Below are 57671 nucleotides of genomic sequence, written 5' to 3'. Positions count from 1 at the left end.
ACATTTGGCGTGACGCACCACACTGGACGCTGTCGAGCCGAGAAAATAATCCGCCAGACCCGGCCGGTGCGATGCGATAATGACGAGATTGACGCCGAGTTCCTCGGCGGTTGCGACGATAACGCCAGCCGGCGAGCCGCGCCTGACTTCGCGTTCGATGGTCCGGGTGCTTCCGGCTACGGCCTCTTGCAGCGCAAGCGCAGCGTTTTTCTGCAGCTCTCCAAGCATATCCCCCGGCAATTCCGCCGCGACATAGGCGGGCACATCCTCAACCACATTCAAAGCAATAATCGTGCCGCCCGGATCGAGCAGCTGTTCGGCAATTTTGATGGAATCCTTGCCGCGCTCGGCATGGCTGAGATCAATTGGAACCAGAATCCTGTTGTACATAACCCACTCCTTTTCGCTGTCACATACATAGGCACGTTGCAGGAATGCCGGATTTGACCTGCATCAAACCCGGACAGCTTTGTGCGGACCGTTTCCCGGCTGAATTGAGCCGGAACCAATCCAGGGTTTGAACCCTAAAGTCCGTTGACCGGCACTTTCAGTGTCGGATTACCATCCTTGTCCCTGGGCAGATGCCCGGCGCGCATATTGACCTGCAGCGAGGGAATGATGAGTTTCGGCATCGCCAATGTCGCATCGCGCTCCTCGCGCACCCGAACGAAAGTTTCTTCATCAACGCTGTCATTGACATGAATATTGTGCTGCCGCTCTGCGCCAACCGTGGTTTCCCAGCTTATGTCGCGGCCATTGGGGCCATAATCATGGCAGATGAACAGCCGCATCGCTTCGGGCAGAGACAGGACCCGCCGGATTGAATGAAACAGCTTGCGGGCATCGCCGCCGGGGAAATCCGCCCGCGCCGAGCCGCCATCCGGCATGAACAAGGTATCGCCGACAAAGGCGGCGTTGCCCATGACAATGGTGATGCAGGCCGGAGTGTGGCCAGGAGTGCTCATGATATGCGCCGTCATGCTGCCGATGGTGAGTGTGTCGCCATCTTCAAACAGGCGGTCAAACTGCGAGCCGTCGCGCTGAAACTCGGTACCTTCATTGAAGATCTTGCCGAAGGTATCCTGCACTTCGATGATGCGGGCGCCGATGCCCAGCTTGCCGCCAAGCTGCTGCTGAATATAGGGCGCACCGGAAAGATGATCGGCATGAACATGGGTTTCCAGAATCCATTCCAGCGAGAGATCATTGTCGCGGATATAGGCGATCAGCTCATCAGCGCTTTCCGACGAAATCCGGCCGGCCGAATAATCAATATCCATCACACTGTCGATGATGGCGCAGGCCTTGCCGGCCGGGTCCCTGACGACATAGGAAATCGTGTTGGTGGCCTCGTCAAAAAATCCCTCGACCGCCGGTTTCGTCGACAGATCGGGTGTGAACGGGATCGATTGATTTTCGAAATCACTCATAATGTTCTGCCCTGATTGCGGCTGTTCTGCCTGTCATTCCGGCTGATGGCTTGATAACCGGTCCGCACAGACATCAGCTTCGCATGTCTTGTTGTCACTGCACTTTATGTTGGATTTCAGGCGCTTGAGCCTGAACCGCATCGTGTTGCGAATGGTAGCACGGTTCCGGGGCCAGAAAAACTAATTTGGCAGCTCTGTCGCGTGGCTCAAGATTTGTGAACCCGTGCCTAAACGCCAAGGAAGCGCTGTTGCAGACCGGCAGTCAGGCCGGTGGCGGGTCCGGACCAGACCGACCGGCCTTTTTCCAGGATCGTGCAGTGCCCGGCTATCTGCATCACTTCGTTGAGCGATTTGTCGACCAGCAGGATGGCCTGGCCACGGTCGCGGAGTGTTTTCAAAGCCGTCCAGATATGCGCGCGCACCACCGGCGCCAGACCTTCGGTGGCTTCGTCCAGAACCAGCAGTTTCGGATTTGTCATCAGCGCGCGTCCGATTGCCAGCATCTGCTGCTCGCCGCCCGACAGCGTGTCGGCCATCTGCCGCGCACGCTGGTCCAGGATCGGGAACAGTTCATGGATATCGGCCAGCGTCCATGGGCCAGGCCGGGCGGCGACAAGCAGATTTTCCACAACCGACAGATTGGCAAAACAGCGCCGACCTTCCGGCACCAACCCCAGGCCGAGCCGGGCGCATTTATAGGCAGCCAGCGCGCTGATATTTGTTCCGGCAAAGCCGACCGAGCCGGCCGTCACCGGGTTAAGACCGCAAATGGCGCGGATGGTGGTGGATTTTCCCATACCGTTGCGGCCCATCAGCGCCACCACCTGGCCCTCGTCGACACTCAGATCAACACCGAACAGGACCTGCGTCGCGCCGTAACTGCTGGTCAGATTTCTGACCTCAAGCAACATCGCCAGCGCCCCCCAGATAGGCTTCCTGAACCAGTTTTGAATTGCGGATATCCGCCGGGGTTCCGCTGGCGATGATGCGGCCATAGACCAGTACCGAGATCTCGTCCGCCAGCCGGAAAACCGCATCCATATCATGTTCGACGAGAAGAATCGGCACCGTCTGCTTGAGCTGGTCCAGAAACAGGGTCATCGAATTTGTGCCCTCCGGCCCCAGTCCTGCCATCGGCTCATCCAGCACAAGAAGCTTGGGCTTGAGCGCCAGAGCGCAGGCAAACTCCAATTGCCGCCGTTCGCCATGGGACAGTTCCATGGCGCGGATTTCGGCGCGCTCGGCCAGCCCGACCTTGCGCAGAGCATCTTCTGCCGCCACGCGTAACGCCTGATCCTTCCAGACATTGGCGAAAAAGCGGAAGCTGCCGCCCTGCCTTGCCTGCACCGCCAGCATGACATTGCGCCGCGCCGACCATTCCAGCAACAGGTTCGAGACCTGAAAACTGCGGCCCAGCCCGAGATGAACCCGGCGCTCGGAAGACAGATCGGTGACATCCTTGCCATTGAGGAATATGCGCCCTTCATCGGGTGCGAGAAAACCGGAAATCTGGCCGATCAGGGTTGATTTTCCAGCGCCGTTAGGGCCGATCAGCGCATGGAGTTTTCCCGGCAGCACGCTCAGTGAGACATCATCGCTGGCCTGCACCGCGCCAAAGCGTTTCGACAGATGACGGATCGACAGAACAGGATCAACGATGTCAGTCATGCCGCGTCCTGCCGCCGATCAACCCCATGATGCCGCCACTGGCAAACAACACAGTCGCCAGCAGAATGAGGCCGAGAAAGAACTGCCAGCGGTCGGTCAGAGCGCCCAGATACGTCTCCAGCAGGACAAACACAATGGCACCGATCAGCGGCCCGGTAAGGCGCCCGACACCACCGAGTATGACAAAGATGATCAACTCGCCCGACATCTGCCAGCTCAGAGATGTGGGGCTGACAAAGCCGTTCAACTCGCCAAACAGGGCACCGGCCAGCCCGACAATCATGGCGGATATGACAAAAGCGGTGAGTTTCACCGGAACCGGCGCAATACCGATGCTGGACAGACGCACCGCATTCATGCGCGCACCCTGCAGGGCAGCGCCGAAACGGGCATTGATGAAACGCCAGCACAGCAGCAGCACCAGCAGCAGAACGCTGTAACACAGCAGAAAGAACGAAAACGCGCTGTCGGTGGCAATGCCGGGAAATTCGTTGCGCAGATAGATCGAAAGCCCGTCCTCGCCGCCATAAGCGGGCCAGGAAATGGCGAAATAATACAGCATCTGGGCAAAGGCCAGTGTGATCATGATGAAATAAACGCCGGATGTGCGCAGCGAAATCAGCCCGATCAGCCATGCCAGAAGGCCAGCCAGCACCAACGTAATCAGCCAGACAAGCGGCATCTGATTGGTGCCGCCAATGGCAAATGGCACGCTGGCAAACAGGCTTTCATCGAATGAATGAAAAGCGGCAATGCCGGCGACATAGGCCCCGAGGCCAAAAAACGCTGCGTGGCCGAAACTGACCATCCCGCCATAGCCCAGCGCAAAATTCAGACCGATTCCGGCCAGACCGAGAACACTCATCCGGGTCAGCAGATTGACGATATAACTCTCGCCGGACAGGTGGGCGATGAGGGCGGCCAGCGGCAACAGCGCCAGGACCGCCAGGCTGACCCAGCCTTCGCGCGAGATCTCAGACATGACTTGTGCCAGTGGCTGGAAACAGCCCCCGGGGGCGGATTGCCAGCACAATCGCCATCACCACATAAATCGCCATTGATGCCAGTGCCGAGCCGATTGTCGCGGCCTGGGAACTGTCCATGAACAGTTGAAACAGCGCCGGCAGGAAGGCGCGGCCCAAAGTGTCGACGAGACCAACCAGAACAGCGCCGATCAGCGCGCCCTTGATGGAGCCGATGCCGCCGATGACAATGACGACAAAAGCCAGGATCAACACTGGCTCACCCATGCCGACCTGAACCGATGACAGCGCGCCGACCATCGATCCGGCCAGCCCGGCAAGCGCTGCACCAAGGGCAAATACCGCCGTATAGACGAGGCGGATATTGACGCCGAGCGCTGCAATCATTTCGCGGTCCGACTCGCCGGCCCGGATACGCATGCCGAGCCGGGTTCTGGCGATCAGCCAGTACAGAGCGGCCGCAACCAGCAGGCCAACACCAATAATCAACAGCCGGTATTTCGAGTAGGTCAATCCACCGACCAGTTCGACTGTGCCGGAAAAACCGGCCGGCACATCGAGAAACAGCGGCACATCGCCAAACAGCCAGCGTGTGCCTTCCGAGGCGATCAGGATCAGCGCGAAAGTGGCCAGCACCTGATCTAGATGGTCGCGGCTGTAGAGCCGCTGCATCACGACGACTTCCAGAACCGCGCCTGCAACCGCGGCACCTGCCATGCCAGCGATCAGACCGAGCCAGAACGAGCCGGTTTCAACCGAAACGAAAGCACAGAAAAAAGCTCCGATCATGTAAAGCGAGCCGTGGGCCAGATTGATCAGACCCATGACGCCGAATACCAGCGTCAGGCCGGCCGCCATCAAAAACAATGTGACGCCCAGTTGCAGCCCGTTCAGAACCTGCTCTGCAATCAATAAGGTCGACATTCAGGCCTTTCCAGACTCGTAGAAAACCCGGCTTCAGCACACAGGTCTGAAGCCGGGCCGGATCGTGACTTGCAGATTACATCTTGCAGTCGGCCGCGTAGGCGTCCTGATGATCTTCCAGACCGATTGAAACGATCTTGTTGGTCAGAATATCGCCTTCCTTTACGACTTCGCGAACATAGATATTCTGAATCGGGTGCTGATTGGGTCCAAACCGGAAATCACCCCGAACCGACTGAAAATCAGCCGCACGCAGCGCCTCACGGAAGGCCGCCTTGTTTGACACATCCGCCTTCGCGGCGGCAGACAGGATCAGATTTGCCGTGTCAAAACCCTGACTGGCATAAAGCGATGGCAGACGGCCATATTCTTCCTGAAAGGCGGCGACAAAAGCCTTGTTGGCCGGGTTCGGCAGATCTTTTGACCATTGCGAGGAATTCTTGACCCCCAGCGCTGCATCGCCAACTGCGGCGAGAATGCCCTGATCAAATGAGAATGCCGGGCCAAGCACCGGAATGCCGACTTCGGACTGGGCATATTGCTTCATGAAGGCAATGCCCATGCCGCCGGGCAGAAAGAAGAAAACGCTGTCGGCCCCGGAGTTCTTGATCTGGGCAATTTCCGCAGCATAATCGGTCTGGCCGAGTTTGGTGTAAACCTCGCCGGTCAGTTCACTCTTGTAAAAGCGTTTGTAGCCGGTCAGTGCATCCTTGCCCGCCGGATAGTTCGGAGCGATGATAAAACTCTTCGTATAGCCAGCGTCATTGGCATAATTGCCCATCGCTTCGTGCAGATTGTCATTCTGCCATGCCGCATTGAAATAATTTTCATTGCAGCCCTTGCCTGCCAGTGCCGAAGGACCGGCATTGGGGCTGATATAGAAGGTGCCGCCACGCACTGCCTTGGGAACAACGGCCATTGCAAGGTTTGACCAGATGATACCGGTGAGCACATCGACCTTGTCGCTGGAGATGAATTTGTCGGCAATCTTCACCGCGTTTTCGGGCTTGCGCGCATCATCTTCGATGAGCAGGTCGATCTGCTGATCCCCGGCCATCTTCAGGGCCAGTTGAAAACCGTCGCGCACATCAATCCCCAGGCTGGCACCGCCGCCGGACAGGGTGGTGATCATGCCGACCTTGAGTTCCGCCGCAGCGGGCGAGACCCAGGCTGCGGAAAAAGCTGCCAGGGACAAAGCAGTGGTCGCTGCCAAAAAAGTTTTCTTCATAAAAATCTCCCGGTTGCACAAGGGGCTGTCCCCTTTGATTGTTTTGTCGCTGTGCTTGTTGTAAACGGCTCGCATGCCATTCAGCAAGCATCTCCTGACTGGTGACCGAGAGTAAGGATCAATATGCCCAAATTCGCTGCCAATCTGAACTGGCTTTTCACCGACCTGCCCATGCTTGAGCGGTTTGATGCTGCCAGCAGCGCCGGCTTTAAAGCTGTCGAATATATGTTCCCGTATGATTATGATATCAATCACTTGGCGAAAAAGCTTGAGGATTTGAATCTGAGTCAGGTTCTGCACAATATGCCGCCGGGTGATTGGGCCGCAGGTGACCGGGGGCTTGGCTGCCTGCCGGACCGCGTTGATGAGTTCCGCAAATCCGTCGGCATCGCCATCAACGCCGCCAAGGCGCTGAATTGCCCGACGGTGAACTGCCTGTCGGGGATCGCACCTGCCGGTATTGACCTGGCGTTACTGGAGCAGACCTTTGTGGAAAATCTGCGCTATGCGGCCAGCGAATTTGCTAAAAACGACATTCATCTGGTTATCGAAGCGATCAACACACGCGACATGCCCGGCTTCTATCTGACCACCTCCGCACAGGCATTCGACATTATCGAAAAGGTCGGATCCGATAATCTGACGCTGCAATATGACATCTATCATATGCAGGTCATGGAGGGGGATCTGGCCAACACGCTGAGCGAAAATCTCCACCGTATCGGACATCTGCAACTTGCCGATAATCCGGGCCGCCATGAGCCAGGCAGCGGAGAGATCAATTATCCGTTCCTGTTCCGGCACATTGACAAAATCGGCTACAAGGGCTGGATCGGCTGCGAATACAAGCCTGCGGGTGACACGCTGGCCGGACTGGGCTGGATGAAAATTTGACCTGACTGTTGCCCGAGCCGTAATCAACCGGCTCGTCCTGCATTTCCAGATGCAGCCGGTTTCCGGTGCAGGGATTGTCACGCGCCACCGCTTCGTTCAATTCGGCACCAGGACCGGGTTCTGCAGACGGGATGATATGCCCGTCTTCGACCCGGATCGGGTTTGCCAGAAGCGCGGCATGAAAACCGCCGTAAGTCTGAATTGCCTCAATGATGAGAAAAATCGGCAGGGTGACGGCACTAGCCAATCCGGCTATCTTTCGATTTCGGTCCAGGCCGAATCCGCCTCGCTTGATTGCACGCAGGCGACAATGAAGGCAACGCCTTCCACGCCGTCATTGACGGTTGGAAAATGAACCGCTTTATCCGGCGTCTGGCCATTGCGAAAAGCGACAATCGCGGCGGCGGCCTCGCTGTAGATATTGGCAAACCCTTCCAGATAACCTTCAGGATGTCCCGGCGGCACGCGGCTCATGCGTTCCGCTTCCGGCCCAAGGCCCGGTCCGCCGCGCGTCAGGATGCATGGCGGTTTGCCAAACGGTGTGTGCACCAACCGATTCGGATTTTCCTGTTCCCATGACAGACCGCCCTTGGTGCCGTAAATCCGCAGTTTCAGTCCGTTTTCATTGCCAGGAGCAACCTGGCTTGCCCAGATCATGCCTTTTGCGCCATCTTCATAGCGCAGCATCACATGAACATTATCGTCGAGATCGCGGCCAGAAACAAAGCTGGTGAGATCCGCTGCGACCTTTTCCGCTTTCAGGCCGGACACGTAGCCGGCCAGATGAAACGCATGGGTGCCGATATCACCGACACAGCCGCCAATGCCCGATTGGGCGGGATCGGTCCGCCATGCCGCCTGCTTCTGGCCGGTTCCTTCAATCGCGTCGGTCAGCCAGTCCTGGGGATATTCCGCCTGAATGACCTGGATTTTCCCCAGATCCCCATTGGAGACCATGGCTTTGGCATGCCGGATCAGCGGATAGCCGGAATAATTATGGGTCAGGACAAACAGCCTGCCACTGGTTTCCACCAGTTTGACCAGTTCTCTGGCATCTTCAATGCTAGTGGTCATCGGCTTGTCGCAGATGACATGAATGCCAGCCTCCAGAAACGCTTTGGCCACCGGAAAATGCATGTTGTTCGGCGTCACGATCGCAACCGCTTCGATGCCGTTTTCGCGTGCCGCTTCCGCTTTCGCCATCTCGGTAAAATCACCATAGGCACGATCAGGGCTGACGCCCAGTTCCTCAGCCGAATCCTTGGATTTTTCGGCTGTCGATGAAAATGCGCCAGCGACCAGTTCAAAGTGATTATCCATGCGCGCAGCGATCCGGTGAACGCCGCCGATAAAGGCACCCTGCCCGCCACCGACCATGCCGTATTTGATCTTGTTCATAAGGCTCTCTTACACGTATCGGTTGACGATATTCTCCAGATATTCCTGGCGACCGGACTTTGGCTCCGGGTTGATGCCGGCAGAATGCACCCACTGGGCAATGTCTTCAAGCTTGTAGGTTCCATCCAGCATGTTCTGCGCTTCAGGATGGTTCCAGCCGGCATAGCGGTCCTCCACAAAGCCGTCCAAAACGCCCTCTTCGAGCATCACTGCCGCCGCTTTCAACGACCGCGCCAGAACGTCAATGCCGCCAATATGCGAGACAATCAGATCTGCCGGATCCAGCGACTGGCGGCGCAGCTTGCTGTCAAAGTTGAAGCCGCCATTGGTCAGGCCACCGCCTTTCAGAATGTAATACAGCGCCAGCGCCATTTCCGGCACATTATTGGGGAACTGATCGGTATCCCAGCCGGACTGATAATCATTGCGGTTGGCATCCACCGAGCCGAAAATCCCCAGTGCCATCGCGGTGCAGATTTCATGCTCGAAGGAATGGTTGGCGAGAACCGAGTGGCCAACCTCGATATTGACCTGGACTTCGTTTTCCAGACCATGTGCCTGCAACAGTCCGTAAACCGTGGCCACATCAAAATCATATTGATGTTTGGTCGGCTCCTGCGGCTTCGGTTCAATCAGGATGGCGCCCTTGAAACCGATTTTGTGTTTGTAATCAACGACCATGCTGAGAAAGCGGCCAAGTTGATTCAACTCCCGTTTCATATCGGTGTTGAGCAGCGTCTCATAGCCTTCGCGGCCGCCCCACAACACATAATTCTGTCCGCCGAGCTGATGCGTCACATCCATGGCGTGTTTGACCTGTGCCGCCGCATAGCCGAATACAGCGGGGTCCGGGTTGGTCGCGCCACCGGACATGAAGCGCTTGTTGGAAAACAGATTTGCCGTGCCCCACAACAGGCGGGTCTTCGAGGTTTCCATTTTCGCTGCAAAAATGTCGGCGATGGCGCTGACATTGCTGTTGCTCTGTTCCAGCGTATCGCCTTCCGGCGCGATATCGCGATCGTGGAAGCAGAAAAACGGCGCACCGAGAATATCGAACATTTCAAACGCCACATCGGCTTTCAGCCGTGCGGCATCCATGCTCTCGCCAAACCACGGGCGATCAAAAGTCTGCCCGCCGAACGGATCTCCGCCCGGCCAGCAGAAGCTGTGCCAATAGGCAATTGCCACGCGCAAATGATCTTCCATGGATTTGCCCATGACCATTTCACCGGGGTTGTAATGACGGTAGGCGAATTCGTTTTCGCTGTCCGGCCCCTCATACTGAACCGGCGCAATGTCGCCGAAAAAACCTGTACTCATGTGTTGTTCCTCACGCGTTTAGCAATGGTTTGAGCGCTGGATAAAGCGCGCGGTAACTTTGGTATTTGTCCTGATAGGCATTTGTCAGGCGCGCATCCGGCGAGATCGTTTCGACAATCCGTGGCTGGCTACAAACCTGGGCCGGGTCTGCGCCGGTTGCTGCCATCAGTCCGAGCCGCGCAGCACCGAAGCCGCCACCGAAATCACCGGCTTCCGGAAGATGCAGTTCTATGTTCAAGGCTGTCGCCAAAATTTCCAGAAGAGCTTTGCTGCGCGCGCCGCCACCGGCGACAAGAGCGCTGTCAATACGGGAGCCCGCATCGGACAGGACACGCAGACTGTCGCAGAAGGCAAAAGCGATTCCTTCCAGCACCATCTGTGTCAGAACTTTCTTGTCGGTGCTGTGATCCAGCCCGATAAAGGCACCGCGGGCAGAGGCATCATTATGCGGCGTGCGCTCCCCGGAGAGATAGGGCAGGAACAATCCCCGCGCCGGGCCGCGCAAGGGTCCCTCCAGCGCTGCCGTCAGGTCCGGTGCCGGTGTTCCCGTGGTCAAGGAGAGCCATGTGAGACTGTCCATGGCCGACAGGATGACGCCCATCTGATGCCAGGTATCAGGGATTGCATGGCAGAAGGCATGCACCGCGCCTTCCGTGTTCGGTGAGAACCTGTCATTGCTGACAAAGACCACACCGGACGTGCCCAGAGAGACAAAGGCCGAGCCGGGCACAACGGTGCCAAGACCGCAAGCCGATGCGGCATTGTCGCCACCGCCGCCGGCGACCGCAATTGTTCCGTTCAGTCCCCACTCATCGCGCAGTTCTTGGCGCAGATGGCCGGAATTCTCGCTGCCCTCCACCAGCCGTGGCATGTGGTCCATGGTCAGCCCGGTCGCTTCCACCAGATCAACGGACCAGTCGCGTTTTGCCACGTCCAGCCAGGCGGTGCCGGAGGCATCGGACATTTCAGAGGCAAATTCGCCGGTCAGCCACAACCGCACATAATCCTTGGGCAGCAGCACTTTGTGAATGGCTTCAAATATCTTCGGCTCATGTTTGGCAACCCAGGCCAGTTTGGGGGCGGTAAAGCCAGCCATGACGATGTTTCCGGCAATGCCGCGAAAATCCGCTTTGGCTTCAAGTTCAACACATTCCTGCGCCGAGCGTCCGTCATTCCACAGGATGCAGGGCCGCAAAGGCCTGTGATCGGAGCCAATCAGCGTCGCGCCATGCATATGGCCAGACAGGCCGATTCCGAGCAGCCGTGACAGCGCTTCCGGCCGGGCAGCCTTGACCTTTGCCACGGCCTGCCGCGTTGCCGTAATCCAGCTGTCCGGGTCCTGCTCTGACCAGCCGGGCTGCGGGCGGGAGACTTCCATCGGTGCGGTTTCGCTGGCAAGAATCGACTGGTCGGCAGCGATCAGCACCGCCTTGACAGCCGAAGTGCCGATATCAAGACCAAGGTAGGTCGGTGCAATGCCCGCACCCGGCTCATTCTTTGGGCCTTCCAGCATGTGCGGCACCTCCCCTCAAAGTTTTCGGCCAACAGCGTATGTGCGAGGCACGCCAAGATCAACTCTCGACAGCGCGCCCGACTTGATGGGTTTCCATCAATCCGTGCATCAGTGCCGGTCAGACCGGATCGATCAGAATAACCCGCAGATCATTGACATTTGTCCGGGTTGGCCCGGTCATCACCAGGCGGTCCAGAGCCTCAAAGAAGCTGTAACTGTCAAAGCCGGTCATATCCTCAACCGCACGCCGGCCGGCCGCCTGCCCCAGAGCGATATCGCCGGGAAGATAAACCGCCCCCGCATTGTCCTGTGTCCCGTCAATGCCGTCAGTGTCGCAGGCCAGCGCCGACACACCTGTCATGTCATTGGCGGCCATGGCAAAACTCAGCAGGAAGGCCGTATTGCGCCCGCCCCGTCCCGCAGGCCCGTTGACGGAAACCGTGGTTTCACCACCGGAAATCAGCGCCACCGGCGGCGCAACGGGCTGCTGGTAGGTGCGCACCTGTTTTGCAATTCCCGCCATCACAAGGCCGACGTCCTTCGCTTCACCCTCGATGGCATCGCCAAGAATGACAGGTGTATAGCCAGACTGCCTTGCAACATCAGCAGAAGCTTCGAGCGAAGCCTGGGGTTTGGCAACCAGAATGGCCTCGGCAGCGGCAAAACAGGCGGCAGAAGGGTCTGGCGATTCAGCCCTTTTTGAGCGCAGAAATGCTTTGACGTTTTCTGGCAGATCGATCTTGTAGCGTGCCAGAATAGCCAAGGCGTCGGCTGCGGTTGATGGATCAGCAATGGTCGGGCCTGAAGCAATGGTGCCGAAATCATCGCCCGGCACATCAGAAATGCCCAGTGTGACCAATCGGGCGGGATAGGCAGCCGCTGCCAGCCGGCCGCCTTTGATGGCGGACAGATGCTTGCGGACGACATTCATCTCATGGATGGTCGCGCCGCATTTCAACAGCGCCCTGTTGACGATCTGCTTGTCATCAAGGCTGAGCCCCTCTCCCGGCAGTGGCAGTAGCGCAGAGCCGCCTCCCGAGACCAGAAACAGCACCAGATCGCCTTCATCTGCGGCACTGGCAAGCGCCAGAATCCGCCCGGCGGCAGCCATGCCATTGGCGTCCGGGACCGGGTGACTGGCTTCTACGATTTCGACGTGGCGACAGGCCACCCCGGCGCCATATTGGGTGACGACCAGGCCGTCCGGAATCAGCCCCCAATTGTTGAGGACATGGGTTTCGGCAGCCCGCGCCATTGCGGCGGAGGCTTTGCCGGCCCCCAGGATGATGACCCGGCCGGACGGCTTTTGCGGCATGAAGGGCGGCACCACCAGATCCGGGTTGGCGGCTGCAACCGCTGCATCAAACATTTGTCGCAACAATGTTTCTGCCGGGCTCATGCTGAAGCCTCGCCGTCCACCTGGGGACCCAGCACAATAATGGGTGTGTATTTCCCGACCCGTTCATAGAGGTCGATCACGTCCTGGTTCCACATCCGGATACAGCCACTGGATACGGATTTGCCAATCGAATCCGGCTCAGGCGTGCCGTGAATCCGGTACAGCGTATCGACATCACCTTCAAACAGGTAAAGCGCACGCGCGCCAAGGGGATTGTCGGGCCCGCCTGCCATGCCTTCAGGGCCGTATCGCTGCAACTCCGGCCGGCGTTCGATCATCTCGGCCGGTGGACGCCAGCTTGGCCAGCGGCGCTTTCCGGCAATATAGGCCCGACCGGACCACGCCATCCCGGCTTTACCAACGCCGACGCCATAGCGCATCGCATAATTGTTCTCATGGACGAGATAGAGATAATGATTGGCCGGATCTACCACCACGGTGCCGGGCTTTTCACTCGTCTCGTAGCGCACCACCTGGCGTAAAAGCCGCCTGTCTGCGGTTTTGGCAACGTCCAGAGCCGGTAGCGGAAACTCTTCCTCCGGCCTTGGCCCGTAGGCAGCAGTGTAGAATTCATCATCGAGCAAACCGACATCCAGCCCGTCGGGCGTACACGCTGCCAAAACAACAGCTGCGCTGCCCAGCAGCAGGCTGCGGCGCGACAGGAAAAGGAATGGGGACGGTGGAGCTGAAGTCATCTGATACCTGAAATCTGATCTGCATTCCCGGTTTACGCAAGCCAGAGGGCGGTGACAAGAAAAACAGGTGGCAGTGCCGGTTCAACCGAACATTTTCCGGTGTTTTTCCAGCAGAATTCCGGCGCTGCGCCTGATGCCGGGACCCGGTTTGCGCTAATGGCACTGGACAATCTGAAAAAAATTTGTCCAAATGGTAAAATATTTTGGCAAGGGAGAGCCCAGATGGCAGATCACGCACAGGCACTAGACATCCAGGCACCAGACATCAAAGCCGGGCGGCTTGAGGCTGAGGATTATGTCAAAAACTTCTCGGACGCCTATCCGCTTCTGACGAAGCGGGAGGCTTTCGTTGAGTCAGAGCGCTGCTATTTCTGCTATGACGCGCCGTGCGTCCAGGCCTGTCCGACCTCCATCGATATCCCGCAATTCATTCGTCAGATCGCCACTGATAATCCGGATGGTTCGGCCAAGACTATTTTCGAGCAGAACATTCTCGGCGGCATGTGCGCGCGGGTCTGCCCGACCGAACAATTATGCGAAGAGGTCTGTGTTCGCGAAGTGGCTGAAGGAAAGCCGGTCAAGATCGGCCAACTGCAGCGCTATGCGACCGATCATTACATGGCGCATAAGGAGCAGCCCTTTGAACGGGCGGCCGCCACCGGCAAGAAGGTGGCTGTGGTCGGTGCGGGCCCGGCAGGACTGTCCTGCGCGCACCGCCTCGCCAGCCATGGTCATGATGTCGTACTGTTCGACGCCAGGCAGAAAGCCGGCGGTCTCAATGAATATGGCATCGCCGCTTACAAGACCACGCAGAATTTTGCCCAGAAAGAAGTGGATTTCGTGCTCGGCATTGGCGGCGTCACGCTTGAAACCGGCAAGGCATTGGGTCGCGATTTCTCACTGGCGGATTTGCGCAACGACTATGATGCGGTCTTTCTGGGAGCGGGCCTTGGCGGTGTCAATGCGCTTGGCATTGAGGGTGAAGAGGCTGATGGTGTGATGGATGCGGTCAGCTATATCGCGGATCTGCGCCAGACCGATCAGTTGCAAAATCTGCCCGTCGGCCGCAAGATTGTCGTGATCGGCGGCGGCATGACCGCCACCGACATTGCCAACCAGACCAAACGTCTGGGGGCCGACGAAGTTACAATCGTTTATCGCCGTGGTCATGAGCGCATGAATGCCAGCGCCAAAGAGCAGAAATTTGCCCAGACAACTGGCGTCACCATCCGTACCTATGCGGCTCCGAAAAAATTGGTCGCCAATGGCTCCGTCAGCGCCATTACCTTCGAGACGATGCGCGATGACAATGGCAGGCTGACCGGGACCGGCGAGACTTTCACTCTGGAAGCGGATATGGTGTTCAAGGCAATCGGCCAGACCCTGCAAAATGCGGATTTGAGTTCTGAACTGAACCAGATAGCCCTTGAGAATGGCCGCATCAAGGTCGATGAAAACCGCAAAACCAGCCTGCCCGACGTGTGGGCCGGCGGAGATTGCGTATCCGATGGCAACGATCTGACCGTCATCGCGGTGGAGGACGGCAAGATTGCCGCGGAACACATCAACTCAGTCCTGAAAGCGTAGGGAGACAGACCCATGGCAGATCTTCGCAGCAATTTTGTCGGCATCAAATCCCCGAACCCGTTCTGGCTGGCCTCGGCACCGCCAACCGACAAAGCCTACAATGTGGTGCGGGCCTTCAAGGCCGGCTGGGGTGGCGTCGTCTGGAAAACACTTGGCGAAGACCCTCCCATCGTCAATGTCAATGGTCCGCGCTATGGCGCAATCTGGTCGAATGACCGGCGCCTGATCGGGCTCAACAATATCGAACTGATTACCGACCGGCCGCTGGAGATCAATCTGCGCGAGATCAAGCAGGTGAAACGTGACTGGCCGGACCGGGCCATGGTGGTCTCTCTGATGGTGCCATGTGAAGAGCATTACTGGATCGACATCCTGAAACAGGTCGAAGACACGGAAGCAGACGGTATCGAGCTGAATTTCGGCTGCCCGCACGGCATGTCGGAACGCGGCATGGGAGCCGCCGTCGGCCAGGTTCCCGAATATGTGGAAATGGTGACACGCTGGTGCAAGCAGCACTCGAATATGCCGGTGATTGTGAAGCTGACGCCGAACATCTCGGACATTCGCGGTCCGGCCCGTGCGGCCCACAATGGCGGGGCTGACGCAGTGTCGCTGATCAACACCATAACCTCGATCATGAGCGTCAATCTGGATACCTTTGCGCCGGAGCCGACGATTGACGGCAAAGGAACCCATGGTGGCTATTGCGGCCCTGCGGTCAAACCAATCGCGCTCAACATGGTGTCGAAAATCGCCACCGATCGGGACACACCGGGTTTGCCGATTTCCGGCATTGGCGGCGTCACCACATGGCGTGATGCGGTGGAATTTCTGGCGCTCGGCTGTGGCAATGTTCAGGTCTGCACCGCCGCCATGACCTATGGCTTCAAGATTGTTGAAGACATGATCGACGGCCTGTCCGACTATATGGACGAGAAAGGCTTCTCCGATGTTTCGGAGATTGTCGGCAAGGCCGTGCCAAATGTCACGGATTGGCAGTATCTCAATCTCAACTACATTACCAAGGCGGTCATCAATCAGGATCTGTGTATCAAATGCGGCCGCTGCCATATTGCCTGTGAAGACACGTCACATCAGGCCATTACTTCCATGCTGGACGGCGAGCGGCACTTTGAAGTGATCGACGAAGAATGCGTCGGCTGCAATCTGTGCGTCAATGTCTGTCCCGTTGAGGACTGCATCACCATGGAGGAAATGACGACGGGCGTTGATCCACGCACCAACACGCCAATTTCTTCGGAATATGCCAATTGGACTGAACATGTGAACAATCCCTCGTCACCGAATTTCATCCCGGCAAAGGCGGTTGAACCGGCGGAATAGCGCGATGGCAAAGCAGCGTGTCACCGGCAGTCTGAACTTCCGCAGCGGCTAAACCCTATCAGTTGAACAACCGGCCGGTATCGGTTTCCAGAAACCTGTCCAGCGGAATATCTTCCTGCTTGAGGAAGCCGTTTTGCGGCAGACTGCCATTGCGCACCATTTCAATGACCGCAACAACCGACGCGGATGTTGTCCAGGCAATCGCAGTGCGCGGTTTTCCGCCGATTTCGATGGGCCGGTAGGTGCGGACAAACTCGGAGCGCCGGAGCGCGCCGGAAACCAGGCCCTCAGCGGCGACATGCACATAGACCACATCCTGATCGACCGGCGGTTTCGCGTTGGTCAGAATCTCGCCGGCAATATCGCGGCGCTCGCGCATCAGCAATTCATGAAAGAAGAAATTCATCAATTGCACATGGCCCGGATAGCGCATCGATTTATAGTCAAGATTGGCGATGCGGCCATGATAGGTTTCACACATGGTGCCAAGTCCGCCGGAGGTGGTGAACGCCTCCAGCTTGACGCCGTCAATATACAGCGTTTCCAGCCACTCCATCGCCGAAACCAGTTTGCGCTCGCCATCTTCAATGACCTCGCAATCATTGAGATATTCATTGACGACGCCTTCCGGTGACCAGTTGAAGGCATAGCCCATCAGACCTGTGGGGTTTTGCGGCAAGGCCCCGACCCGCATGCGCAGCGAGCGGCACTCATCAAAGCCGGCCACCAGTGAAGCTCCGACAATGCCGACAAAACCCGGCGCGAGGCCGCATTGGGGAGCCATCAGACTGTTGCCCCGGGCACTCAATTCGCGGATGAAACCGGTCGTCGAGACATCTTCCGTCAGATCGAAATAATGAATGCCGGCCTGGTGGGCCGCAGCGGCAACCATCGCATTGAGATGATAGGGCAGACAGGACAACACAGCGTCATGATCGGCGCATAGGCATTTCAAAACCTCCGGAGAGGAAATGTCGTCACTCAAAACCGGAATGTCGTGAAGGGCTTTTGCCGCCTGGTCAAAACCGGTGACCTGCAATCCTGCCTGGCGCAGCAGCACAGCTGCCAGCGAGCCGATCTTGCCAAGACCCAATACTGCAATTGTCTTCATGTCTGGTCCTTGTGTGAACAGTTTCGCAGCAAAACGCCGGGATGTGAAAACGTGCTCCAGTGATACACCGGCTTACGATTTTGGCAACAGCCCCTTCATCAGCACGGTTTCAAGTGTGTCTTCGGCAGCGCGATAGGTTTCATCACGTCCTGCATCGCCCAGAAGCGCGGAAACCTGAACCTCGAAATCGGCATAATGCTGGGTGGCTGCCCAGAGCATGAAAATCAGATGATATGGATCAACCGGGTTGAGTTTTCCGGTCTCGCACCAGTGCCGGATCACCGCCGCCTTTTCTTCGACCAGAGCTTTCAGATGGCCCTTCAGAACATTGGCGAGCAGCGGTGCGCCGTGGAGAATTTCATTGGCATAGAGCCGCGAATCCTCAGGCCGCTGCTTCGACAGCGCCAGTTTGGCGCGCATATAGCTGAGAATCTGGTCTGCCGGATCGCCGTCAGGATCGAGTTGCTCCAACGGTTCCAGCCAGCGCTCCAGAACGAGTTCCAGCACGGCGATGTACAGAACCTTCTTGGATTTGAAATAATACAGCAGATTGGGTTTGGTCATGCCGGCGGCATCGGCAAGCTGATCGACCGTCGCGCCGCGAAAGCCGGTCGAGGCAAAGACGCCCAGCGCCCCGTCAAGAATACGTTCCTGATTGCGGATCTGGATACGGGTCGGCTTGCGGGATTTACTTCTGACCCGCTGGCCCGCTCTGGTTTCACCAAAATCCATATTCGCTCATGCCTGCTTCACTGGAGACGCCGCGTCGATGGTTTTCATGGCATCCTCCTGTTTGCGGAGTTGCCTTTGAAATGACCCGGAGGAAAGGGGTTGTGGGCTTTTCCGTTTGTGTCTAACGTCTCATTTGACCAATTGGTCAGGAATTCTGTTTTCACCTAACGGCGTGGCCGTGCGAATGTCAAATACACTTCCGCCGGCAGTTGTTTTTTGAAGATCGGACTTGTTTTTGAGGAACAATGTCTGCGTGGATGTGAATGGCCGGGAGAGCAACGACATCATGAATATTCAGACGCCAAACAAGAATAACAGCCTTGAAGCCTTCTGGATGCCGTTTACGGCAAACCGGCAGTTCAAGGAAGCCCCGCGCATGTTTGTCGGGGCAAAGGACATGCATTACACCACCGCTGACGGTCGCAGTGTCCTGGATGGCACGGCCGGATTATGGTGCGTCAATGCCGGACACTGCCGCCCCAAAATCACCGAAGCCATTCAGAAGCAGGCTGCCGAGCTGGATTATGCGCCGGCATTTCAGATGGGCCACCCGAAAGCATTCGAGTTGGCCGAGCGGCTTGTCAGCTACATGCCCGATGACATCAATCATGTGCTCTATACCAATTCCGGCTCTGAATCGGTTGAAACCGCACTGAAAGTCGCACTGGCCTATCATCGCACAAAAGGCGATGGTTCGCGGTTCCGGCTGATCGGCCGCGAGCGCGGTTATCATGGTGTCAATTTCGGCGGCATATCTGTGGGCGGTATCGTTTCCAACCGCAAAATGTTCGGCACATTGCTGACCGGTGTCGATCATCTGCCACACACCCATGATATTGCGCACAATGCCTTCACCCGCGGCATTCCCGAACATGGCGCTGATCTGGCCAATGAGCTGGAACGGATATGCACACTTCACGACCCCTCAACGGTTGCTGCGGTGATTGTCGAGCCGGTTGCCGGCTCAACCGGTGTGCTGATTCCGCCGCAAGGCTATCTGCAGCGGCTGCGCGATATATGTGATAAATACGGAATATTGCTGATTTTCGACGAAGTCATCACCGGTTTTGGCCGTCTTGGCTCGCCCTTTGCGGTTCAGCATTTCGGTGTCATTCCGGATATTGTGATTACGGCCAAAGGGCTCACCAATGGTGTTATTCCGATGGGGGCGGTATTTGTCAAAGACCATATTTACGACGCTTTCATGCAAGGCCCGGAACATATGATCGAGTTCTTTCACGGCTACACCTATTCCGGCAATCCGATGGCCTCGGCTGCTGCGCTTGGCGCTCTGGACACCTATGAGGATGAAGGGCTGTTTCAGCGCGGCCAGGAACTTGGCCCCTATTGGGAAGATGCACTGCATTCACTGAAGGGCCTGCCCCATGTCATCGACATCAGGAATATCGGGCTGATCGGCGCCATTGAGCTTGAACCGATTGCAGGCGAGCCGACCAAACGCGCCTTCTCCTGCTTCCTGGAGGCCTATGAGCGCAATCTGCTGATCCGCACCACAGGTGATATCATCGCATTGTCACCACCGCTGATGATTGAAAAAACGCATATTGACGAACTGATCGACACGCTGTCCGGTGTGTTGAAAGACGCAGCTTGAGGAATTTGATGAATGGCACGTGTAGATAATATTATTGGCGGAAAATCCCATGCCAGCCAGAGCGGGCGCACCATGACGCTCTACAATCCGGCGACCGGTGAGCCAAATGGCGAAGTTGGCATGTCAACCGCATCTGAACTCGACATGGCGGTGCAGGCTGCAAAGGCGGCGCTGCCGGCCTGGGCAAATCTGCCGCCGCTGAAACGCGCTGCGGTAATGTTCAAATTCAAATTCCTGGTCGATCAGAATTTGGACCGGATAGCCGACGCAATTTCCGCCGAGCATGGCAAGACCCATGATGATGCGCTTGGGGAAGTGCAGCGCGGACTGGAAGTGGTGGATTTCGCCTGCGGCATCCCGCACCTGCTGAAAGGCGAGTTTTCGCGCAATGTCGGGCCGGCAATCGACAGTTATTCCGACCGCCAGCCGCTGGGCGTCGTGGCCGGAATCACTCCGTTCAACTTTCCGGCAATGGTGCCGCTGTGGATGTATCCGATGGCGATTGCCTGCGGCAATTGCTTCATTCTGAAACCCTCCGAAAAAGATCCCTCTGCCGTCAATCTGGTTGCCGAATTATTCAACGAAGCCGGATTGCCAGCTGGCGTTCTCAACGTAGTGCATGGCGACAAGGAAGTTGTCGACGCGATTCTGACCCATAAGGACATCAAGGCGGTATCCTTTGTCGGATCGACCCCGATTGCAGAATACGTCTACCACACCGGAACCGCCAATAATAAGCGGGTCCAGGCCCTTGGCGGCGCAAAGAACCATATGGTGATCATGCCCGATGCCGATATCGACAAGGCGGTTGATGCGCTGATGGGTGCCGGATACGGATCTGCCGGCGAACGCTGCATGGCAATTTCGGTCGCCGTGCCGGTCGGCGATGCGATTGCCGACAAGCTGGTGGAAGCGCTGAAGCCGCGCATTGAATCGCTGAAAATCGGACCCTCCACCGACGCTCAGGCGGATATGGGACCGTTGGTTACCAAACAGCACAAGGACAAGGTCGTCGGCTATATTGATGCGGGCGAAAAAGAAGGCGCCGAACTGGTGGTCGACGGACGCGGATTGAGCCTGCAGGGCTATGAGAACGGCTACTTCGTTGGCGGCACTCTGTTTGACCGTGTGACCACCGATATGTCGATCTACAAGGAAGAGATTTTCGGCCCGGTTCTGTCGGTCGTCCGCGCCGACAGTTTTGAAACCGCAACGAAAATGGTCAATGATCATGAATTCGGCAATGGCACTGCAATCTTCACCCGCGATGGTGATGCGGCGCGCAGCTTTGCCAACAATATCGAGGTTGGCATGGTCGGCATCAACGTGCCGATTCCTGTTCCCGTCGCCTATCACTCCTTCGGCGGCTGGAAACGGTCTTTGTTCGGCGATCATTCGATATACGGACCGGAAGGCATTCGCTTTTACACCCGGTTGAAAACGGTTACCAGCCGATGGCCCGATGGCATCAAGGATGGTGCGGTGTTTACGTTCCCGACTATGTAAAGTCCGCATTTCGGCAGGTAACACCAGAACAATTGAGGCAGACATGGCAGCACCAAGTGACAATCTGAAGATCAATGGCGACCGGCTTTGGGACATGCTGATGGAAATGGCCAGGATCGGACCTGGCATTGCCGGCGGTAACAACCGGCAAACCCTGACCGATGAAGATGGTGAAGGCCGTATCCTGTTCCGCAAATGGTGTATCGACGCAGGCCTGACCATGGCGCTCGACCAGATGGGCAACATGTTCATGCGCCGCGAGGGCACCGACCCGGACGCCCTGCCGGTGTATGTTGGCTCGCACCTTGATACCCAGCCGACCGGCGGCAAATATGACGGAGCTCTGGGCGTTCTGGCAGGGTTGGAGATTGTCCGTACCCTGAATGATCTCGATCTGAAAACCCGGCGCCCGATTGTGGTGGCCAACTGGACCAATGAAGAAGGCACCCGCTTTGCCCCGGCAATGCTGGGATCGGGCGTGTTTGCCGGAATGCATGACCAGGACTGGGCCTATGGGCGCAAGGATGCGGAAGGCAAATCCTTCGGCGAGGAGTTGAAGCGGATCGGCTGGCGCGGCGAGGAAGCGGTTGGTGAGCGCAAGATGCACGCCTTCTTTGAACTGCATATCGAGCAGGGTCCGATCCTTGAGGCCGAGGGCAAGGACATTGGCGTCGTGACCCATGGCCAGGGCCTGTCATGGACCCAGGTGACGATCACCGGCAAGGAGAGCCATACAGGCTCCACGCCAATGCCGATGCGCCGCAATGCCGGGCTGGGCATGGCGCGGGTGCTGGAGCTAGTTGACGAAATCGCCTGGTCCCACAAGCCTGATGCGGTCGGGGCCGCCGGGCATATTAATGTCTATCCCAACAGCCGCAATGTCATCCCCGGCAAGGTGGTTTTCACAGTCGATCTGCGCTCTCCGCAGCTGGCCGTGATTGAAGATATGGTAAAGCGTCTCAAGCAAGGTGCGCAAAAAATCTGTGATGAGATGGGGCTCGGCGTTGAATTTGAAAAGGTTGGCGGCTTTGACCCCATCACATTTGATGAAACCTGTGTCAGCGCCGTGCGTGATGCCGCAAAGCGCCTTGGCTACAGCCACCGTGACCTGATTTCAGGGGCCGGTCACGATGCCTGCTGGATCAATCGGGTGGCACCGACAGCAATGGTGATGTGCCCCTGCGTCGATGGCCTGTCGCACAATGAAGCGGAAGATATTTCGCCGGAATGGGCAAAAGCCGGTGCAGATGTGCTGTTTCATGCGGTGGTGGAGACGGCTGAAATTGTTGAATAGCCGACAATGCAGGCCGGCAGAACAGACGCAACAGCCCGAGATAAAACTGAGGAGTTCAAACCATGAGTAAAGTCATTAAAGGTGGCACGATCATCGCCGCTGATCGCACCTACAAAGCCGATGTGCTGATCGAGGGCGAGAGCATTGCCGCCGTAGGTGCCGATCTGGACGGCGACGAAATTATCGATGCCTCGGGCTGCTATGTGATGCCGGGCGGAATTGATCCGCACACCCATCTTGAAATGCCTTTCATGGGGACGCATTCGTCTGACGATTTTGACACCGGAACGGCGGCAGCACTGGCTGGCGGCACCACAATGGTGGTAGATTTCTGTCTGCCGGACCCCTCCGGCGGGCTGATGGAACCGTTGCAGCAATGGTACCAGAAGGCAGGCAAGGCACGCACCGACTATTCCTTCCACATGGCCATCACCGGGTGGAGCGAACAGATTTTCAATGATATGCCGAAAGTCGTCGCCGAGGGCATCAATACCTTCAAGCATTTCATGGCCTATAAGGGCGCTTTGATGGTGGATGATGATGAAATGTTCGCGTCCTTCTCGCGCTGTGCGGAAATCGGCGCGATGCCGCTGGTGCATGCCGAAAACGGCGATGTGGTCGCGCAACTCCAGCAAAGACTGCTGGCAGAGGGCAATAACGGACCGGAAGCGCACGCCTATTCCCGCCCGCCTGAAGTTGAGGGAGAAGCTGCGAACCGCGCTATCATGATTGCCGATCAGGCCGGCGTTCCGCTTTATATTGTCCATGTCTCCTGCGAGCAGGCCCATGAAGCCATCCGCCGGGCACGGCAGAAGGGCATCCGGGTCTATGGCGAGCCGCTGATCCAGCACCTGACACTCGATCAAAGCGAATATTTCAATCCGGACTGGGATTATGCCGCACGCCGCGTCATGTCGCCGCCATTTCGCGACAAGCTCAATCAGGATGGGCTCTGGGCCGGACTGGCCGCCGGCAGCCTGCAGGTTGTGGCGACCGATCACTGCGCCTTTACCACCGCGCAGAAGCGGTCCGGCATTGGTGATTTCACCAAAATTCCGAACGGCACAGGCGGCCTGGAAGACCGGATGCCGGTGTTGTGGAGCAAAGGCGTGCGGACAGGCCGCCTGACCATGAATGAATTCGTGGCTGTCACCTCGACCAATATTGCCCGCATCCTCAACATGTATCCCAAAAAGGGTGCCATCATGCCCGGCGCAGATGCCGATATTGTTATCTGGGACCCGGAAGCATCGAAAACAATCAAGGCTGAAAAACAGAAATCAGCTATTGATTACAATGTGTTCGAAGGGTTTGAAGTTACCGGTCTGCCGGTGATGACGCTGAATCGCGGCGAGATCGTTTTCAAGGAAGGCGACGTGACCGGAGAGACGGGCCGTGGCCGTTTCATCAAGCGCGAAGCCAACCCACCGGTCAATCAGGCCCTGTCGAAATGGAAAGAACTGACCTCGCCGCGCAAGGTTGAACGCAGTGGCATACCAGCAGGTGTGTGATTGCAGGACGGGCGATCGCGGAGCCGAACAATGTTGGTATTTGAATGAGCAGTGACCCGGCCCTGAAGGAAACGGAGGTGACGGAGAAATCTGTCATTCAGATTGACGATCTGTCGCTCACATTTGAAACCAATGACGGCCCGGTCCATGCCCTGTCGCATATTGATCTGTCGATATCGGAAGGCGAGTTTGTGTCTTTCATCGGCCCGTCCGGCTGTGGCAAGACTACCCTGCTGCGCGTCATCGCGGATCTGGAACGGGCGACGGGCGGCGCAATCACCGTCAATGGCATGTCGCCGGAAGAAGCCCGGCTGCAGCGGGCCTATGGCTATGTCTTTCAGGCCGCAGCGCTGTACCCGTGGCGCACTATCGAGCGCAACATCGCACTTCCGCTGGAAATCATGGGGCTGTCAAAAGACGAGCGGAACAGCCGCATCGCCAAAAATCTTGAACTGGTCAACCTGACCGGATTTGAGAAAAAATTTCCCTGGCAGCTCTCCGGCGGCATGCAGCAGCGCGCCTCGATTGCCCGTGCTCTGGCGGTGGAGCCAAAACTTCTGTTGATGGATGAGCCGTTTGGCGCGCTCGACGAGATTGTGCGCGATCACCTCAACGAGCAATTGCTGAAACTATGGGAAAAAACCGACAAGACCGTGGTGTTTGTCACCCACTCCATTCCAGAGGCCGTGTTTCTGTCGACCAAGATTGTGGTGATGTCGCCACGGCCCGGACAGGTGCATGATGTGATTGACTGTAATCTGCCGCGCCAGCGCAGTCTGGATGTTCGCGAATCTGCGGAATTTCTTGATATCGCACACCGGGTGCGCGAAGGGCTGCGGGCCGGGCATTCCTACGATGACTGACGTGACCGCTCCACCGGTAACCATTTTGCGCCCCGGCCTTGTCAGCCGCGCTCTGTCCGGCACAGTGCTTCCGGTTGTGGTGGTGGTGCTTGGCATTATCGCCATCTGGTACGCGGCTTCCGTCGGGCTGAATGCGCAATTTCAACGCAGCCTCGACGCCCGTGCTGAGGTCAGTCCTTCGACCGTAGATTTTATTGTGTCGGCCCTGAATCAGGAGCGGCCTGTTCTGCCTTCTCCGCATCAGGTTGCTGAAAATCTGTGGGACACAATTGTCAACAAGAACATCACGTCAAAGCGCTCACTGGTCTACCATGCCGGAGTGACACTGGCCCCGACATTGCTTGGTTTCCTGATGGGCACCGGCCTTGGCATTCTGCTGGCCACCATTATTGTCCATGTGGTTTCCATGGAAAAAAGCCTTATGCCCTGGGTCATCATGTCCCAGACTATTCCAATCCTCGCAATTGCGCCGATGGTGATTTTGGTTCTCGATGCTGTCGGCATTCGCGGGCTGCTGCCAAAAGCGCTGATCTCGACCTATCTGTCGTTCTTTCCGGTGACCGTGGGCATGGTGAAGGGGCTGCGCTCGCCCGACAAGATGCATCTTGATCTGCTGCGCACCTACAATGCCAGCCAATGGCAGACCTTCTGGAAGCTGCGCTGGCCCTCTGCCCTGCCCTATCTGTTCACCAGTATGAAAGTCGCGGTTGCGATTTCTCTAATCGGCGCCATTGTCGGCGAGTTGCCGACCGGAGCTGTCGCCGGGCTTGGCGCAAGGCTGCTGTCCGGATCCTATTATGGCCAGACCGTGCTGATCTGGTCGGCCCTGCTGATGGCGGCATTTTGTGCTGCCATGCTGGTCGCACTGGTTGGAGTGGCCGATAGATGGGTGCGCCGACGCATGGGCGAAAAAGCGGAGGCGGGCTGATGAGCCAGACGCGCACCGCTTACCAAATCCCTTCTCTGCCCGAGGAATGGCGTGAACCGCTGATCTGGCTGGCCATTCTGGCTGCAATCATAGCCCTGTTCCTGCCGCTGGCATTTCTGGCTGGCAATGATGGCATCCCGAAGCCTCTGCGCACGCCTGGCGGTCTTTGCGTACTGCTCATTGCCGGCGCACTGATTTCAGTTCGCCTGCAGGGTTGGCTGGGTGATTTATTGCTGTTTCTTGCCGCCCATCTGACCGCCGCTGTGCTGCTGTTCATGCTGCCGGCCTATAGCGGTGCCGCAAGTTGGGGCTTCTGGCTGCTTCTGACCGGCAGTTGGCTGCTGGCCTGGCAGACAGTGGCGCGTATTTCCACCCGCACTTTCTCAGGCAGAGCGCAGACCGCACTTGATCTTGGCATTCCCATCCTGTTCGGTTTCTGGCTTTTGCTGTTGTGGGAAATGATCGTGGTCGGAGCCGGCATTCCCTTTGTCCTGCTGCCGCCACCCAGTCAGATCGGATTGCGCATCGCAGAATCCCTGCCGGTGCTGTGGGCTGATTTTCAGCAGACATTCCTTCTCGGCGTGGTGCCGGGCTATATCATCGGTTGCGGTGCCGGATTTCTGGTTGCGGTTCTGGTCGACCGGGTGCCGTTTCTGCAGCGCGGTCTCCTGCCCGTCGGCAATATGGCCTCGGCGCTGCCGATCATCGGTGTGGCTCCGATTATGGTGATGTGGTTCGGATTTGGCCCGGCTTCAAAAATCGCCGTCGTCGTGATCATGATTTTCTTCCCGATGCTGGTTAATTGTGTCGCCGGATTTGCCTCAGCCGGCAGTATGGAAAAAGATCTGATGCGGACGTATGCGGCGTCTTACGGACAGACCCTGTTGAAATTGCGCCTGCCCAACGCAATGCCGTTTATTTTCAATGCATTGAAAATCAACTCCACACTGGCCCTGATTGGCGCAATTGTCGCGGAATTCTTTGGTTCCCCGACGGTTGGCATGGGTTTTCGCATCAGTACCGAATTTGGCCGCTTGAATACGGATTTGGTCTGGGCCACCATTGCAGTTGCGGCTCTGGCCGGTTCGACGTTCTATGGTTTGATCGCGCTCGTAGAGCGCAGAATAACCTTCTGGCATCCTTCGGCACGCGGTCGATGACTTTGAACTGTGACTAATCGCTGAAGAAGCAAACCAGCGCCACGTGCGGCGCCTCTAACAGGGAGACAACAATGAAAACATTTTTTAAAGGAGCACTTGCTCTTGGGGTTGCAGCCGGCATGGGCCTTGCTGCAACCGGTGGCTTTGCCGCCGAAAGTGTGACGCTGCAATTGCAATGGGTCACGCAGGCGCAATTTGCTGGTTATTATGTGGCGCTGGAAAAGGGCTTTTATTCTGACGTCGATCTTGATGTCACCATCAAGCCGGGCGCGCCGGACATTTCCCCGCCGCAGGTTCTGGCCGGCGGCGGCGCGGACGTGATGCTGAACTGGATGCCGTCCGCCCTGGCAGCGCGTGAGCGCGGGGTGCCAGTGGTCAACATCGCGCAGCCCTTCAAACGCTCCGGCCTGATGCTGACCTGCCGCAAGGAAACCGGGATTGAAAGCCCGGAAGACTTCAAGGGCAGGACCATCGGTGTCTGGTTCTTCGGCAATGAATATCCCTTCCTGTCGTGGATGTCACAGCTGGGTATTTCAACAGATGGCGGTCCGGAAGGCGTCACTGTTCTGAAACAGGGCTTCAATGTCGACCCGCTTATTCAAAAGCAGGCCGATTGCATTTCGACCATGACCTACAATGAATTTGGCCAGGTTCTGGACGCCGGAATTCCAGAAGACGAACTGGTTGTGTTCAAATATGAAGATCAGGGCGTTTCTACTCTGGAAGACGGCATTTATGCGCTGGAAGGCAAACTGCAAGACCCTGAATTCGTCGACAAGATGGCACGCTTTGTTTCAGCTTCCATGAAGGGCTGGGAATGGGCCAGAGAAAACTCGGATGCGGCGGCGGAAATCGTGCTCGATTACGACGAGACCGGTGCTCAGACCGAAAAACATCAAAAACGCATGATGAGCGAAATCGTCAAGCTTCTCGGCGACAGTGGTGGCAAGCTGGATCCGGCTGACTATCAGCGCACCGTCGACACGCTGCTGGCCGGCGGTTCCGATCCGGTGATTTCCAAAGAACCCGAAGGCGCGTGGACCCATGTGGTGATCGACAAAGCCATGGCAATGTAATCACCAGCGCTTCTGATCTGACGAAGGGCGGTCTGCGGGCCGCCCTTTTTCTTGTGCGCCCGGCTTCCTGATTGTCCAGCGGGCGTTTTTTGTCGCCATTCTCTTTGCATCCGGTCTGCTGATCGCACATATAGAGCGTTCACAGAGAATCATTCCCGGAAAACAATGGCCGCTCCCCTTCTGACACTGCAAGACGTTCACCTGACCTTTGGCGGCACGCCGCTGCTGGAAGGAGCGGAACTGCTGATCCATGAGGGTGAGCGGATTGCTCTCGTCGGACGCAACGGTTCCGGCAAATCCACCTTGCTGAAAATCGCTGCAGGACTGGTTGAAGCCGACAAGGGCACGCCGGTCATGCAGTCCGGCACAACAACGCGCTATCTGCCGCAGGAGCCGGACTTTTCCGGCTATGCCACCACTCTGGAATATGTCGAGGCCGGTCTGACCGAAGGTGATGAGAATTACCGTGCGCTGTATCTGCTGGGCGAGTTGGGTCTGGATGGCACGGAAAACCCGGCAACCCTGTCCGGGGGCGAGGGACGCCGCGTTGCATTGGCCCGGGCCATTGCGCCGGAACCCGATATTCTGTTTCTCGATGAGCCGACCAACCACCTTGACCTGCCGACGATTGAATGGCTGGAGCGTGAACTGCAGTCGATGCGCTCCGCCTTTGTGCTGATCAGCCATGACCGCGCCTTTCTGGAGCGTCTGACAGGTGCGACTGTCTGGATTGACCGAGGCGTTACCCGCCGCATCAACGTGGGATTTTCCGGGTTTGAGAGCTGGCGCGACAAGGTTCTGGAAGAAGAGGAAACCGAGCGCCACAAGCTCGACCGCAAGATTGTTCGCGAAGAACACTGGCTGCGCTACGGGGTAACCGCACGGCGCAAACGCAATGTCCGGCGTCTCGACGGGCTTCATGCCCTGCGCGACACGCGCCGCAATCTGCGCCAGCGCACTGGTTCTGTCGACATGCAGGCGGCAGAGGCAGAAAGCTCTGGCAAGCGCGTCATTGAGGCGACGGAGATTGCCAAATCCTATGACGGGCGCAGCGTGGTTTCCGGCTTTTCCGTGCGCATCAACCGGGGCGACCGGATTGGTATTGTCGGGCCGAACGGAGCCGGCAAAACCACCCTTGTGAAGCTCCTCACCGGGCAGATCGAGCCGGACAGCGGCAGCATCAAGCTGGGTGCCAATCTGGAAATGCTGACACTCGACCAGAAGCGCGAGCAGCTTGATGACACGCAAAGCCTGAAAGACGTGCTGACCGGCGGTGTTGGCGACATGCTGATGGTCGGAGATCAGCAACGCCATGTTTTCAGTTACATGAAGGATTTCCTGTTCACACCGGAGCAGGCTGGAACGGCTGTCGGGAAGCTTTCCGGCGGCGAGCGCGCCCGGGCGATGCTTGCACGCGCGCTGGCAAAGCCGTCCAATCTGCTGGTGCTCGACGAGCCGACCAATGATCTGGATCTCGATACGCTTGATCTGTTGCAGGAACTGATTGCCGACTATTCCGGCACGGTCATTCTGGTCAGTCATGACCGGGATTTTCTCGACCGCACCGTCACCAGCACTCTATCGAGCGAGGGCGATGGCAATTGGCAGGACTATCCCGGCGGCTATTCCGACATGCTGACCCAGCGTGGCAAACGCCCCGAGAACAAGCCGCAAGGCAAATCAAAAAGCCGCAAAGCCAACAAGCTGGGCGGAACCGCGAAGACCAGAGCCAAGCTCAGTTTCAACCAGCAACATGCCTTGAAAACCCTGCCCGCTGAAATTGACCGGCTGGGCACTACAATTGCCTCGCTGGAAAGCGTGATGGCCGATCCCAAGCTATTTGCCAAGCAGCCGGAGACTTTTGCAAAAACCGTGAAAGAGCTGGAAGCGACACAGCAAAAGCTGGCTGAGCATGAGGAAAAATGGCTCGAACTTGAGCTGTTGCGCGAGGAGATCGAAACTGGGGATGCCGCCTGATGCAGTGGTCGCCGGAACAGGATCAGGCGCTGTCTCTGGTATCGGAATGGATTACTGACAGCGCCTCCCAGGTGTTTCGCCTGTTCGGCTATGCCGGGACCGGCAAAACCACGCTGGCCCGGCATCTGGCCGAAGGTGTCGAAGGCCCGGTGGAATTTGCCGCTTTCACCGGCAAGGCGGCCCAGGTGCTGCGGGAAAAGGGCTGCGAGGACGCCGGCACGATCCACAGCCTGATCTACCGGCCCGACGAGGAAACCGGCGCTGATCCGACATTCACCCTGAACCGCGACAGTCCAGCCGGCAAGGCGGATCTGATCATCATCGATGAATGCTCTATGGTCGATGAAGATCTGGGGCGCGATCTCCTGTCGTTCGGCACAAAAGTGCTGGTTCTTGGCGATCCGGCGCAATTGCCGCCGGTCAAGGGCGGCGGTTTCTTTACCGAGCATGAGCCGGATTTTCTGCTGACCGAGGTGCATCGCCAGGCCCGCGATAATCCGATCATCGAGATGTCGATGCGCATCCGCGAAGGCCAGAAACTGGAGTATGGCCAGTATGGCGAAAGCCAGGTGATTTCGCGCCGCGATATAGACTCAGAGCTGATGATGGCTGCAGATCAGGCTCTGGTGGGACGCAATGTCACGCGGATGAATTACAATGCCCGCATGCGTGCGCTGCAATCCTATGACGGCTCGATGCCACATCCGGGAGAGCGGCTGATCTGCCTGCGCAACAACAAGAAAAAGGGCCTGCTGAACGGCAGCCTGTGGGTGGTGGCCAGCGCCAAAGAAAGCCGCGTCGGACTGTATGATCTGCGTCTTCTGCCCGACCCGCCGCCGATCATTCAGGGGGTCAAATCGCGCCAGACCCGGGTCCGGGTGCGGCCTGAGTTCTTTCAGGGGCGGGAATCTGAATTATCCTGGCCGGAACGGCGCAAATCCGACGAGTTTGATTTTGGCTATGTACTGACGGTGCACAAGGCGCAGGGCTCGCAATGGGACGATGTTGTGCTGTTCGATGAAAGCTTTGCCTTCCGCGAGCATCGCGAGCGCTGGCTCTATACTGCCGTCACACGCGCCGCAAAAACCCTGACCATTGTGCGTTAGAGCGACAGATCCGGCTCTAGGTCCGCCCGTCCTGCAGCGCGCGCGGCCGCAATTGCGGTGTTGGCCATCAACATGGCAATGGTCATCACGCCGACACCGCCGGGAACCGGTGTGATTGCCCCGGCAACGCCAAGCGCGGCATCAAAATCCACATCCCCGACGAGACGGGTCTTGCCCTCGCCCTTTTCCGGTGCATCAACGCGGTTGATGCCAACATCGATGATTGTTGCACCGGGCTTGATCCAACCGGCATTGATCATTTGCGGCCGCCCGACCGCCGCCACCAGAAGATCCGCATTGCGGCACAGCGCCTCAATTTCCCGGGTGCGGCTATGGGCAATGGTCACGGTGCAGCTTTCCTGCAGCAGCAACGCCGCCATCGGCTTGCCGACGATATTGGAACGGCCGACGACCACCGCATTGAGCCCGCTCAAGTTCTCGCCAAGTGCCTGTTTTGCCAGCATCAGGCTGCCGGCAGGGGTACAGGGGATCATCGCCCGGCTGCGGTTTCCCGAACTGAGCAATCCGACATTGATGGGGTGAAAGCCGTCGACATCCTTTTCCGGCAAGATGCTTTCAACAATTTTTTCCTCAGAGATGTGTTGAGGCAGCGGCAATTGCACCAGAATACCGTGAATCGCAGCGTCGGCATTGAGGCTTTCAACCAGCGTCAGCAGATCGGCCTCGCTGGTGCCGGCATCGAGCCGGTGGGTGCGCGACAGAAACCCGCACTCCTCGGCCCTTTTTCCCTTGGAACGGACATAGACCTGGCTGGCCGGGTCTTCGCCGACAATAACGACCGCAATGCCCGGAATTATGCCGGTCTGCGCAATCAGTCGGGCGGTCGCCTGTTTGACGGTTTCAACCACGGTTGCGGCAAGGGTTTTACCGCTGATGATCTGCGCTTGCGACATAAAAGCTTCCTGATTCTGCCGGGCAACAGCCCGCTTCCGATTTAATGAGATACAAATCACGCCCGAATAAGTATTGCAATGCAGCGCTGTCTTGCGGATGCCAATGCGACACGGCATGATCCGGCAAAGGACAAAATCATGGAAAGTAATCTGAAGGCCAGAATCGAGCAGGCCAAAGGTGATGAACCGGCTGATCTGGTGATCAAGAATATCCGCACGCTGGATATCATAACCGGGGTATTGTTCGACGGCGATATCGCAATCACCGGCGATACGATTGTCGGGATTGCCGAAAGCTATCAGGGCAGAACCGAGATCGACGGCAGCGGCCTGACGGCGGTGCCGGGCTTCATTGATACGCATCTGCATGTGGAATCCTCGCTTGTCACACCGCTGGAGTTTGATCGCTGTGTCCTGCCGCATGGTGTCACGACCGCTATTTGTGATCCGCATGAAATCGCCAATGTGCTGGGTGCCGTGGGGATTCGTTATTTTCTCGACTGCGCAGAGCAAACCATCATGGATTTGCGGGTCCAATTGTCGTCCTGTGTTCCGGCAACCGCATTTGAAACCTCCGGCGCAACACTTGCGGCCAATGATCTGCAACCCTTCATGACCCACAGGAAGGTCATCGGTCTGGCGGAAGTGATGAATTTTCCCGGTGTGCTGGCCGGTGAGGCCGACATGCTGGAAAAGCTGGTGTTGTTTGCCGACCGGCCGAAGGACGGGCATGCGCCGCTGCTCTCCGGCAAGCAGCTGAACGCATATTCCGCCACCGGCATCGCCACGGAACACGAGGCGACCACTGCCAAAGAGGCGCGCGAAAAACTGCGCAAGGGCCTGACCATTTTGATTCGCGAAGGCTCGGTTTCCAAGGATCTTCATGCCCTGGCGGAAATCATCGATGAAAACACCTCGAGTTTTGTGGCGTTCTGCACAGATGACCGCAATCCGATGGAGATCGCCGAAGAAGGTCATCTGGATTACATGATCCGCACGGCGATTGGCCTTGGCCGGCCGTTGCATCATGTCTACCGGCTTGCCAGTTGGTCCGCCGCCAAGGCCTTTCGCCTCTGGGACCGGGGTCTGATTGCACCGGGCTATCGCGCCGATATCGCGCTGTTGTCCTCGCTGGAAGATTGCCGGGTGGACCAGGTCATATCAGCAGGCAGACCGGTGAATGAGGCCCTGTTTCGCACACGCCGCAGCATTGCCGCGGTCGGACAGAACAGTGTCAAAGCCGATGCGGTGACGGCGGCGCATTTTCAGATGCCCGGACCATCGCGTGAGATTTCCGTCATTGGCGTTGAGGCCGGTCTGATTCTGACCCAACATCTGCGCCGCAACGCCCCGGCGGCAGACGGATTTCTGACAGCTGATACGCAGACTGATCTGGCAAAGCTTGGCGTCATTGAACGCCATGGCAAATCCACAGCATCGCTGCCGCTGTCCGGCCTCGGCTTTGTCGAAGGATTCGGCCTGCAAAAAGGCGCGCTGGCCTCCTCCGTCGGCCATGACAGCCACAACATCACCGTGCTGGGGATGAATGATGCCGACATGGCCATAGCCGCCAACCGGCTGATTGACCTTCAGGGCGGCTTTGTCGTGGTGGCGGATGGCAACATACTCGCCGAATTTGCGCTGCCGATTGCCGGTCTTATGAGTGAGTTGCCGCACGAACAGGTTCACACGGGATTGATCCCGTTGCGCAAAGCCGCCAAAGACCTTGGATGCCGCCTGCCGGAGCCGTTTCTGCAGATTGCGTTTCTACCGCTGCCGGTGATCCCTCACCTTAAAATCACCGATAAAGGCCTTTTTGATGTGGACGCGTTTCAACATGTCGATCTGTGACCAATATTCGCTGCAAACCTTCCACGACTGAGACAGCTGCGGGCATGGCGGCACGGTCGAGGTAGGTTATCGAAGGGGGCAGCACCCGCTGCCTGGCCGCGATTCACTCTTTATTGGTCTTTGCACTTTAAGGTGGATCATCCGATACAGCGTTCCGGCAAGGCCAAAAATCTCATGCCTATTTTTGACCAGAAGCATGCCGATCTTGTGATCGCGCTGATAGGCGCCGCATCCGACATCCGTCATTCTCTTGGACAGTTGGCTCAAAAAATCGCCATTGTGACCTATGACGACGCTCTGGCGTGTGTGGAATCCTTCAAGCTGCAGGCGACGAATGCCAAGCCTCCGGCGGAATTGATTCTGCTGGATGCGACGCAGGCCAGTGTGGATGTCGGGCAGTTTCTGCAAGCTTTCCGCGACGTGCGGGGTTTTGAGAAAATCCCGGTGATTGTCATGATGCCGGCCGCAGATGCAGAAAATTCTGATCGCCCTTTTCAGCCGGACCCCATGGACCCCTCCAGCCGACAGGGCACCATCCTTTATTTGCCGAAGTCCAGCCTAAAAGGTGCTTACAGCCCTTTATCGCAGATCATTACTGATTACTGGATGACGGCCTGAAGGTTTCGATCTCGTGATGGACACGGCAGAAACCTGATTGGCAGAAACCGGATAAATGTGTGCCCGGCTGACTTTTTCCCTGCGGCGGCTTTGCGGTGCGGCCTGGAAGCTTTATATCAACAGTCACGATCAGGCCGTCCTACCCTGCACTGGCCCCGCCACCCGTTTCATCAGCTGGACTTTTCATGACAACACAAAACCGTCGCAAGCAGGCCATCCGCCTCAAGGACTATCAGCCAACGCCGTTCGCAATTGAGCATACCGATCTGTTGTTTGAGTTGGGGAACGAAGTCACGGATGTTACGGCAACCCTGACATTATCGAAGCGGCCGGGTGCCGCAGATGATGCCATTGTCGACTTCGTTGGCGATGGTCTGGTACTTCAGGCCATCGAGATCAATGGTGCCGCACTGGCGGAAACCGCCTATTCTGCAACGCCCGACAAACTGACAATCCACCACCCGCCAGCCGGCGAATTTACTGTTAAAATTGTCACCAGACTGAATCCCAGGGCAAACAAGAAACTGATGGGGCTTTATCGGTCCGGGTCGGCCTATTGCACTCAATGCGAGGCCGAGGGATTTCGGCGCATTACCTATTTCTATGACCGGCCCGACGTGTTGAGCACCTACACGGTGCGCATTGAGGCAGACCTGGTTGAAGCGCCGGTGCTGCTGTCCAATGGCAACCAGATCGAAAGCGGACCGCTTGCAGGCGCCGACAAGTTTCATGGCTCCGGCCGGCATTATGCTGTGTGGCACGATCCCTTTCCAAAACCGTCTTATCTGTTTGCTCTGGTGGCTGGCGATCTGGCCTGTGTCGAAGACAGTTTCACAACACAAAGCGGACGCAAGGTCGTGCTGCGGATTTTTGTCGAGCATGGCAATGAGGGCAAGTGCGACTACGCCATGGATGCACTGAAACGCTCCATGCGCTGGGACGAGGAACGCTTCGGCCGGGAATATGATCTTGATATTTTCATGATTGTCGCAGTGTCCGACTTCAACATGGGGGCGATGGAAAACAAGGGCCTCAATGTCTTCAATGACAAATATGTCCTGACCGACCCGGAAGCCGCTACGGACGCTGATTATTATGGCGTCGAGCGGGTGATCGCCCATGAATATTTTCACAATTGGACGGGCAACCGCATTACCTGCCGTGACTGGTTTCAACTCTGTCTGAAGGAAGGTCTGACCGTCTATCGCGATCAGGAATTCTCTGCCGATATGCGCTCTGCGGCGGTGCAGCGCATCGGCGATGTGCGTTCACTGCTGGCGCGGCAGTTTCCCGAGGACCAGGGCCCGCTGGCCCATCCGGTGCGCCCGGAAGTCTACGAAGAGATCGACAATTTCTACACCGCAACGGTCTACAATAAGGGCGCGGAACTGGTGCGCATGATCGATACGATTCTGGGGCGCGACGGATTTCGCAAGGGCATGGATCTGTATTTTGAACGCCATGATGGCGAAGCCACCACCATTGAAGCGTTTCTATCCAGTTTCGAAGATGCCAATGACACCGATCTGAGTAATTTTTCGCACTGGTACCATCAGGCCGGGACACCGGTGGTCAAGATTGATGAGATGCATCATGAAGATGGCAGCCGGAGGCTGACAATCTCGCAGAGATTCTCCGAGCTTCCGCATATCGACGGCGAGCGCCCGGCCCTGACGATCCCCCTTGCCTTCGGCTATGTCGGCCCGAACGGGGAAGATGTCGCGGTGGTTGGCAGCAATGGTGAAACAGACATGTTGCTGTTGAGCGACAAAGCCCAGGGCTTCCGGTTTGACAATGTGCCGCAAGATGCGCGGCTTTCGATCAACCGCAACTTTTCTGCGCCGATTGTGCTGGAGCAAAAACAAAGCCCGGAAGATCAGGTCTTTATCGCGGAGCGGGACAGTGATCCGTTCAATCGCTGGCAGGCGGTGCAGAATCTGGCGATGACTTCTCTGAAGGCTGCGAACACTGCCATTCTGACCGGACAGAAACCACAACCGCCGCTGCCGCTGGTTGCCGCTTTGGCCTCGCTGCTTGCCAATGACGCCCTGGACAACAGTTTCAAGGCACAATGCGTTCAGCTTCCCCAGTTGCAGGATGTGGCCGAAGCCGTGGGAACCGGGTTCAATCCGGATGCAATCGCCCATGCCCATGCCTATATTGATGCCTATGTTGCACTTAGCCTGGAAGATGATCTGGCCGGGCTCTATCAGCGTTTCGTGAAGGCCAATGATACCGCCACCGATGCGACCAATGCGGCACGCCGGGCTCTGAAAAATGCGGCGCTGCGCCTGCTTGTGGCAACCGACAAGAGCGAATATGCCGCCCTTGCTGCGCGGCAGGCGATGCAAGCTGACAACATGACGGACCGAATGGCTGCCCTGATGGCGCTTTGCCGCCAGGGCCGGACAGAACGCGCAGAGCCGCTGGTCGATATGTATGAGCGGTTCGACAGCAATGGCCTGGTGATGGACAAATGGCTGACGCTGCAGGCGATGACGAACAGCGATGAAACGCTGAGCACTGTCCGCGCGCTTCTGCACGATCCGGTTTTCAGCATGGAAAACCCCAACCGGGTGCGCTCGCTGATTGGTGGATTTGCCTCGAATTTCCAGCAATTCAACCGTGTTGACGGCGCCGGCTACCAGTTTCTGACGCGACAGGTCGGTGCGCTCGACACGCATAATCCACAAATCGCAGCGCGCTTGCTGGAAGGATTGAGGTCATGGCGCAAACTGGAACCCGGCCGCCAGCGGCTGGCGCGGCTTGCTCTTGAAAAACTTCGTGAGCAGTCCGGGCTTTCTTCAAATGTCGCCGACATCGTCAATCGCCTGATCGGTAGTGACTGAGCGCAACGCCATTTGAACCATGATTCCGCGTTAACCATTTTTTTTATTTTGACTCTAGACATGCTGATTCGCATCGATTCAAATGAAAGTGATTCGGCAGGGTTGAGTGGCCGAAATTAACTGAAATTCGAGGGATTCTATGGCGCGGGCGGTGACCGCCAGGGCGCCTGCTGAAGGTCGCCCATTTGCGACCGGCGGAGGGCGAACACATCTCTTTAACAGCTTGAAAAGCCTGGCACGGCCGGCAGATCGCAAGTTGTTAGGACTTGACCCTATACTGAAAATTCTGATGCCTGTGATGGTGGTGTTGTCGTTGGGTATTGTCGCGACAATCCGGATCGACAGTCTTACCCAGGACTTCAAGGCGTCCATGGAAGAAGTGGAAGTGACGTTGATGTCGCTTGCCATCGCCACGGCTGCCAGTGTCGACAAACAGGCGAGCAAACCGAGCACAACCGATTTCAACGCTCTGCTGAACAATGTGCTGCCGCATGGTGCCCTGCGTAACGGCCGCAGATTCTATCTGCTCGACCAGCGCGGTGAGATATTGGGCCGCGCTGCACTGGAACCGCCAACGGTGCAGGCGGACAATATTGCGACCCTGCTGGGCGACAATCAACAATTGCTCGTTATGGGGGGAGAAGCCGGTGTGCTGCGCATCAAATCTCCCGATGGCGAAGATGTTATGGCAACGGTGCGACATCTGAATAATCCTCTGATGTCTCTGGCAATTATCCAGCCACATCGCGCAGCCCTGCGCAACTGGTACGCAAAACGGACGCAGGATCTGCTGATCTTCGTCGCCATGCTGCTGTTGTCACTGGTTCTGGTCTACAGTTTTTTCGCCCAGTCGGCCCGAGCTCACGAAGCCGATGCGATTTATGCCAACGCCTACCGGCGCCAGGAAACCGCTCTCGTTCACGGTCGTTCCGGCCTGTGGGACTGGGATCTGAGCCAGGGTTCGATGATCTGGTCAAACTCGATGAGTGAATTGCTGGGTTATCCGGTGCGCGGTAAAAACCGGGACCTGCTGTTCTCTCTGGACGATCTGAACGGCCTCATTCATCCCGACGATGTTGATCTGCACAGACTTCAGGAAACCCTTCTGGTTACCCGAAAACCCCAGTTCGATCAGCAACTGAGAGTCCGTCACGCCAATGGCAACTGGATCTGGCTGCGGTTGCGCGGCGAAGTTCTGAACCATCAGAATGGCAACCGCCAATTGGTTGGTATTGCCACCGATGTGACCGAACAGCATCTTCTGGCCGAACAAACCCGCATGGCTGATATCCGCCTGCGCGACGCCATTGAGACTACCTCGGAAGCCTTTGTGCTGTGGGACAATCAAAACCGCCTTGTCATGTGCAACACGAAGTATCAGCAACTTCACAAACTCAAGCCCGAAGATGTGAGATCCGGAACCTCCTATGATGAAATTGCAGCCAAGAGCAACCCGGATATAGTTTCCACGATCACGCTTCCAACACCACATGACGGGGATACGTTTCAGACCGCTGCCCGAACCTATGAAGCCGCTCTGGCGCACAGTCGATGGCTCCAGATCAGCGAACGGCGCACCAAGGATGGCGGCTTTGTTTCTGTCGGTACAGACATCACCGAGTTGAAACTGAACGAGCAGAAGCTGGTCGAAAATGAACGGCGCCAGACTGCCCTGATCCGGGATCTCAGCAATTCCCGTCAGAAACTGGAAATCCAGGCGCAGCAATTGGTGGAACTGGCAGAAAACTATGCCTATGAAAAAGAAAATGCCGAAGCGGCCAGCAGTGCAAAATCCGAATTTCTGGCAAATATTTCGCACGAGTTGCGTACCCCGTTGAATGCGATTATCGGGTTTTCCGAAATTATGCGCACCGGCGTCTTTGGCAATCTGGGTTCTGAGAAATATCTCGAATATTGCGATGACATCCACGAAAGCGGCAATTTTCTGCTGGCCGTTATCAACGATATTCTGCAGATGTCGAAGATTGAAGCCGGGCGACTGCAGCTCAATTTCGAAACGGTCGAGATCAACGAAATTGTCCGCGAGTCGATGCGGGTGATGGGTGCGGAAGTCATGGCAAAAGACCTCCAGCTGCTGGTTACCGCGACGGGCCCGATCAGCTTTGAAGCCGACCGCCGCGCCATGAAGCAGATCATGCTCAACCTGCTGACCAATGCGGTCAAATTCACCCCCGATGGTGGCACGATCGAAGTCAAGCCCAAGATTGGAGAATACGGTCTCTATCTGTCGATCAGGGATACCGGCATCGGCATTCCTGAAGATGCCATCAACAAGCTCGGCACACCATTTGAACAGGTGCAGAACCAGTTTACAAAGGATCACAAGGGCTCAGGACTTGGCCTTGCCATCACCCAAAGCCTGGTGGGCATGCATGGCGGACATATGCAGATCACCTCCAAAGAGGGCGTCGGCACCACTGTCACCGTCTGTCTGCCGCTGGTTCAGGACTTGCACGACAAGTAAACCAGGACAGTGCCGCACTGTCTGGTGTGAAATACCTGAGGTGATTTAAGCTGCGAAAAATTCTTTAACCACGGCTGCGACATCACTCTGATAGGCTTTTAGCTGCGCTTCAATCTGCGCAATGTCCGGCAGTTCACACGAACGGGTCAGAATTGGCAGAAAGCCGGGCTGCTGCAGAAAGTCAGTGCGGCTTTCTCCTCCGTCAAACGCCATCCGGATCAGCTGTTGCAGCCCCTCGTAAAACCGGTGTGCCTGCACCAGCAATTCACCGTCGAGCGACGGGATCAGCTCCAGTTCTACCGCCTTGGAGAGTGCAGCACGGGTATTTCCCAGCAAAATGTCAGGAAAGGTGCCGGCATTCTGCAGTTGGAGAACCTGCGCAATAAATTCGATATCGACCACACCACCTGCGGCGGTTTTCACATCCCAGATATGAGAAGGCGGCTTGGCATCATGAATTTTTTCCAGCATGTCGGCAGCGTCGGATTTAAGCACATCAGCATCCTGATCGCTGATTGCATCATTGATTGTCGTGCGCATCAGGCCGCACAGTCCGTTGTCCCCGCAAATCGGACGGGCACGAGTCAGCGCCATGCGCTCCCAGGTCCAGGCCTGATCTTTCTGATAATTGACAAAGGTCTGGTACTGCGTCGCCAGCGGCCCGGCATTTCCGGACGGCCGCAAACGCATATCTATCTCATAAAGCAGCCCCTCGCCCGTAGGCGCGGACAGGGCGGTGATCAGGCGCTGCGTCAGGCGCGTGAAATATTGCGATACCGCCAGGGGCTTGGCACCATCAGATTGTTGTGCGCTGTCCTTGAAATCATAAATCAGCATCAGATCAAGGTCGGAAGTTGCCGTCATCTCTCTGCTGCCAAGCTTGCCCATGGCAACGATGCAGAACCGGGCATCCGCCACATAGCCGTGTCTGGAGGCAAAATCGTCCAGCGTCGCCTGCAGCATTTTCCAGACAACAGCCTCGGCCAGTGCCGTATATGCGCGACCGGTTTCACTGGCGCTGAGCGTGCCGGTCAGAACCCGTGTGCCGATCAGAAATAACTGCTCCTGGGTAAATATGCGCGCCCGGTCCAAAGCGTCCTCAAAGCCGCGCGCTTGTGTCAGTGTCTGCTCCAGATGGTTTGTCATATCATCAACAGTAAAAACCGCACCGAAAAAACCCGGATCCAGCAATGCATCCAACACATGAGGCCGCCGGGTAATGGTGCCCGCCAATCGCGGGGCGGCACCCAGAATCAGCGACAGCAGGCTGAGCAGTTCAGGATTGGATTTGAGCAGGCTGAACAATTGCAGTCCGGCGGGAAGACCACTGAGAAAACGGTCGAACCCGGACAGGGCCAAATCGGGCTGGCCGCTCTCTGAAACCTGTTTCAGCAAGGTCGGCATCAGTCCGGTGAGCACCCTGCGGGCATGTTGTGACCGGGTCGCCGGAATGCGTCCATAGTGCCAGCCGCGGATGATGGAAATGGCATTGGAGGGATTCTCAAATCCCATGTCGGACAGGGTTTCCAGCGTGCCCGGATCATCCTCATCGCCGGTGAACACAAGATTACCGGCGGCCGGCGCCAATACATTCTCTTCTTCAAACAGACGGGCATAATGCTGCTGAACCCGGGTGAAGGTGGCAATCAGATCCGTGTCAAAATCGGCGAGATCGGTTGCCCCGGCCAGGATTGCCAGCGATCTGCGCTTGTCCGGATCAGACGGCACGATGTGAGTCTGTTCGTCGTCCATCATCTGAATGCGGTTTTCGACACGGCGCAGATAGTCATAGGCTTCCGACATATCGCGGCAAACCTCCGCTTCAACCCAGCCGATCTGCTGCAGTCTGGTTAATCCACTCAGCGTCATGCGGTGGCGCAATTCCGGATTGCGCCCGCCGGCAATCAATTGCTGGGTCTGGACGAAAAACTCGATTTCCCGTATTCCGCCGCGCCCGAGCTTGATGTTGTGACCAGCACTGCAAATTTTGCCAAACCCCTTATGGGCATGGATCTGCCGCTTGATCGCCTGAATGTCTTCGATGGCCGCGTAATCGAGATATTTCCGCCAGATGAACGGGCTGACATCGACGAGGAATTCATCGCCGACCGGTTTGTCACCAGCGATCGGCCGCGCTTTGATCAGCGCCGCGCGTTCCCAGTTCTGCCCGGTTCCCTCGTAATATTGCAAAGCACCGGCGACAGAGACAGCCAGCGGTGTGGAACCTGGGTCCGGACGCAGTCGCAGATCCATTCTGTAGACATAGCCGTCACCGGTGCGCTCCTGCAGCAGCCGCACAAGGCGCTTGACCAACCGCACCCAGAAAACAGATGGCTCCTGTCCTTCCGACAGAACAGCGGCATTGCGGTCATACAAGGCTATGAGGTCGATATCACTGGAGTAGTTCAGCTCCCAGCCGCCCAGCTTGCCCATGCCAAGCAGAACAAAGCCGAGCCCGTCAAGACCATTTTCGGGCAAGTCATAAACGCATTTGCCGGATTCAATTTCGCGGCCGACAAGATAGCGCAGCCCGGCCTCCACCGAGAGTTCAGCAGCCTGGGACAGGGCTGCCAAAATAGCACTTTGCGCCACGGCATCGGCAATATCCCAGAGCGCAATGCACAATGCAGTGTTCTGTTTGTAGTGGCGCAGAGAACTCATCGCTTCAGCATCATCCAAGGCATCGGACAAGCTGGCATGAAGACGTTGCGTGGCGCTTTCCAGAAAAGCGTCGAAGCCGCTGTTGCACAGATTCTGAAGCCGCTCCTCATCCTGTTGCATCAGGTGCCGAAGGTGGGGCGCGTGAACTGCGACCTGCTGGAGAAACTCTCTGAGCGGCTGCGGGAAGTCCGTGGACCGATCGGCAAAATCAACCGGGCAAGCTGCATCGGCAGATGCCTCGGCAGCAAGTGGTAACATGGCGTCTGCCAGAGTGTTATGCTGCTTGCTTAGCACCTGCCAGATCAACGACATCGCCCTTCATTTCTTGGCAGCCGGGAAAATACAGCGATACGCTCAATCCCCGGCCGGGAGGATTCCCGACAGCATCTTCGGATGAAGGGTGTGTATGTTGCAAGTCGATCTTTGCGTTATGCAGCCCGGCGACAGCGGATACCAGACTGAGGCCCAGCCCTGAGCCCGGCTGTGATCGGCTGCCGTCCAGCCGGGTAAAGCGCTGCAGCACTCTGGTGCGGGCTTCTTCATCAATTCCCGGACCATTATCTGCGACAGTCAGCACGGTTTCGTCGTCATTCCTAGCCACAGAGATTGTGATTTTCGGGTCAGGGCCATCACCGCCCTCATCAGGTGAGGGTGCATATTTAAGGGCATTGTCCAAAAGATTCGCCAACGCCTGGCTGATCAGCTCACGATTGCCAAAGACCGGTGCACTTTCAGGCGTGTCGATATCAAACGTCATGCCCTGCTCTTCGACCAGCGGCTCATACAATTCAGCGACATCGCCGACGATCTGCGACAGGTTGAGATTTGACATGACCTCTCCGGGCGCCCTCGCCTCGACGCGGGCGATCAACAGCAACGCATTGAATGTCTTGATCAGCTGGTCGGCTTCATCAATGGTCATTTCCAGCGCGTCACGATAGGCACCGTCGTTTCCATCCTCCGCCAGCGCGGATTCCACACGGCTGCGCAACCGTGTCAGCGGCGTTTTCAGATCATGGGCAATATTGTCGGACACTTCTTTCAGACCATGCATCAGTTCCTCGATGCGGCCGAGCATGGCGTTGAGACTGACCGCGAGCCGGTCGAACTCGTCGCCACTGCCAGTGACTTGCAGACGCCGCGACAAATTGCCGGAAATGATGCTTTGGGTCGTGCTGGATACCGCATCAATGCGCTTCAGCACGCGGCTGGAGACGAACACCCACGAGATCAGGCCCAGCACCACCAGCATGCCGCCGGCAATGATAAAGGTCTGACGTGCAATCTCCTGAAGGGCCTTGCGTTCTCCGACGTCGCGGCCAACGAGGATTTTGTAGCCGCCGCGCAATTCAAACACCCGGACCACGGCGGTATGACCGGCCGCAACTCCGCCTTCCTCGATCAGGCGGTAGCGTATCTCGCGGGGTTCAGAATCGACATTTTCAAATAATGAGGGCGAAATCCGTGCAATGTTGCCGGCCAGCACATTGCCGCTATTGTTGACCAGCAGATACAAATTGGCGCCGGGTTGCCTTGAGCGGCGTTCCACCAGTGTGACAAGGCCAGGCAGACCGCGTTGGCCGTATTGTTCTGCAAGGCCCTTGATCTCGGCGTTGATGGTCTCATTCAGCTGGCGGGTCAACAAAGCCGATGTATTGGTATTGAGATAGACAACGAGAAAAACCGCGAACCCGGCAAATACCGCCAGATAGATAAGCGATAATTTGATTGCTGTGGTGCGAAAGAACTTACCGATCGTCGTCACGAATTACATATCCTGCGCCGCGGACAGTGTGCAGCAGCGGTTTGTCGAATTCCTTGTCAACCTTACCGCGTAATCGGGACATATGCACATCAATGACATTGGTCTGCGGATCAAAGTGATAATCCCAGACATTTTCCAGCAGCATGGTTCGGGTTACAACATGGCCCGCATGGCGCATGAGATATTCCAGCAGCCTGAATTCTCGCGGTTGCAGCGTGATGTTCTGGCCAGCACGCACAACCGTATGTGACAGCCGATCGAGTTCCAGATCCCCGACTGTATAGATGGTCTCGACATCTTCCGGTTTGCGGCGTCTTGCAAGAACCTCAACACGGGCGAGGAGTTCGGAAAAAGCAAAAGGTTTTGGCAGATAGTCATCACCGCCCGCGCGCAACCCCTTGACCCGGTCATCGACTTGTCCCAGAGCCGACAATATCATCACCGGTGTCTGTTTGTCCCGTTCTCGAAGGTCTTCGATGATCGAAAGCCCGTCACGTTTGGGCAGCATGCGATCAACAATCAGTACATCGTAATCATAGACCAGGGCCTTGTGGGCCCCTGTATCCCCATCGGCCGCATGATCGGCAACATGGCCGGCTTCGGTGAGGGCTTTCACCAAATACCGGGCTGCTTCCTGATCGTCTTCAATGATGAGAATTTTCATATGTGCTTCAAGCTTCTTATGGACTTCAGGGACGGTAGCGCATCCTGTTTGGGTTACCAAGCGGCTGCATAGCTGTTTCTAGAAAAAAGAAGCTGCGGGAAAGGCTTGGCGACGGGGCATTTAAGCGCCCCGCCACCAATAGGCAAAAGACAATCGGGGCGACACGATTTTTGTCTTTCACCGTCGCATAGGGTGACTGAGGGGACGGTCACCCTATTTCGAGACAGGATCAGGCTTTGGCGAAAGGCACCGCGACGAAGCGGACACCCCGTTCACTCTGAACCTGCATGAGTACAGCCTTGCGGCCATCTTTCTTGACCATTTCAACCTTGGACGTCACATCCTCGACGCTGGTAACGGGCTCGCCATCAACATTCAGAATTACATCACCACGGACGAGACCTTTTTCTGCCGCCGGGCTGTCGGCGTCCACTTCGGAAATCACCACACCATTTTCGGCACTCTCAAGGGTCAGGCCCAAAGTTGCGGCTGAAGCCGGTTTGACCATTGAGCCGGGCTCCGCACCAGCGCGGCGGTCCAGTTCATTCAGACTGCCGAGCGTGACACTGATGTCCTGCTCTTTGCCGTTGCGCCAGATCGTCAGCGACGCCTTTGCGTCCGGGGCATAAGAGGCGATCAGCCGGGCCAGCTCTTTCGGGCCTTCAATCCGCGTGCCGTCCACAGCGAGAATGGTATCACCGGCGCGAATACCGGCTTTCCCGGCAGGACTGTTATCCTGCGGCTGAGTGACGAGTGCACCTTCGGCCAGTTCAAGACCGAGACTTTCGGCGATTTCATCGCTAACAGGCTGGATCTGCACACCAAGCCAGCCGCGCTCGACGGCTCCATCGTCCTGCAGGTCGGCGATCACCACTTTGGCAGTCGATGCGGGAATTGCGAATGCAATCCCGACATTGCCGCCGGAGGGCGAGAAGATCGCAGCATTTACGCCGATCACTTCGCCGCGCATGTTGAAGGCCGGTCCGCCTGAATTGCCGCGATTAACCGGGGCGTCAATCTGGATGAAATCATCATATGGACCAGCCCCGATGTCGCGACCATTTGCCGAAACGATCCCGGCGGTGACCGTGCCGCCCAAGCCGAAGGGATTGCCAACAGCCACGACCCATTCACCAACGCGGGACGGCTGTTCGGCAAAGCTCACATATTTGAACTCGCGGTCTGCATCGACTTTCAACAGAGCCAGATCGGTGCGTTTGTCGGCGCCAATCAGTTTCGCTGAAAATTCAGTGCCGTCGTCGAGGACGATGGTAAATTCTTCGGCACCATTGACCACATGTTCATTGGTCACCAGCAGGCCGTCTTCGGATATGAAGAAGCCCGATCCCTGGGATTCGGCACGCCGGGGGGCTGCACGCTCATTGCCCTGATCGCCAAACCGGCGTTCAAAGAAGCGCCGCATGGGATGCCCTTCGGGCAGATCACGGAACTCGCGGGGCATGTCATGTTCAGCAGGCGCTGCAACTGTCTGCAGTTTGCCGCGCACTTTAACACTGACAACCGCAGGCTGAACCTGTTCAACGACATCAGCAAAGTTAAGCGGAGAGGCTGACTCGACGCGCACAGGCGCGGCGAGAACCGGCGAAGTGCCGGTGAAATAGCCGCCCGCTGCCACGATACCCGATATTCCCAAGGCTGCGACGCCAGCGCGCAGCGCATTGCCGCGATGCTTGCTGATTTTCAGTTGTCCGGTAGGTGTTCCAAGAGACATGGTTTGAGTTTCTCCTCATCAAAAACGATTTGGCGACAATCGCCGTTGATGAGAGAGATAAGACCAGTCACCTTACCGCGCTGTTTCAGAGGACTTAAACTTTTGTAATTTTGATGCCCTTGAAATCGCAATGAAATCACCCGCTTGCGCTTACCGCTTGCAGTTTTCGTGGATCAGGCCTGTTCCGGAACAATTCGGGTTACGATGCCGGCTTTGCCTTCCAGGGTCTTGTGAACCGGACACTTATCGGCGATTTCCAGCAATTTTTTCTGAAGCGCTGCGTCAACACTGCCGCCGACAGAAATCCGCCGCTCAAACTGATCGATTTTACCGGAGGTGCTTTTCAGCTCTTCCGCGCAGGCTTCACAATCTGCGGCGTGTATTTTTTCATGCAGAACAGTGACTGAGATTGGCCCGATATCGAGGTTCTTGAAATTGGCATACATTCGCAATGTCATTGATGTACAGGCACCCAGCGCCGCGGCGAGAAAATCATAAGGCGAAAGCCCGCTGTCCAGGCCGCCGACAGAGATGGGTTCATCGGCCAGCAGACGATGCTTGCCGCTGCGCACAAAATTCTGGAACTTGCCCTCGCCGGTTTCGGCGACGAGCACGCCTTCGCGGTCAGGTGATGTAACAACCGGCCGGTCGGCAGCAATGAAACGACCGGCCCAGGCCGAGATCACTTCAGCTGCGTATGCAGCGTCTTCCGGGTTCGACAAAAGATGATCGGCGGAATCCAGTGACACAAAACTTTTTGGATGTTTAGCCGCGGCAAATATCCTGCCGGCATTCTCGATCCCCACTGTCTGGTCAATCGGCGAGTGGAGCACCATCAAGGCGCGCTTCAACTTGCCGATATGCTGCTCGATAGACTGGGTACGGATATCTTCCAGAAACTGCTTCTGTATTTTGAAGGGGCGGCCTGCCAGGGTAACAGTGGCCTCTCCGTCGCGCTCGATTGCATCCAGACTTGCACCGAAATTCTGGATCACATGGTCCGCATCGGCCGGCGCACCTATGGTCGCAACTGCTTTGACTTCAGGAATTGCGCCTGCCGCGCACAGCACTGCAGCTCCTCCCAAGGAGTGGCCGACAAGGATGCTCGGGGCCTCATAATTCTGCCGCAGAAAATCCGCCGCGCGCACCAGATCACCCACATTGGAAGAAAAATTGGTGTTGGCAAAATCACCATCAGACGCGCCAAGACCGGTAAAATCGAAGCGCAGAACCGCAATGCCCCTTGTGGACAATTCGCCGGCAATCCGTTTGGCGGCCAGAATGTCTTTTGAGCAGGTGAAACAATGGGCAAAAATCGCTGTGGCGCGGATCAGGCCCGCCGGCATATCCATGCGTGCGGCCAGGGCTTCGCCCTTGCTGCCAGTAAATGTGACTTTTTGAACTCCAGCCATGGACGCCCTTTCTTGCCGAGGAATACCGGCAAGATGCGCCCGGAATGATCACGTATCAACTGTCAGCAGATAAAATTTTCTTGAGAGTTTCGTGTTCCGCGTCACTGAGCGGCTGTTCTTCAATGTTCTGATTACGCCTGGTGCGGAATGATGCAAAGGCAATTCCGGCGGCCAGAATCAGCAGCGCGAGTGGGGCGATCCACAAGATCGCATTGGCCATGTTGAAGCGCGGTTTGAGCAGAACAAACTCGCCGTAGCGGGCGACGAGAAACGTCAGCACATCTTCATTGCTGTCACCGGCAACGATGCGCTCGCGCACCAGAAGCCGCAGATCTCTGGCCAAGGGTGCATTTGATTCATCAATCGACTGGTTCTGGCACACCATGCAGCGCAGTTCTGCCGATAAATCACGGGCACGGGCTTCCATTACCGGGTCATCCAGAACCTCGTCCGGTTCCACCGCCAGAGCGGGTGTGATGAGCAGACCAAGCATCAGGAATATAAGGAGTTTGCGCATAGACTATTCCGCCGGTGCCATGACAGACGCGGCTTTTGCGCGTTTGGGAGCGCCCACCCGCAAGCGTCTGTCGGTGAGAGATACGATGCCGCCCGCGCCCATGAACAGCGCGCCAAACCACAGCATCAGGATCATCGGTTTGTGGTAAACGCGAACAACCACTGCACCATCGTCGTTGAAATCACCCAGTGTTGCGTAAAGCTGAGAGACACCGAAGGTCTTGATGCCGGCTTCCGTTGTGGGAAAATTACGCGCCTGATACAGGCGTTTGGCCGGTGACAGCACGGCCACAATCTCGCCGTCGCGGCGTACTGTCATATCGGCCACCTGCTCGGTGAAATTGGGGCCGCTATTGGGACGAATCCCATCCAGTGTTATGGAATAACCGGCTATTTCGATTGTGTCGCCAGGGCTTGCGACGGCCACAGCCTCGTGCTCATAAACACTGACACCAACGATGCCAAGCACGGTAATGCCCATGCCGGCATGGGCCAGGGTGGTACCAAAGGCCGAGCGCGGCAGGCCGATAAGCCTGGAGACTGCCGTCATGAAGGGAACACGGAAAAACCGGGCCCGATCAATCAGTTCCGCAAGGGCACCGAACACCAGCCAGACCCCGACCGCCATCCCGAAAGGCGCTGCAAAAGAGGTCTTTGTCTGAAACGAAAATGTTGCGAGTATGGCTATGACAGCCAGTCCGAATACCCAGGACAGGCGCTGTACAACCGCCTTCAGATCACCGCGTTTCCAGGCCAGAAACGGGCCGAATGGCATGGCCAGTAGCAGGGGCAGCATCAACGGACCGAAAGTCAGGTTGAAATAGGGCGCGCCCACCGAAATTTTTTCACCGGTCAGGGCTTCCAGAGCGAGCGGATAAAGCGTCCCGACCAGAACGGTGGCTGCAGCCGTTGTCAGCAGCACATTGTTCAATACCAGAGCGCCCTCGCGGGAAATCGGGGCGAAAATTCCGCCTTGCTTCAATGTGCCGGCACGCATCGCGAACAATCCCAGACCACCACCGATAAACAGCAGCAGTATCATCAGGATAAAAACACCGCGGGCCGGATCGGAGGCAAATGTGTGGACACTGGTCAGGACGCCCGAGCGCACCAGAAAGGTTCCCAGCAGCGACATTGAAAAGGTCAGGATCGCCAGCAGAATCGTCCAGATTTTCAGGGCATTGCGCTTTTCCATGACAACAGCTGAGTGCAACAAAGCAGTGCCGAACAGCCACGGCATGAAGCTGGCATTTTCGACCGGGTCCCAGAACCACCAGCCACCCCAGCCAAGTTCGTAATAGGCCCAGTAGGACCCCATCGCGATGCCGAATGTGAGAAACAGCCAGGCTGTCAAAGTCCAGGGCCGCACCCAGCGCGCCCAGGCGGCGTCGATTCGTCCGCTGATCAGTGCCGCTACAGCAAAGGAAAACGCCACCGAAAACCCGACATAGCCGAGATACAGCATCGGCGGGTGTATCGCGAGGCCGATATCCTGCAGAATAGGATTCAGATCGCGTCCCTCAAAAGGGGCCGGCGACATCCGCGCGAACGGGTTCGACGTCAGGATGATGAAAAGAAGAAAGGCGGAGGCAATCCAACCCTGCACCGCAAGCACATTGGCCTTCAACTGATCTGGAAGGTTGCGTCCGAACAATGCCACCAGAGTGCTGAACAGGGCCAGTATGCCGACCCACAGCAACATGGAACCTTCATGATTGCCCCAAACGCCGGTGAATTTGAACAGCAGCGGCTTTTGCGAATGCGAGTTTTCCCAGACGTTGCGCACAGAAAAATCAGAGACCACATAGGCATAGGTCAGTGCGGCAAAGGCAAGCGCGATAAAGACAAATACTCCGATCGCCGTCGAGCTGCCAACCGCCATCAATCGGGCATCGCCGCGATGGGCACCAAGCAGGGGAACCAGTGCCTGGACTACGGATAAGGCAAGTGCCAGCAAAAGCGCAAAATGACCAAGTTCCGAAATCACAGTTTCACCCCTTCAAAGATTAGATGTAATCAGGAAATGCTCTAATTCGTGACAGGAGCATCATCTCCCTGCCAGACACCCTGCTCTTTCAGCGCGTCAGCAACTTCCTTCGGCATATAGGTTTCGTCATGTTTTGCCAACACAATGTCTGCCACGAAAACCCCGTCGTCACCTAATGAACCTTCTGTAACAACACCCTGCCCCTCGCGGAACAAATCCGGCAAAATGCCGTCAAAGACCACATTTACGCTGTTGCCGGTATCCGTGACGCGGAAGGTGATGACCGATCCTTCAGTGCGCACAACACTGCCTTCTTCCACAAGTCCCCCGAGACGAATCCGCTCGCCCGGCGCTGCCCCGCCCTGCACGATATCACTGGGCGAATTGAAAAACACAATACGATCAGTCAGGGCAAACAGGACCAATCCGGCCGCAATCGCCAGAATACTGCCAGCCGTCGCAATCATGGTCAGACGTCTTTGCTTTCTGGTCATTGGATCCTTACCGTTCTGTACTTAATTTGAGATCTTCACTTCGCCATTCTCAGAATTTGGTGTCAGTTCTGGACGATTCTCAATTTTGGGCTGTCAGACCCAGGCTGCCAGCCATATCATTCAATTCTGTCATCGCTCTTTGATCTGACGCAAACTGCGTTTCAGCTTTTCTCAACGCCTCTACGGCATCATCAGGGCGCTCGAGCACGACGTAGGACCGGATCAGCCGTAACCAGTCCGCCAGATTGCCGGGCTCCTCCTCCAGTTTTGCGGCCAGACCGGCAACCATTGTGGAAATCATCTCCTGTTGTTCCTGCTGAGACAGGCTCATGATAGAAGCGGCGCTGTTGCTGGGCTCGGCCGGCGGCAGACCCAATTGGCTGCGCGCCATATTCAACTGATCCAAGGCGCCGGGTGCCCAGGCGGATTGCGGGGTTGCTTCTTCCAGCAGTGCCTCCCAAGCCTGAGCTGCCTGTTGGAATTTGCTTTCCTGAGTGAGGCCCATGGCCAGAAAGAAGCGCGGCCTGATGGCCGTCGCATCCAGTGCAATGCCACGTTGGAACAGTTTTTCGGCGCGCTGGGTCACCACGCCTTCCTGGCTGAGCACGATCGCTTCCCCCAGATCTGACAGGCGCGGCTCGGTGTCTCCGCGCAACCTGATTATGTTCTCGAATGCCCGCACAGCGTCGTCATAGCGACCCATTCGCTGATAGACCGGCGCGACAACCTCCCAGCCCTGATCATCATCGGGATTGGCGGCAAGATGGGTTTCGACACGCTCCACCAGACCAAGAATCTGACTCTGATCAGAGTTCTGCTGCTGATTCTGCACGCGTGCCTGCAGAGGCTGATCGTTTAGTTCAGGACTGCCGAGTGTCACATACATCAACGCGGCGATCACAGGAACAACGACAAACGCAAACGCTGCAGAAAACTTACGAAACAGAGTCGCCTTTTGCCCGGATGCTGCTGTTTCTGAAGTGTTTTCGGCCTTTGCGTTGGCCTCGATCAGACGTCGGCTTATTTCCGAGCGTGCGGATTCCGCATCCCGTTCATTGAGCACGCCGCGTTTCAGGTCGCGCTCGATTTCGGCCAGTTGATCCTTGAACACTGCAATATCATTATCGAAGGTTTCGGCAGTTGCAGAGTCATTTCGGGCGCTGCGCAACAATGGCAGAATGGCCAAAAAAATTGCGCTTCCCAACATGATTGTTAAGACAATCCAGAACAGCATTGAGGGTCAGCCCGTAATTACAAATTCAAATAAATGCATATCTATCAGATTCAGGATGTAAGCCCTGACGGCGAAGGCCGCAAGGAAAACCCGACTGAAGACCCGTTCAGAAAAATGAAAAGGGCTGAACAATGCCAGCCCTTTCCGTTCAAAATATCGTTATCCGCTTTTGTCAGCGGATGCGCGATCCTGCAATCAGGCCGTTATATCCGCCATGATCCGTCAGGCTGGCGACAAGCAGTGCCCCGCGCAGTCTCCGGCCGACCGTCAATATAGACGGTGTGCGTGTATTCGCGGCACTGCAGATTGTTGCTGCGATAGCTGCGAGTCGGCACAACTTCACCGTAATGGCCATTATCCGGATTACGCCAGACAACAGGAGAGCCGATACGACCGCTTTCCAGAGCCTGATATTCTGCATTATAAGCGCGGCGGCGATCCTGTTCGTCGAGGGAGCGACCGAGCTCACTTCCGATAAGACCACCGGCGACGATGCCGAGAGCTGTCGCGGCAACCTTGCCGCTGCCTCCGCCAAACTGATTTCCGATTACGCCGCCGGCAACTGCGCCTGCAACGGTTCCTACGCCTTGTTTAGGTCCGACATTCTGACAGCCTGCCAATGCAAGACTGAACACAGTGAGGGTCGCCAATACTTTAAGATTCATTTCGTTTTTTCCTTCCTGTGCGATCCGAAACTAATGCCGTACCGCATACGCATGTTCACTTGGTTTGTTTTCACAGCAAAATGGCGCAATTGTGCCAAACAACAACATTTTTCTGTTCCTTTGTAAAACTCCATCTATTTGTCATTCGCGACACAGGGAAGAGTCAGTTTCGCCTTTAATCCGCCCATCGCACTGCGTTCCAATTTTATGGTTCCACTATACAGATTCGCAGTCTCCAGGACAATCGACAGGCCAAGACCGCTGCCTGCAACAGTTTCATCTAATCGTTTGCCGCGTTTCAAAGCAAGCTTGGATTGCTCGGACGTCATACCGGGGCCATCGTCTTCGACACACAACGCCCAGTTGGCCTTCGTGACTTTGTAAACGCGAAGTGCGACTTTAGAGTGGGCCCATTTACTGGCGTTGTCGATCAAATTGCCGCTGACTTCTTCAAGATCTTGTTTTTCACCGCGAAACACAATATCGTCTTCGAATGTCGCCGTGATGGTCAGGCCCTTGTCACGATAGATTTTCTGCATTGCACGCACCAGACTTTCGATGACCGGCCTTACCGGCGTGGCGGTTCCAACGGCCGCCAGACCTGCGACAGAACTGGCGCGAGATAGGTAATGATTTACCTGATCACGCATTACGGTAACCTGGTCGGAAATTTTCCTGTCCCTGGCGGTGTTGCCCGACATTTCATTGGTGATGACGCTCAAGGGCGTTTTCAGTGCATGCGCAAGATTGCCAACATGAGTTCTGGCCCGCTCCACAATTCCGTGATTCGCGTCAATCAGCCCGTTGATCTCGTTGACGACAGGGGCAATTTCCGAGGGGTATGTCCCGGTGATTTTCTGCTTCCGCCCAGCCTGAACGTCCAGCAGGGCACCGCGAATCGATTCCAGCGGGCGCAGCCCCAGACGCACTTGGAGATAAATCGCAAAGCCCAGAAACGCCGCGAATACAAGGAATGTGGCCATCAGACTGGAGCGGAAATCTGCAATATCCTGATTCAGTTGCGATACATTTCCGGCAACCGCAATCACCAGCTCAGCCTCATTTGGCAGGACATAGCTGCGCTGAAACAGCCTGATGGCATCTCCCCCGGGGCCCCGCAGCGTATCATCTGCTGACGGCGCTGTATCCGATTGCACGAAATCCAGACTGCTGCCTATCAATGAATCCGACGTGAACAGGATAGATCCCTGGTCATCTCCTATCTGCCAGTACCAGCCGGACAGCGGCTCCAGAAAGCGCGCTTCGCCGATATTTTCCGGTGCCGACAAAGACACTGCATCACCCTGGCCCAGCATTTGTGTCGCCAAAGCTCCAATCAGTGCGTTTGCATAGGCCTCCAACTGCCCGTCAAAGGCGGTCCTCACGGATCTGCCGTAGAGGTTCGTGAGAACAAGGCCGGCGGCCAGAAGACCAATTCCCATCAGCACCGCTGACGACAGGAACAAGCGCAGCGCAAGCGAGTCGGGCTTTGGCAGCGCGCGCCGAATCACTCAGCCTGCCCCATCCGGTAACCGAGGCCGCGAATCGTTTCGATCAACCCGTCCGGAAGCTTTTTGCGCAGACGGCCGACAAAGACTTCGATGGTATTGGAATCGCGGTCAAAATCCTGATCATACAAGTGCTCGGTCAACTCAGTTCGGGAAATCACCTTGCCCTGATGATGCATCAGGTAAGACAGAGTGCGAAATTCATGCGCCGTGAGTTTGAGTGACATGCCCTCAACCGTCACGCGGTTGCCCTTGGTGTCGAGCCGAACCGGACCGCAGGTGATCTCGTTGGAGGAATGACCGGCGGCCCTCCTGACCAACGCTCTCAGACGCGCCAGCACTTCTTCCATGTGAAATGGCTTGGCAACATAATCATCAGCGCCGGCATCAATGCCCTGAACCTTGTCAGTCCAGCGGTCTCTCGCCGTCAGCAGGAGAACCGGCATTGTCCGGCCATCGCGCCGCCATGCTTCCAATACACTGATACCATCCATCGTGGGCAGTCCGACATCCAGCACCACGGCGTCATAAGGTTCTGTATCTCCGAGAAAATGCCCATCTTCACCGTCTGTCGCAGCATCCACAACATAGCCGGCGTCTTCCAGAGCCTGTTTCAACTGGCGATTGAGATCCGGCTCATCTTCAATTACGAGAACACGCATAGGTCCCTTCTGATCCTGTTCCGCCCGGTGCGGGATTGGTCCCGGGTCAAACTCTAGATCGTTTCCTCTCCATATAGAAGCTTTTGCCGGAAGGCGTCGCTGGTCTGGCTCACCTGCGCATCAAATTTACGCGTCTGCCCGACGGCAACTCACACCTTTTTAGATAAGGACATCAGCAACACGGCCAAGCTCCCGGGAAGCCGGGCCGGGCGGCACAACATGCCAGCCCCGTCACATGATTTATGGTCGACAGGCAGAATCTAATCCGCGCTCACTGACATATTTTTTACCTGCCCGTCGGGCTGCAAGACTGAAATCACATAGACATAACCATTACCCTGGAGGCACAATTGAGCGCTGACGATCTTTCCGCCATCCTGGGTCACGCGTCTCCTGATCTCAGACAGTGGCTTTGCCGAACCGCTGCGTACAGCATCACTCGCCTGAGCATTGCTGAGGCAGTCCTGTGCATAGGCTCCCGTCATCGATTCCTGGACCACCAGGGGGGCGATACCCATCGTCAGCGAGACCGTCAGAATTTTAAGTGTGTCCATCATCATACTGCCTTTCTTAAGGCATTGTTCCTGAATGGGAAATGAATGGCCACAGCCTGCGCTCAAATGTAGCAGAAATCCCGGCATTTCAAGATCACGTGGCTGCCACTGCAATCCATTGAAAAATATCTTTTATTTATGATCAGGCATGAAATTGGAGCCTTATTTTCCGGTGTCCGTAACCGGCCAGCTGACGAGATGCTCCTCATATTCCTCTATCGGCACGCCGATTTCGGTTTTAATACGGCCGCGCACTGAAATTCCGGCTGCGTGGACAGTATCCGCATCGCCTGACACAAGCGGGTGCCACCACAGCAAAGGCTTTCCGTCGCGCAGGCGGGCATAGGCACAGCTTGGCGGCAACCATGACAATTCACCGACCGTTTCCGGCGTGAGTTGCAGACACTCTGGAACCTTGGCCAGCCGGTTCGGATAATCCATGCAGCGGCAGCTGTCATGATCCAGCAGGCGGCAGGCAAGATCGGTCCAGATAATTTCGCCGGTATCCCAATCTTCGACCTTGTTGAGGCAACAGCGTCCGCAGCCATCGCACAGCGATTCCCATTGCGCAGCTGTCATTTCCGACAGCGATGTATGCTCCCAGAAACGTTCAGCGCCGGTATCAGTTCCCCGCACGGTTTTTGCAGTCTTGCCCACATCGTCCCCGAAGTTAATTGCGAAGTGCTTCTGACACGAATGAAATGAAGACTCAAATACAGATCGCCCGCTCCGCTCGGGCATGACATCTACGCGCGCGTCCTGTCACAACAAGTTTCGTGAAAGCAGCGGATCAAAGCTGGAAAATTAGGCAGAATGAGGCTATTTATGGATTTCCTTATGGTCGCGATCCGGGGAATATGACATCGTTGTATCGACTGGCTCCGGGTTGTATAGACAGGGTCCGGCGATCATGTTTAACGGTGTGGTTGAGACCATCAAAGACTGCGATCGGAGAGTTGAAAGCGCATGCAGGACCCCTTCGTTAACCGGAAAAAGCCCCTTCCCCGGCTGACGTATCGGGAAGTGGATGCGTGGCTGGAAGCCAGTATCCATAGCGGGTTGGTTGCAATCAGTCGGTTTTATGCTGGAATCCGGCGGTTTTTCATTCGTTTCAAACTGCGCGGAGTAGCGCGTTCCCTGAATGAACTTGCCTCGGAAGCCCTGACAGTCGGACTGGTCGGGCTGGTGTTGATGCTCACCCTTGCGCTGCCTGCATTTGAAGAAACCCGCGGCAATTGGAAAGCTCAGGACGACTACTCCGTCACCTTCTTCGATACGGGCGGAAACATAGTTGGCCGCCGCGGCATACTGCTTGATGATGCTGTGCCGCTGAATCAGATCCCGGACCATCTGGTGAAAGCCGCCCTTGCCACCGAGGACCGGCGTTTCTTCTCCCATTTCGGCATCGATGTTATGGGCACTTTACGCGCCATGATGGAAAATGTGCGCGCCGGTGGCGTCGTCCAGGGTGGCTCTTCAATCACTCAGCAACTGGCCAAGAATCTGTTCCTGTCCAATGAACGGACCTTGCAGCGCAAAATCAACGAGGCATTTCTGGCACTCTGGCTGGAGGTGAATTTCACCAAACGCGAGATTCTGAAATTGTATCTCGACCGGGCCTATATGGGCGGTGGAACATTTGGTGTCGGCGCGGCTGCGCAATTTTATTTCGGCAAATCGGTCAAAGATCTGACACTGGCGGAAGCCGCCATGATGGCGGGTCTGTTCAAGGCACCGACCGCCTATGCTCCGCACACCAACCTTCCGCGCGCCCGTGCCCGGGCCAACGAGGTTCTGACAAATCTCGTCCAGGCAGGATTTTACACCGAAGGACAAGT

The 57671-nt window shown here is 56.7% G+C and carries 47 protein-coding genes (2 of these 47 cut by a window edge); 18 read left to right on the top strand and 29 right to left on the bottom strand.

The features are described 5' to 3' along the window. From RAL88_RS19780 to RAL88_RS19750, 7 genes are all read right to left on the bottom strand, one after another. Positions 1–390: the 5' portion of a universal stress protein gene (locus tag RAL88_RS19780; RefSeq protein WP_306265826.1), read on the bottom strand. It extends 21 nt beyond the left edge of the window; only the first 390 of its 411 coding nucleotides appear in the window; its start codon is at positions 388–390; the stop codon falls past the left edge of the window. Positions 391–524: 134 nt separating this feature from the next. Continuing rightward, positions 525–1430 (bottom strand): MBL fold metallo-hydrolase, encoded by a 906-nt coding sequence (locus tag RAL88_RS19775; protein WP_306265824.1) that lies wholly within the window; start codon positions 1428–1430, stop codon positions 525–527. A gap of 227 nt (positions 1431–1657) precedes the next feature. After that, entirely contained in the window at positions 1658–2341 is a 684-nt protein-coding gene (locus RAL88_RS19770) for an ABC transporter ATP-binding protein (RefSeq protein WP_306265823.1), read from the bottom strand. Continuing rightward, a complete protein-coding gene (locus RAL88_RS19765) occupies positions 2331–3089 on the bottom strand; it encodes an ABC transporter ATP-binding protein (protein ID WP_306269769.1) in 759 nt (252 codons plus the stop codon). The genes RAL88_RS19770 and RAL88_RS19765 overlap by 11 nt, the downstream gene beginning before the upstream one ends. A 1-nt stretch (position 3090) precedes the next feature. After that, a complete protein-coding gene (locus RAL88_RS19760; RefSeq protein ID WP_306265821.1) occupies positions 3091–4080 on the bottom strand; it encodes a branched-chain amino acid ABC transporter permease in 990 nt (329 codons plus the stop codon). Next, positions 4073–5005 (bottom strand): branched-chain amino acid ABC transporter permease, encoded by a 933-nt coding sequence (locus tag RAL88_RS19755; protein WP_306265819.1) that lies wholly within the window; start codon positions 5003–5005, stop codon positions 4073–4075. The genes RAL88_RS19760 and RAL88_RS19755 overlap by 8 nt, the downstream gene beginning before the upstream one ends. Before the next feature lie 76 nt (positions 5006–5081). After that, a complete protein-coding gene (locus RAL88_RS19750) occupies positions 5082–6233 on the bottom strand; it encodes an ABC transporter substrate-binding protein (protein WP_306265817.1) in 1152 nt (383 codons plus the stop codon). 123 nt (positions 6234–6356) lie between these two features. Here RAL88_RS19750 and hyi point away from each other — a divergent pair, with 123 nt between their 5' ends. Further along, entirely contained in the window at positions 6357–7127 is a 771-nt protein-coding gene (gene hyi / locus RAL88_RS19745; RefSeq protein WP_306265816.1) for a hydroxypyruvate isomerase, read from the top strand. Between the two features lie 252 nt (positions 7128–7379). Here hyi and RAL88_RS19740 read toward each other — a convergent pair whose 3' ends face one another. From RAL88_RS19740 to RAL88_RS19720, 5 genes are all read right to left on the bottom strand, one after another. Beyond that, positions 7380–8525, bottom strand: a complete 1146-nt coding sequence (locus RAL88_RS19740) for a Gfo/Idh/MocA family protein (RefSeq protein ID WP_306265814.1) — start codon at positions 8523–8525, stop codon at positions 7380–7382. Between the two features lie 9 nt (positions 8526–8534). Further along, positions 8535–9845 (bottom strand): xylose isomerase, encoded by a 1311-nt coding sequence (gene xylA, locus RAL88_RS19735; RefSeq protein ID WP_306265812.1) that lies wholly within the window; start codon positions 9843–9845, stop codon positions 8535–8537. Positions 9846–9855: 10 nt separating this feature from the next. Next, the gene (gene xylB / locus RAL88_RS19730; protein WP_306265811.1) at positions 9856–11358 is read right to left on the bottom strand and encodes a xylulokinase; all 1503 of its coding nucleotides are present in this window, start codon (positions 11356–11358) and stop codon (positions 9856–9858) included. Between the two features lie 118 nt (positions 11359–11476). Beyond that, the gene (locus RAL88_RS19725) at positions 11477–12757 is read right to left on the bottom strand and encodes a glycerate kinase (protein ID WP_306265810.1); all 1281 of its coding nucleotides are present in this window, start codon (positions 12755–12757) and stop codon (positions 11477–11479) included. Further along, positions 12754–13452, bottom strand: a complete 699-nt coding sequence (locus tag RAL88_RS19720; RefSeq protein ID WP_306265808.1) for a L,D-transpeptidase — start codon at positions 13450–13452, stop codon at positions 12754–12756. The genes RAL88_RS19725 and RAL88_RS19720 overlap by 4 nt, the downstream gene beginning before the upstream one ends. Positions 13453–13674: 222 nt before the next feature. On the opposite strand from RAL88_RS19720, the gene RAL88_RS19715 reads away from it, so the two are divergent. Both RAL88_RS19715 and preA read left to right on the top strand, forming a co-directional pair. After that, entirely contained in the window at positions 13675–15039 is a 1365-nt protein-coding gene (locus RAL88_RS19715; RefSeq protein WP_306265806.1) for an NAD(P)-dependent oxidoreductase, read from the top strand. A gap of 12 nt (positions 15040–15051) precedes the next feature. After that, the gene (gene preA / locus RAL88_RS19710) at positions 15052–16383 is read left to right on the top strand and encodes an NAD-dependent dihydropyrimidine dehydrogenase subunit PreA (protein WP_306265804.1); all 1332 of its coding nucleotides are present in this window, start codon (positions 15052–15054) and stop codon (positions 16381–16383) included. 58 nt (positions 16384–16441) lie between these two features. Here preA and RAL88_RS19705 read toward each other — a convergent pair whose 3' ends face one another. Next, positions 16442–17494, bottom strand: a complete 1053-nt coding sequence (locus RAL88_RS19705) for a saccharopine dehydrogenase family protein (RefSeq protein ID WP_306265803.1) — start codon at positions 17492–17494, stop codon at positions 16442–16444. A gap of 72 nt (positions 17495–17566) precedes the next feature. Beyond that, positions 17567–18226, bottom strand: a complete 660-nt coding sequence (locus RAL88_RS19700) for a TetR family transcriptional regulator C-terminal domain-containing protein (protein WP_306265801.1) — start codon at positions 18224–18226, stop codon at positions 17567–17569. Between the two features lie 286 nt (positions 18227–18512). Here RAL88_RS19700 and RAL88_RS19695 point away from each other — a divergent pair, with 286 nt between their 5' ends. From RAL88_RS19695 to RAL88_RS19650, 10 genes are all read left to right on the top strand, one after another. Beyond that, entirely contained in the window at positions 18513–19841 is a 1329-nt protein-coding gene (locus RAL88_RS19695; protein WP_306265800.1) for an aspartate aminotransferase family protein, read from the top strand. Positions 19842–19853: 12 nt separating this feature from the next. Continuing rightward, positions 19854–21347: a CoA-acylating methylmalonate-semialdehyde dehydrogenase gene (locus RAL88_RS19690; protein WP_306265798.1), complete on the top strand. Its 1494-nt coding sequence runs from the start codon at positions 19854–19856 to the stop codon at positions 21345–21347. Positions 21348–21390: 43 nt separating this feature from the next. Next, entirely contained in the window at positions 21391–22641 is a 1251-nt protein-coding gene (locus tag RAL88_RS19685; protein ID WP_306265797.1) for a Zn-dependent hydrolase, read from the top strand. Between the two features lie 62 nt (positions 22642–22703). Then, positions 22704–24152, top strand: a complete 1449-nt coding sequence (gene hydA, locus RAL88_RS19680; RefSeq protein ID WP_306265795.1) for a dihydropyrimidinase — start codon at positions 22704–22706, stop codon at positions 24150–24152. Positions 24153–24196: 44 nt separating this feature from the next. Further along, positions 24197–25015, top strand: a complete 819-nt coding sequence (locus tag RAL88_RS19675; protein WP_306265793.1) for an ABC transporter ATP-binding protein — start codon at positions 24197–24199, stop codon at positions 25013–25015. Next, the gene (locus RAL88_RS19670; RefSeq protein WP_306265791.1) at positions 25008–25943 is read left to right on the top strand and encodes an ABC transporter permease; all 936 of its coding nucleotides are present in this window, start codon (positions 25008–25010) and stop codon (positions 25941–25943) included. Before RAL88_RS19675 ends, RAL88_RS19670 begins: the two co-directional genes overlap by 8 nt. Beyond that, positions 25943–27103, top strand: coding sequence for an ABC transporter permease (locus tag RAL88_RS19665; protein WP_306265789.1), 1161 nt, complete (start codon positions 25943–25945; stop codon positions 27101–27103). The genes RAL88_RS19670 and RAL88_RS19665 overlap by 1 nt, the downstream gene beginning before the upstream one ends. A gap of 71 nt (positions 27104–27174) precedes the next feature. Then, positions 27175–28179, top strand: coding sequence for an ABC transporter substrate-binding protein (locus RAL88_RS19660; RefSeq protein ID WP_306265787.1), 1005 nt, complete (start codon positions 27175–27177; stop codon positions 28177–28179). 165 nt (positions 28180–28344) lie between these two features. Beyond that, the gene (locus tag RAL88_RS19655; RefSeq protein ID WP_306265785.1) at positions 28345–30156 is read left to right on the top strand and encodes an ABC-F family ATP-binding cassette domain-containing protein; all 1812 of its coding nucleotides are present in this window, start codon (positions 28345–28347) and stop codon (positions 30154–30156) included. Continuing rightward, entirely contained in the window at positions 30156–31262 is a 1107-nt protein-coding gene (locus RAL88_RS19650) for an ATP-dependent RecD-like DNA helicase (protein WP_306265783.1), read from the top strand. Before RAL88_RS19655 ends, RAL88_RS19650 begins: the two co-directional genes overlap by 1 nt. Here RAL88_RS19650 and folD read toward each other — a convergent pair. Beyond that, positions 31259–32176 (bottom strand): bifunctional methylenetetrahydrofolate dehydrogenase/methenyltetrahydrofolate cyclohydrolase FolD, encoded by a 918-nt coding sequence (folD, locus tag RAL88_RS19645; protein WP_306265781.1) that lies wholly within the window; start codon positions 32174–32176, stop codon positions 31259–31261. The genes RAL88_RS19650 and folD overlap by 4 nt on opposite strands. A gap of 138 nt (positions 32177–32314) precedes the next feature. Between folD and ade the strand changes: the two genes are divergently transcribed. The 4 genes from ade (at position 32315) to RAL88_RS19625 (ending at position 39979) form a co-directional block, all read left to right on the top strand. Further along, complete coding sequence (gene ade, locus RAL88_RS19640; protein WP_306269768.1) at positions 32315–34027, top strand: adenine deaminase; 1713 nt, start codon at positions 32315–32317, stop codon at positions 34025–34027. A gap of 207 nt (positions 34028–34234) precedes the next feature. Next, a complete protein-coding gene (locus tag RAL88_RS19635) occupies positions 34235–34645 on the top strand; it encodes a hypothetical protein (protein ID WP_306265779.1) in 411 nt (136 codons plus the stop codon). A gap of 185 nt (positions 34646–34830) precedes the next feature. Continuing rightward, on the top strand, positions 34831–37494 hold the full coding sequence (gene pepN / locus RAL88_RS19630) for an aminopeptidase N (RefSeq protein WP_306265778.1): 2664 nt from the start codon (positions 34831–34833) through the stop codon (positions 37492–37494). A gap of 289 nt (positions 37495–37783) precedes the next feature. Then, positions 37784–39979, top strand: a complete 2196-nt coding sequence (locus RAL88_RS19625; protein ID WP_306265776.1) for a PAS domain-containing sensor histidine kinase — start codon at positions 37784–37786, stop codon at positions 39977–39979. A 45-nt stretch (positions 39980–40024) separates the two neighbouring features. Here RAL88_RS19625 and RAL88_RS19620 read toward each other — a convergent pair whose 3' ends face one another. The 14 genes from RAL88_RS19620 to RAL88_RS19555 form a co-directional block, all read right to left on the bottom strand. After that, entirely contained in the window at positions 40025–42898 is a 2874-nt protein-coding gene (locus tag RAL88_RS19620) for a bifunctional [glutamine synthetase] adenylyltransferase/[glutamine synthetase]-adenylyl-L-tyrosine phosphorylase (protein WP_306265774.1), read from the bottom strand. Positions 42899–42914: 16 nt separating this feature from the next. Then, complete coding sequence (locus tag RAL88_RS19615; RefSeq protein ID WP_306265772.1) at positions 42915–44405, bottom strand: HAMP domain-containing sensor histidine kinase; 1491 nt, start codon at positions 44403–44405, stop codon at positions 42915–42917. Then, entirely contained in the window at positions 44389–45069 is a 681-nt protein-coding gene (locus tag RAL88_RS19610; protein ID WP_306265770.1) for a response regulator transcription factor, read from the bottom strand. The genes RAL88_RS19615 and RAL88_RS19610 overlap by 17 nt, the downstream gene beginning before the upstream one ends. A gap of 229 nt (positions 45070–45298) precedes the next feature. Next, positions 45299–46801 (bottom strand): Do family serine endopeptidase, encoded by a 1503-nt coding sequence (locus tag RAL88_RS19605; protein WP_306265768.1) that lies wholly within the window; start codon positions 46799–46801, stop codon positions 45299–45301. A 173-nt stretch (positions 46802–46974) separates the two neighbouring features. Continuing rightward, on the bottom strand, positions 46975–48213 hold the full coding sequence (locus RAL88_RS19600; protein WP_306265766.1) for a bifunctional alpha/beta hydrolase/OsmC family protein: 1239 nt from the start codon (positions 48211–48213) through the stop codon (positions 46975–46977). Positions 48214–48268: 55 nt separating this feature from the next. Then, positions 48269–48730 (bottom strand): cytochrome c-type biogenesis protein, encoded by a 462-nt coding sequence (locus tag RAL88_RS19595; protein WP_306265765.1) that lies wholly within the window; start codon positions 48728–48730, stop codon positions 48269–48271. A gap of 3 nt (positions 48731–48733) precedes the next feature. Next, on the bottom strand, positions 48734–50716 hold the full coding sequence (locus RAL88_RS19590; protein ID WP_306265764.1) for a heme lyase CcmF/NrfE family subunit: 1983 nt from the start codon (positions 50714–50716) through the stop codon (positions 48734–48736). 41 nt (positions 50717–50757) lie between these two features. Next, a complete protein-coding gene (gene ccmE, locus RAL88_RS19585; protein WP_306265763.1) occupies positions 50758–51210 on the bottom strand; it encodes a cytochrome c maturation protein CcmE in 453 nt (150 codons plus the stop codon). A gap of 79 nt (positions 51211–51289) precedes the next feature. Beyond that, positions 51290–52444, bottom strand: a complete 1155-nt coding sequence (gene ccmI / locus RAL88_RS19580) for a c-type cytochrome biogenesis protein CcmI (protein WP_306265760.1) — start codon at positions 52442–52444, stop codon at positions 51290–51292. Positions 52445–52647: 203 nt separating this feature from the next. Further along, complete coding sequence (locus tag RAL88_RS19575) at positions 52648–53109, bottom strand: RT0821/Lpp0805 family surface protein (protein WP_306265758.1); 462 nt, start codon at positions 53107–53109, stop codon at positions 52648–52650. Between the two features lie 134 nt (positions 53110–53243). Beyond that, complete coding sequence (locus tag RAL88_RS19570) at positions 53244–54620, bottom strand: sensor histidine kinase (protein WP_306265757.1); 1377 nt, start codon at positions 54618–54620, stop codon at positions 53244–53246. Next, positions 54617–55279 carry a response regulator transcription factor gene (locus RAL88_RS19565; RefSeq protein ID WP_306265756.1) on the bottom strand — a complete coding sequence of 221 codons (663 nt, stop codon included), beginning with the start codon at positions 55277–55279 and terminating at the stop codon, positions 54617–54619. Before RAL88_RS19565 ends, RAL88_RS19570 begins: the two co-directional genes overlap by 4 nt. A 260-nt stretch (positions 55280–55539) precedes the next feature. Continuing rightward, entirely contained in the window at positions 55540–55833 is a 294-nt protein-coding gene (locus tag RAL88_RS19560) for a PepSY domain-containing protein (RefSeq protein WP_306265754.1), read from the bottom strand. A 162-nt stretch (positions 55834–55995) separates the two neighbouring features. Further along, positions 55996–56490, bottom strand: a complete 495-nt coding sequence (locus tag RAL88_RS19555) for a YcgN family cysteine cluster protein (RefSeq protein WP_306265753.1) — start codon at positions 56488–56490, stop codon at positions 55996–55998. Positions 56491–56799: 309 nt separating this feature from the next. On the opposite strand from RAL88_RS19555, the gene RAL88_RS19550 reads away from it, so the two are divergent. Beyond that, a protein-coding gene (locus tag RAL88_RS19550; RefSeq protein ID WP_306265752.1) for a transglycosylase domain-containing protein crosses the window boundary here: on the top strand, positions 56800–57671 show its 5' end (the start). Its footprint extends 1354 nt past the window's final position; only the first 872 of its 2226 coding nucleotides appear in the window; the start codon lies at positions 56800–56802; the stop codon falls past the right edge of the window.

The sequence above is a fragment of the Pararhizobium sp. IMCC3301 genome (genome assembly GCF_030758315.1).
Classification (GTDB): Bacteria; Pseudomonadota; Alphaproteobacteria; order Rhizobiales.
This window is presented reverse-complemented; position numbering and strand designations above follow the sequence as displayed.

Bases quoted from the DNA above. Each gene is read 5' to 3' on its own strand.
- ade (WP_306269768.1), top strand. From the start codon at position 32,315: ATGGAAAGTAATCTGAAGGCCAGAATCGAGCAGGCCAAAGGTGATGAA.
- RAL88_RS19650 (WP_306265783.1), top strand. From the start codon at position 30,156: ATGCAGTGGTCGCCGGAACAGGATCAGGCGCTGTCTCTGGTATCGGAA.
- RAL88_RS19715 (WP_306265806.1), top strand. From the start codon at position 13,675: ATGGCAGATCACGCACAGGCACTAGACATCCAGGCACCAGACATCAAA.
- RAL88_RS19750 (WP_306265817.1), bottom strand. From the start codon at position 6,233: ATGAAGAAAACTTTTTTGGCAGCGACCACTGCTTTGTCCCTGGCAGCT.
- RAL88_RS19675 (WP_306265793.1), top strand. From the start codon at position 24,197: ATGAGCAGTGACCCGGCCCTGAAGGAAACGGAGGTGACGGAGAAATCT.
- RAL88_RS19690 (WP_306265798.1), top strand. From the start codon at position 19,854: ATGGCACGTGTAGATAATATTATTGGCGGAAAATCCCATGCCAGCCAG.
- RAL88_RS19700 (WP_306265801.1), bottom strand. From the start codon at position 18,226: ATGGATTTTGGTGAAACCAGAGCGGGCCAGCGGGTCAGAAGTAAATCC.
- RAL88_RS19685 (WP_306265797.1), top strand. From the start codon at position 21,391: ATGGCAGCACCAAGTGACAATCTGAAGATCAATGGCGACCGGCTTTGG.
- RAL88_RS19725 (WP_306265810.1), bottom strand. From the start codon at position 12,757: ATGAGCCCGGCAGAAACATTGTTGCGACAAATGTTTGATGCAGCGGTT.
- ccmE (WP_306265763.1), bottom strand. From the start codon at position 51,210: ATGACCAGAAAGCAAAGACGTCTGACCATGATTGCGACGGCTGGCAGT.
- xylA (WP_306265812.1), bottom strand. From the start codon at position 9,845: ATGAGTACAGGTTTTTTCGGCGACATTGCGCCGGTTCAGTATGAGGGG.
- RAL88_RS19760 (WP_306265821.1), bottom strand. From the start codon at position 4,080: ATGTCTGAGATCTCGCGCGAAGGCTGGGTCAGCCTGGCGGTCCTGGCG.
- RAL88_RS19755 (WP_306265819.1), bottom strand. From the start codon at position 5,005: ATGTCGACCTTATTGATTGCAGAGCAGGTTCTGAACGGGCTGCAACTG.
- RAL88_RS19605 (WP_306265768.1), bottom strand. From the start codon at position 46,801: ATGTCTCTTGGAACACCTACCGGACAACTGAAAATCAGCAAGCATCGC.
- pepN (WP_306265778.1), top strand. From the start codon at position 34,831: ATGACAACACAAAACCGTCGCAAGCAGGCCATCCGCCTCAAGGACTAT.
- RAL88_RS19595 (WP_306265765.1), bottom strand. From the start codon at position 48,730: ATGCGCAAACTCCTTATATTCCTGATGCTTGGTCTGCTCATCACACCC.
- RAL88_RS19720 (WP_306265808.1), bottom strand. From the start codon at position 13,452: ATGACTTCAGCTCCACCGTCCCCATTCCTTTTCCTGTCGCGCCGCAGC.
- RAL88_RS19665 (WP_306265789.1), top strand. From the start codon at position 25,943: ATGAGCCAGACGCGCACCGCTTACCAAATCCCTTCTCTGCCCGAGGAA.
- ccmI (WP_306265760.1), bottom strand. From the start codon at position 52,444: ATGCTGTTCTGGATTGTCTTAACAATCATGTTGGGAAGCGCAATTTTT.
- xylB (WP_306265811.1), bottom strand. From the start codon at position 11,358: ATGCTGGAAGGCCCAAAGAATGAGCCGGGTGCGGGCATTGCACCGACC.
- preA (WP_306265804.1), top strand. From the start codon at position 15,052: ATGGCAGATCTTCGCAGCAATTTTGTCGGCATCAAATCCCCGAACCCG.
- RAL88_RS19600 (WP_306265766.1), bottom strand. From the start codon at position 48,213: ATGGCTGGAGTTCAAAAAGTCACATTTACTGGCAGCAAGGGCGAAGCC.
- RAL88_RS19620 (WP_306265774.1), bottom strand. From the start codon at position 42,898: ATGTTACCACTTGCTGCCGAGGCATCTGCCGATGCAGCTTGCCCGGTT.
- RAL88_RS19770 (WP_306265823.1), bottom strand. From the start codon at position 2,341: ATGTTGCTTGAGGTCAGAAATCTGACCAGCAGTTACGGCGCGACGCAG.
- RAL88_RS19560 (WP_306265754.1), bottom strand. From the start codon at position 55,833: ATGGACACACTTAAAATTCTGACGGTCTCGCTGACGATGGGTATCGCC.
- hydA (WP_306265795.1), top strand. From the start codon at position 22,704: ATGAGTAAAGTCATTAAAGGTGGCACGATCATCGCCGCTGATCGCACC.
- RAL88_RS19705 (WP_306265803.1), bottom strand. From the start codon at position 17,494: ATGAAGACAATTGCAGTATTGGGTCTTGGCAAGATCGGCTCGCTGGCA.
- folD (WP_306265781.1), bottom strand. From the start codon at position 32,176: ATGTCGCAAGCGCAGATCATCAGCGGTAAAACCCTTGCCGCAACCGTG.
- RAL88_RS19740 (WP_306265814.1), bottom strand. From the start codon at position 8,525: ATGAACAAGATCAAATACGGCATGGTCGGTGGCGGGCAGGGTGCCTTT.
- RAL88_RS19625 (WP_306265776.1), top strand. From the start codon at position 37,784: ATGCCTGTGATGGTGGTGTTGTCGTTGGGTATTGTCGCGACAATCCGG.
- RAL88_RS19660 (WP_306265787.1), top strand. From the start codon at position 27,175: ATGAAAACATTTTTTAAAGGAGCACTTGCTCTTGGGGTTGCAGCCGGC.
- RAL88_RS19670 (WP_306265791.1), top strand. From the start codon at position 25,008: ATGACTGACGTGACCGCTCCACCGGTAACCATTTTGCGCCCCGGCCTT.
- RAL88_RS19655 (WP_306265785.1), top strand. From the start codon at position 28,345: ATGGCCGCTCCCCTTCTGACACTGCAAGACGTTCACCTGACCTTTGGC.
- RAL88_RS19695 (WP_306265800.1), top strand. From the start codon at position 18,513: ATGAATATTCAGACGCCAAACAAGAATAACAGCCTTGAAGCCTTCTGG.
- hyi (WP_306265816.1), top strand. From the start codon at position 6,357: ATGCCCAAATTCGCTGCCAATCTGAACTGGCTTTTCACCGACCTGCCC.
- RAL88_RS19775 (WP_306265824.1), bottom strand. From the start codon at position 1,430: ATGAGTGATTTCGAAAATCAATCGATCCCGTTCACACCCGATCTGTCG.
- RAL88_RS19610 (WP_306265770.1), bottom strand. From the start codon at position 45,069: ATGAAAATTCTCATCATTGAAGACGATCAGGAAGCAGCCCGGTATTTG.
- RAL88_RS19565 (WP_306265756.1), bottom strand. From the start codon at position 55,279: ATGCGTGTTCTCGTAATTGAAGATGAGCCGGATCTCAATCGCCAGTTG.
- RAL88_RS19575 (WP_306265758.1), bottom strand. From the start codon at position 53,109: ATGAATCTTAAAGTATTGGCGACCCTCACTGTGTTCAGTCTTGCATTG.